The organism is Klebsiella michiganensis, assembly GCF_002925905.1.
Lineage (GTDB): Bacteria > Pseudomonadota > Gammaproteobacteria > Enterobacterales > Enterobacteriaceae > Klebsiella > Klebsiella michiganensis.
The window spans coordinates 1-56,972 of sequence record NZ_PRDB01000025.1; the positions used below are offsets into that span (position 1 = coordinate 1).

General features: G+C 57.2%; 54 protein-coding genes and 1 riboswitch (1 of these 55 running past the window's edge). Of the genes, 28 read left to right on the forward strand and 26 right to left on the reverse strand.

All coding sequences use genetic code 11. The annotated features are described in order from the left end of the window. Positions 1-456 (forward strand): beta-ketoacyl-[acyl-carrier-protein] synthase family protein (locus CDA56_RS28290; RefSeq protein WP_481808262.1); only part of this gene is annotated, 456 nt, incomplete at its 5' end. Position 457: 1 nt separating this feature from the next. After that, the gene (gene acpT / locus CDA56_RS28295) at positions 458-1,039 is read left to right on the forward strand and encodes a 4'-phosphopantetheinyl transferase AcpT (RefSeq protein WP_049084053.1); all 582 of its coding nucleotides are present in this window, start codon (positions 458-460) and stop codon (positions 1,037-1,039) included. A 213-nt stretch (positions 1,040-1,252) separates the two neighbouring features. Here acpT and arnF read toward each other — a convergent pair whose 3' ends face one another. The 8 genes from arnF to CDA56_RS28335 form a co-directional block, all read right to left on the reverse strand. Continuing rightward, entirely contained in the window at positions 1,253-1,636 is a 384-nt protein-coding gene (gene arnF, locus CDA56_RS28300; RefSeq protein WP_014227120.1) for a 4-amino-4-deoxy-L-arabinose-phosphoundecaprenol flippase subunit ArnF, read from the reverse strand. Next, complete coding sequence (gene arnE / locus CDA56_RS28305; RefSeq protein ID WP_014227121.1) at positions 1,636-1,974, reverse strand: 4-amino-4-deoxy-L-arabinose-phosphoundecaprenol flippase subunit ArnE; 339 nt, start codon at positions 1,972-1,974, stop codon at positions 1,636-1,638. The genes arnF and arnE overlap by 1 nt, the downstream gene beginning before the upstream one ends. Further along, complete coding sequence (gene arnT / locus CDA56_RS28310; RefSeq protein ID WP_046877707.1) at positions 1,971-3,626, reverse strand: lipid IV(A) 4-amino-4-deoxy-L-arabinosyltransferase; 1,656 nt, start codon at positions 3,624-3,626, stop codon at positions 1,971-1,973. The genes arnE and arnT overlap by 4 nt, the downstream gene beginning before the upstream one ends. After that, a complete protein-coding gene (arnD, locus tag CDA56_RS28315) occupies positions 3,626-4,528 on the reverse strand; it encodes a 4-deoxy-4-formamido-L-arabinose-phosphoundecaprenol deformylase (protein ID WP_057173353.1) in 903 nt (300 codons plus the stop codon). The genes arnT and arnD overlap by 1 nt, the downstream gene beginning before the upstream one ends. Next, the gene (gene arnA, locus CDA56_RS28320) at positions 4,525-6,510 is read right to left on the reverse strand and encodes a bifunctional UDP-4-amino-4-deoxy-L-arabinose formyltransferase/UDP-glucuronic acid oxidase ArnA (RefSeq protein ID WP_102803194.1); all 1,986 of its coding nucleotides are present in this window, start codon (positions 6,508-6,510) and stop codon (positions 4,525-4,527) included. The genes arnD and arnA overlap by 4 nt, the downstream gene beginning before the upstream one ends. Further along, a complete protein-coding gene (arnC, locus tag CDA56_RS28325; protein WP_004126208.1) occupies positions 6,507-7,490 on the reverse strand; it encodes an undecaprenyl-phosphate 4-deoxy-4-formamido-L-arabinose transferase in 984 nt (327 codons plus the stop codon). Before arnC ends, arnA begins: the two co-directional genes overlap by 4 nt. 1 nt (position 7,491) lies before the next feature. After that, positions 7,492-8,631: a UDP-4-amino-4-deoxy-L-arabinose aminotransferase gene (gene arnB / locus CDA56_RS28330; protein ID WP_103814816.1), complete on the reverse strand. Its 1,140-nt coding sequence runs from the start codon at positions 8,629-8,631 to the stop codon at positions 7,492-7,494. A 399-nt stretch (positions 8,632-9,030) separates the two neighbouring features. Then, positions 9,031-9,537: a phenolic acid decarboxylase gene (locus CDA56_RS28335; protein WP_025106840.1), complete on the reverse strand. Its 507-nt coding sequence runs from the start codon at positions 9,535-9,537 to the stop codon at positions 9,031-9,033. A gap of 97 nt (positions 9,538-9,634) precedes the next feature. Here CDA56_RS28335 and CDA56_RS28340 point away from each other — a divergent pair, with 97 nt between their 5' ends. The 7 genes from CDA56_RS28340 to nikR all read left to right on the forward strand — a co-directional run bounded on the left by CDA56_RS28340 (position 9,635) and on the right by nikR (position 16,497). Beyond that, on the forward strand, positions 9,635-10,495 hold the full coding sequence (locus CDA56_RS28340; RefSeq protein WP_102803196.1) for a LysR family transcriptional regulator: 861 nt from the start codon (positions 9,635-9,637) through the stop codon (positions 10,493-10,495). Positions 10,496-11,201: 706 nt separating this feature from the next. After that, entirely contained in the window at positions 11,202-12,770 is a 1,569-nt protein-coding gene (gene nikA / locus CDA56_RS28350) for a nickel ABC transporter substrate-binding protein (RefSeq protein ID WP_047722844.1), read from the forward strand. Beyond that, positions 12,770-13,714 carry a nickel ABC transporter permease subunit NikB gene (gene nikB, locus CDA56_RS28355; protein WP_032751595.1) on the forward strand — a complete coding sequence of 315 codons (945 nt, stop codon included), beginning with the start codon at positions 12,770-12,772 and terminating at the stop codon, positions 13,712-13,714. Before nikA ends, nikB begins: the two co-directional genes overlap by 1 nt. Next, entirely contained in the window at positions 13,711-14,544 is an 834-nt protein-coding gene (nikC, locus tag CDA56_RS28360; protein WP_004855132.1) for a nickel ABC transporter permease subunit NikC, read from the forward strand. The genes nikB and nikC overlap by 4 nt, the downstream gene beginning before the upstream one ends. Continuing rightward, positions 14,544-15,305, forward strand: coding sequence for a nickel import ATP-binding protein NikD (nikD, locus tag CDA56_RS28365; RefSeq protein WP_103814814.1), 762 nt, complete (start codon positions 14,544-14,546; stop codon positions 15,303-15,305). The genes nikC and nikD overlap by 1 nt, the downstream gene beginning before the upstream one ends. Beyond that, entirely contained in the window at positions 15,305-16,075 is a 771-nt protein-coding gene (nikE, locus tag CDA56_RS28370; protein WP_103814812.1) for a nickel import ATP-binding protein NikE, read from the forward strand. The genes nikD and nikE overlap by 1 nt, the downstream gene beginning before the upstream one ends. A 5-nt stretch (positions 16,076-16,080) precedes the next feature. After that, positions 16,081-16,497, forward strand: coding sequence for a nickel-responsive transcriptional regulator NikR (gene nikR, locus CDA56_RS28375; RefSeq protein WP_025106836.1), 417 nt, complete (start codon positions 16,081-16,083; stop codon positions 16,495-16,497). Between the two features lie 50 nt (positions 16,498-16,547). Here the strand turns inward: nikR and CDA56_RS28380 are convergent, their stop codons facing one another. After that, positions 16,548-17,105 carry a YagU family protein gene (locus CDA56_RS28380; protein ID WP_025106835.1) on the reverse strand — a complete coding sequence of 186 codons (558 nt, stop codon included), beginning with the start codon at positions 17,103-17,105 and terminating at the stop codon, positions 16,548-16,550. A gap of 253 nt (positions 17,106-17,358) precedes the next feature. Beyond that, a riboswitch (M-box (ykoK) riboswitch) is annotated at positions 17,359-17,542 on the forward strand. A 56-nt stretch (positions 17,543-17,598) separates the two neighbouring features. On the opposite strand from CDA56_RS28380, the gene CDA56_RS28385 reads away from it, so the two are divergent. Next, positions 17,599-18,612 (forward strand): magnesium transporter, encoded by a 1,014-nt coding sequence (locus CDA56_RS28385; protein WP_004855147.1) that lies wholly within the window; start codon positions 17,599-17,601, stop codon positions 18,610-18,612. On the opposite strand, the gene CDA56_RS28390 is transcribed toward CDA56_RS28385, so the two are convergent. Beyond that, a complete protein-coding gene (locus CDA56_RS28390) occupies positions 18,578-18,910 on the reverse strand; it encodes a LysR family transcriptional regulator (RefSeq protein WP_025106834.1) in 333 nt (110 codons plus the stop codon). The genes CDA56_RS28385 and CDA56_RS28390 overlap by 35 nt on opposite strands. A gap of 333 nt (positions 18,911-19,243) precedes the next feature. On the opposite strand from CDA56_RS28390, the gene CDA56_RS28395 reads away from it, so the two are divergent. From CDA56_RS28395 to CDA56_RS28415, 5 genes are all read left to right on the forward strand, one after another. Further along, entirely contained in the window at positions 19,244-20,197 is a 954-nt protein-coding gene (locus tag CDA56_RS28395) for a hydroxyacid dehydrogenase (protein ID WP_025106833.1), read from the forward strand. 10 nt (positions 20,198-20,207) lie between these two features. Further along, entirely contained in the window at positions 20,208-20,906 is a 699-nt protein-coding gene (locus CDA56_RS28400) for an RraA family protein (protein ID WP_047722841.1), read from the forward strand. A gap of 66 nt (positions 20,907-20,972) precedes the next feature. Then, complete coding sequence (locus CDA56_RS28405; RefSeq protein ID WP_103814810.1) at positions 20,973-22,367, forward strand: DASS family sodium-coupled anion symporter; 1,395 nt, start codon at positions 20,973-20,975, stop codon at positions 22,365-22,367. A gap of 12 nt (positions 22,368-22,379) precedes the next feature. Next, positions 22,380-23,543 carry a metallo-dependent hydrolase gene (locus CDA56_RS28410; protein ID WP_102803201.1) on the forward strand — a complete coding sequence of 388 codons (1,164 nt, stop codon included), beginning with the start codon at positions 22,380-22,382 and terminating at the stop codon, positions 23,541-23,543. A gap of 142 nt (positions 23,544-23,685) precedes the next feature. Next, entirely contained in the window at positions 23,686-25,569 is a 1,884-nt protein-coding gene (locus CDA56_RS28415) for a sigma 54-interacting transcriptional regulator (protein WP_102803202.1), read from the forward strand. A 34-nt stretch (positions 25,570-25,603) separates the two neighbouring features. On the opposite strand, the gene CDA56_RS28420 is transcribed toward CDA56_RS28415, so the two are convergent. Continuing rightward, a complete protein-coding gene (locus CDA56_RS28420; protein WP_025106829.1) occupies positions 25,604-26,800 on the reverse strand; it encodes a BaiN/RdsA family NAD(P)/FAD-dependent oxidoreductase in 1,197 nt (398 codons plus the stop codon). Positions 26,801-27,029: 229 nt separating this feature from the next. On the opposite strand from CDA56_RS28420, the gene pitA reads away from it, so the two are divergent. Continuing rightward, positions 27,030-28,526, forward strand: coding sequence for an inorganic phosphate transporter PitA (gene pitA, locus CDA56_RS28425; RefSeq protein ID WP_014227140.1), 1,497 nt, complete (start codon positions 27,030-27,032; stop codon positions 28,524-28,526). Between the two features lie 66 nt (positions 28,527-28,592). Here the strand turns inward: pitA and uspB are convergent, their stop codons facing one another. Next, entirely contained in the window at positions 28,593-28,928 is a 336-nt protein-coding gene (uspB, locus tag CDA56_RS28430; protein ID WP_004855171.1) for a universal stress protein UspB, read from the reverse strand. Between the two features lie 379 nt (positions 28,929-29,307). On the opposite strand from uspB, the gene uspA reads away from it, so the two are divergent. Further along, positions 29,308-29,745: a universal stress protein UspA gene (gene uspA, locus CDA56_RS28435; RefSeq protein ID WP_004126268.1), complete on the forward strand. Its 438-nt coding sequence runs from the start codon at positions 29,308-29,310 to the stop codon at positions 29,743-29,745. A 12-nt stretch (positions 29,746-29,757) separates the two neighbouring features. Here the strand turns inward: uspA and CDA56_RS31020 are convergent, their stop codons facing one another. Then, the gene (locus CDA56_RS31020) at positions 29,758-29,931 is read right to left on the reverse strand and encodes a hypothetical protein (protein ID WP_155774232.1); all 174 of its coding nucleotides are present in this window, start codon (positions 29,929-29,931) and stop codon (positions 29,758-29,760) included. 72 nt (positions 29,932-30,003) lie between these two features. On the opposite strand from CDA56_RS31020, the gene dtpB reads away from it, so the two are divergent. Further along, positions 30,004-31,470 carry a dipeptide/tripeptide permease DtpB gene (gene dtpB / locus CDA56_RS28440; protein WP_064406126.1) on the forward strand — a complete coding sequence of 489 codons (1,467 nt, stop codon included), beginning with the start codon at positions 30,004-30,006 and terminating at the stop codon, positions 31,468-31,470. 373 nt (positions 31,471-31,843) lie between these two features. On the opposite strand, the gene rsmJ is transcribed toward dtpB, so the two are convergent. The 5 genes from rsmJ to gntX all read right to left on the reverse strand — a co-directional run bounded on the left by rsmJ (position 31,844) and on the right by gntX (position 37,825). After that, a complete protein-coding gene (gene rsmJ / locus CDA56_RS28445; protein ID WP_004855183.1) occupies positions 31,844-32,608 on the reverse strand; it encodes a 16S rRNA (guanine(1516)-N(2))-methyltransferase RsmJ in 765 nt (254 codons plus the stop codon). A gap of 7 nt (positions 32,609-32,615) precedes the next feature. Further along, the gene (prlC, locus tag CDA56_RS28450) at positions 32,616-34,658 is read right to left on the reverse strand and encodes an oligopeptidase A (RefSeq protein ID WP_014839726.1); all 2,043 of its coding nucleotides are present in this window, start codon (positions 34,656-34,658) and stop codon (positions 32,616-32,618) included. Positions 34,659-34,867: 209 nt separating this feature from the next. Then, positions 34,868-36,184, reverse strand: coding sequence for a gluconate transporter (gene gntT / locus CDA56_RS28455; protein WP_004134706.1), 1,317 nt, complete (start codon positions 36,182-36,184; stop codon positions 34,868-34,870). A 332-nt stretch (positions 36,185-36,516) separates the two neighbouring features. Next, the gene (gene nfuA / locus CDA56_RS28460) at positions 36,517-37,092 is read right to left on the reverse strand and encodes a Fe-S biogenesis protein NfuA (protein ID WP_004106660.1); all 576 of its coding nucleotides are present in this window, start codon (positions 37,090-37,092) and stop codon (positions 36,517-36,519) included. Positions 37,093-37,150: 58 nt separating this feature from the next. Beyond that, complete coding sequence (gntX, locus tag CDA56_RS28465; RefSeq protein WP_032694208.1) at positions 37,151-37,825, reverse strand: DNA utilization protein GntX; 675 nt, start codon at positions 37,823-37,825, stop codon at positions 37,151-37,153. Between the two features lie 38 nt (positions 37,826-37,863). Between gntX and bioH the strand changes: the two genes are divergently transcribed. Both bioH and CDA56_RS28475 read left to right on the forward strand, forming a co-directional pair. Further along, entirely contained in the window at positions 37,864-38,646 is a 783-nt protein-coding gene (gene bioH, locus CDA56_RS28470; protein ID WP_102803203.1) for a pimeloyl-ACP methyl ester esterase BioH, read from the forward strand. Between the two features lie 112 nt (positions 38,647-38,758). Further along, a complete protein-coding gene (locus tag CDA56_RS28475) occupies positions 38,759-39,028 on the forward strand; it encodes a YdgH/BhsA/McbA-like domain containing protein (protein ID WP_014227147.1) in 270 nt (89 codons plus the stop codon). Between the two features lie 231 nt (positions 39,029-39,259). Here CDA56_RS28475 and feoC read toward each other — a convergent pair whose 3' ends face one another. The 5 genes from feoC to greB all read right to left on the reverse strand — a co-directional run bounded on the left by feoC (position 39,260) and on the right by greB (position 45,402). Then, positions 39,260-39,496 (reverse strand): [Fe-S]-dependent transcriptional repressor FeoC, encoded by a 237-nt coding sequence (gene feoC, locus CDA56_RS28480; RefSeq protein ID WP_014227148.1) that lies wholly within the window; start codon positions 39,494-39,496, stop codon positions 39,260-39,262. A gap of 9 nt (positions 39,497-39,505) precedes the next feature. Beyond that, positions 39,506-41,824, reverse strand: coding sequence for a Fe(2+) transporter permease subunit FeoB (gene feoB / locus CDA56_RS28485; RefSeq protein WP_025106824.1), 2,319 nt, complete (start codon positions 41,822-41,824; stop codon positions 39,506-39,508). Between the two features lie 27 nt (positions 41,825-41,851). Beyond that, positions 41,852-42,079: a ferrous iron transporter A gene (gene feoA / locus CDA56_RS28490; RefSeq protein ID WP_004126281.1), complete on the reverse strand. Its 228-nt coding sequence runs from the start codon at positions 42,077-42,079 to the stop codon at positions 41,852-41,854. A 411-nt stretch (positions 42,080-42,490) separates the two neighbouring features. Further along, a complete protein-coding gene (locus tag CDA56_RS28495; RefSeq protein WP_102803204.1) occupies positions 42,491-44,821 on the reverse strand; it encodes a Tex family protein in 2,331 nt (776 codons plus the stop codon). A gap of 101 nt (positions 44,822-44,922) precedes the next feature. Further along, entirely contained in the window at positions 44,923-45,402 is a 480-nt protein-coding gene (greB, locus tag CDA56_RS28500; RefSeq protein ID WP_004106676.1) for a transcription elongation factor GreB, read from the reverse strand. A gap of 237 nt (positions 45,403-45,639) precedes the next feature. Here greB and ompR point away from each other — a divergent pair, with 237 nt between their 5' ends. Then, positions 45,640-46,359, forward strand: coding sequence for an osmolarity response regulator transcription factor OmpR (gene ompR, locus CDA56_RS28505; RefSeq protein ID WP_001157751.1), 720 nt, complete (start codon positions 45,640-45,642; stop codon positions 46,357-46,359). Further along, positions 46,356-47,717 (forward strand): two-component system sensor histidine kinase EnvZ, encoded by a 1,362-nt coding sequence (gene envZ, locus CDA56_RS28510; protein ID WP_004855221.1) that lies wholly within the window; start codon positions 46,356-46,358, stop codon positions 47,715-47,717. The genes ompR and envZ overlap by 4 nt, the downstream gene beginning before the upstream one ends. Before the next feature lie 111 nt (positions 47,718-47,828). On the opposite strand, the gene CDA56_RS28515 is transcribed toward envZ, so the two are convergent. Further along, positions 47,829-49,100 (reverse strand): acid phosphatase, encoded by a 1,272-nt coding sequence (locus CDA56_RS28515; RefSeq protein WP_048263484.1) that lies wholly within the window; start codon positions 49,098-49,100, stop codon positions 47,829-47,831. 309 nt (positions 49,101-49,409) lie between these two features. Here CDA56_RS28515 and CDA56_RS28520 point away from each other — a divergent pair, with 309 nt between their 5' ends. Next, positions 49,410-50,252: a 23S rRNA (adenine(2030)-N(6))-methyltransferase RlmJ gene (locus CDA56_RS28520; protein ID WP_009651758.1), complete on the forward strand. Its 843-nt coding sequence runs from the start codon at positions 49,410-49,412 to the stop codon at positions 50,250-50,252. Between the two features lie 71 nt (positions 50,253-50,323). Then, positions 50,324-51,676: a glutathione-disulfide reductase gene (gene gorA / locus CDA56_RS28525; RefSeq protein WP_032751613.1), complete on the forward strand. Its 1,353-nt coding sequence runs from the start codon at positions 50,324-50,326 to the stop codon at positions 51,674-51,676. 51 nt (positions 51,677-51,727) lie between these two features. Here gorA and CDA56_RS28530 read toward each other — a convergent pair whose 3' ends face one another. Beyond that, positions 51,728-52,351 (reverse strand): glutathione S-transferase family protein, encoded by a 624-nt coding sequence (locus tag CDA56_RS28530; RefSeq protein ID WP_025106820.1) that lies wholly within the window; start codon positions 52,349-52,351, stop codon positions 51,728-51,730. 121 nt (positions 52,352-52,472) lie between these two features. On the opposite strand from CDA56_RS28530, the gene CDA56_RS28535 reads away from it, so the two are divergent. The 4 genes from CDA56_RS28535 to CDA56_RS28550 all read left to right on the forward strand — a co-directional run bounded on the left by CDA56_RS28535 (position 52,473) and on the right by CDA56_RS28550 (position 56,639). Next, positions 52,473-53,621, forward strand: coding sequence for an iron-containing alcohol dehydrogenase (locus CDA56_RS28535; RefSeq protein ID WP_048263481.1), 1,149 nt, complete (start codon positions 52,473-52,475; stop codon positions 53,619-53,621). Positions 53,622-53,887: 266 nt separating this feature from the next. Then, entirely contained in the window at positions 53,888-55,540 is a 1,653-nt protein-coding gene (locus CDA56_RS28540) for an alpha,alpha-trehalase (protein ID WP_014227158.1), read from the forward strand. Between the two features lie 68 nt (positions 55,541-55,608). After that, positions 55,609-56,157, forward strand: coding sequence for a GNAT family N-acetyltransferase (locus CDA56_RS28545; protein WP_032694202.1), 549 nt, complete (start codon positions 55,609-55,611; stop codon positions 56,155-56,157). A 53-nt stretch (positions 56,158-56,210) separates the two neighbouring features. Next, positions 56,211-56,639: a lysozyme gene (locus tag CDA56_RS28550; RefSeq protein WP_048263478.1), complete on the forward strand. Its 429-nt coding sequence runs from the start codon at positions 56,211-56,213 to the stop codon at positions 56,637-56,639. Here the strand turns inward: CDA56_RS28550 and CDA56_RS28555 are convergent. Then, positions 56,636-56,972, reverse strand: partial view of a response regulator transcription factor gene (locus tag CDA56_RS28555; protein ID WP_032751620.1) — the 3' portion only. 272 nt of this gene lie beyond the right edge of the window; 337 of the gene's 609 nt are visible here — the last part of the coding sequence; the start codon falls outside the window, past its right edge; it ends in the stop codon at positions 56,636-56,638. The two genes, CDA56_RS28550 and CDA56_RS28555, sit on opposite strands and share 4 nt — an antisense overlap.

The following is a 56,972-nucleotide window of genomic DNA, read 5'->3' on the forward strand; positions in this document are numbered from 1 at the left end:
ATCGGCTTCGCCACCAACTGCGACGCGGCGCATATAACCCAACCGCAGCGAGAAACCATGCAGATATGCATGGAGCAGTCACTGAAAATAGCAGGCCTGAGTGCTCTGGATATTGGCTATATTTCCGCTCACGGAACGGCGACCGATCGCGGTGATATTGCAGAAAGCCTGGCAACAGAGGCGATTTATGGTAACAACGTCCCCTTCTCTTCCCTGAAAAGTTATTTTGGCCATACCCTGGGTGCCTGCGGTGCGCTGGAAGCCTGGATGAGCCTGCATATGATGCGCGAAGGCTGGTTTGCGCCAACGTTGAACCTGCATCATCCGGATGCCAACTGCGGCGCACTGGATTACATCATGGGTGAAGCCCGCAAAATTGACTGTGAGTTTCTGCAAAGCAACAACTTTGCCTTTGGCGGCATTAACACCTCTATTATCATCCAGCGCTGGCCCTGAAATGTACCGGCTTTTTCTGGGAAACGTGTCGGCCTTAAGCGCAGGCGATCTGCCGTCTGCATTGTTCTCCTGCGCGCCTCAGGGCGCCGGCCAAACTCGCTGGCTGGCCGGGCGTGCCCTGCTTTCCCACGCTGTTTCGCCACTGCCGGAAATTATCTATAGCGAACAGGGCAAACCTGCTTTCTCGGCCGGTACGCCACTGTGGTTCAATCTGAGCCACAGCAACGACGATATCGCGTTACTGCTGAGCGACGAAGGTGAAGTGGGTTGCGATATCGAAGTTGTACGCCAGCGCGATAACTGGCGCGCGTTGGTAAGCGCGGTTTTTAGCCCCGGCGAACAGGCTGAGATCGAGGCTACCCCCCCGGAACGGCAGATAGCTGCCTTCTGGCGGATCTGGACACGCAAAGAAGCCATCATCAAGCAGTACGGCGGAAGCGCCTGGCAAATGCGCAGTATCGACAGCACGCAGCCCTCCGCGCTGTCGGTGAGCCAGATTCAGATAGGATCGCTCAGCCTCGCGGTCTGCACGCCAACACCATTTCTTTTGACCACCGCGAACATCAGCCGGGTTCGCTCGTAAAATCAAGCCCTGCGGGCAACCGGCACCAGACTGCACGCTCCCGTAGCGCGGTCAACACTGCACCACCGGAAAGATTCAATGCCAATCATCAGCCCCGCCACACTTCCCGGAGGCGATGCTGCGCATCTGTCCGGGCTACCGGCCAGCAGCCGGCTCAACTCCGCAGCCCGAGCGGCGCAGCGCCACCGGGAAGAAACAGTGATATTAGCCAGGCTAATTGAGCCGCTTCACCGGCCAGAAGATCGTCAGCACCCCGGCGACAATCAGCAGCACGCCCAGCAGCGATTGCCAGTGGAAAGGTTCATGCCAGCCGGGGAGCCAGATGGCGGCGGCCCATACCAGGATGTAGCTCAGGCTCAGCAGCGCGTAGGCTTTCGCCAGCGGCAGTTGATGCAGAGCGAAGTACCAGCAGACCATCGACAGCAGGTAACCCATAAGCCCGAACGCCAGGCCAAACGTGCCCGCCCGCAGATGCAGCAGATGGTTGAGGAAGGTGAATATCTCCGTCAGCGGCGGGAGCTCGACCATCGCGCTGCGCAGCAGCAGCTGCGCGCCGCTCGCCAGGCCGACGCTGAATAACGCCCAGATTAAGCCCATCAGATACGGCTCCCGAGAATAACGATCCCAACGACGATGAGTCCCACGCCAAGCCAGTGGCGACGCGCGACCGGCTCGCGCCAGATCCCCCACGCCGCCAGCGTCACCCAGACGAAGTTCAGGCTCAGCATGGGATAGGCGATGCTGACCGGGATCGACTGCAGCACGCTAAGCCACAGCAGCATGCTGCAGCCGAGAGAGAGCAGCGCGAGCCCCAGCCAGCCAAGGATATGGTACCCGCGCCGCCCGGATTTGGACGGGCGGGTCGCCTGTTTCTGGCACAGCTGTCCGGCGCAGCTCAGCAGGCTGGCGAAAACCAGACAGATCCAGACGCTCATTGCGGCAGATACTGGATATACACCACGCGCCCAAGCTCGTAGGAGCTATCCGGTTTCGGTAGCGCTAAATCAGCCATACTTTCTCCTTTATCCATCAGCAGAACCAGCGAGACGGGGCCCTGTTGGCGGTGCGTCGCTAGCCAGTCAGCAAAATGGGCTTGATCGACAAACTGGTGCTGCGCGTCCGGCCAGGAGAGACCGTACTTCAGCTCGCCCTGCTTGTCGAACAGAATGATATCGCTGCGCTTGAGCTCCCACGACAGCCCGCCGGCGATACCGACGTTATTGGTCAACACGTAGCGGCTCGGGGTCAGCGATTCGCTGACGATATCCACCAGGAACTGCGGCTGCTTGCTGTCGATCACCCGATCCGGGATAGCGAAGCCCACCAGCAGCGCCAGCCCGAGCGGGCAGCAGGCGGCGAGGGTCCAGCGGCGGCCGTTGTCCTTCATCGCCAGCCAGCCCATCAGCGCCCAGCAGCCAAATATCAGCGCCGCCAGCAGGCACTTATAGAGCTCAATATGGCTCCATACCGGCTTGTGCATAAAGCCCCACGGCGAAACCACCAGCACGGCGACCAGGCCAATCAGGCCAAAGGCCAGGTTGATCGCGCCGTTAATTTTCAGCGCCTTCGCCCCCGCCTTCGCCGCGTCCAGCGCGTAGCGCGCCATCAGAATCGACAGGGGAGCAAAACAGGGCAGGATATAGGTTGGGAGTTTACCCTTAGCAATGCTGAAGAACAGGAACGGCATCGCCACCCATCCGAGCAAATAGAGCGCACCGCGCGACTCATCGCGTTCGGTCCAGCCGCGCTTGAGCGCACCCGGCAGCAGCGCCAGCCACGGCAGGCTGCCGGCAATCAGGAACGGAATGTAGTACCAGAACGGCGCTTTATGCTGGGCATCTTTTTCCGCGAAACGCTGGATATGCTCCACCCAGAAGAAGTAGCGCCAGAAGTCCGGCTCGCGTTTGGCGATGGCAAGACCCCACGGCAGCACCACCAGCGCGCAGACGCCCACCGCCAGCCAGCCGTAAGTCAACACTTCGCGCCAGCGCTTACGCGCAATCACCCACGGTAGTACCCCGACCACCGGCACCGCCAGCGCGAGGAAGCCTTTGGTCATCACCCCCATCCCGCAGGCCACGCCGAGTAAAACATAGCCGAGAATTTTGCCGCCGTGGCTTTGGGCCTGCGCCGCGCCCCAGAAGCTGCACATCGCCAGCGCCATCCACATGGTGATCATCGGGTCGAGCACCGCGTAGGTGCCGATACCGTAGACCAGCAGCGCGGTCAGGAAGATCGCCGGTGACAGGATCGCGACGCGTTTATCGCGGAAAAGACGCCATGCCAGCCAGGCGACCAGCAGAGCGGTGACGGTAATGGAAAACACCACCCCAAAGCGGACGGCAAAATTATTGTGGCCGAATAGCCACTGGCCGATGCTGTTGATCCAGTAGCCGGCAATGGGCTTTTCAAAGTAGCGCAGCCCGAGGAAATGCGGCACCACCCAGTCGCCGGTCGCCAGCATTTCGCGGCTGATCTCCGCGTAGCGGGTTTCATCAGGCTGCCAGAGCAGGCGGAAGTTAAGCGGCAGTAAATAGTAGAGGACAAAAAGGGCGACCAGAGAGGCGCCGTAGCGAATGCTTTTCATCAAACACCCGAATTGAGTAATTGTTCACGTCCAAGCCAGCCTTCCCGGCCGGCCAGTTCACCACGAACCACTTTACCTCGCGGCAGCACGCTAAAATCGGCGGGCAGCAGCTGGCTTAGCGGGCAAAACCGGATCTCTTCCTGTGCGGCCATGGTCAGCAGTTCATCAAACTGCTCCGCGAAGGCGATGCCTTCCACTTCGGCATGGATGGTATAGACCGGCATCCCCGCGTCGCGATGGATGCAGTCCAGCAGATAGCGGTTGAAGCCCGCACTATCCACCGCGTTGCCCACCACTTCATCCCAGGTCGGTAAGGTTACCGGGATCTGCACGGTTCCCGGCGCGCCGTTCCCCAGCTGCGGCAGAAAAGGCCCGGTCCCCCGGCAGTCGCTGTTATAAAGGAAATCGAAAGCCTCTTTGGCTTTGATCACCCGCTGATCGGCACGCCAGCCGGCAACGGCGGAACAGGTTACCGGGCGACCGATAATCCGCTCCAGCTCCAGCAGCCCGCGTTCAACCTCCAGCGTCAGCCTTTCCTGCGGCCAGACGCCGCTCCACGCCTGCCAGCTATAGTGATCCCAGGCGTGCAGGCCGACTTCATGCTCCTGCGCGGCGGCGCGGATAACGTCCTCATTCCCGGCGCCGATCCTGCGCCCTGGCCAGGCGGTACCGGCCAGCAGGATATCCCAGCCGTACAGCGACGCGGCCTTTGAGCGCAGCATCTTCCACAGAAACTTCGGTTTTATCAGGCGCCAGATATGGCGCCCCATGTTGTCCGGCCCGACGCTGAAAAAGAAGCTTGCCTGAATCCCGTGCTGGCTCAGCAGAGCCAGCAGCCGCGGGACCCCGTCCCGCGTGCCGCGAAAGGTATCGACATCTATGCGTAAGCCGACCTGTTTCATGATTTTCCGCTGTCCGTCAGCTCAACCGTGCGCAGGAAGAAGTCCAGGGTGTGTTCCACGGTCTCTTCCATTTCCACCGTTGGCACCCAGTTCAGGCAGCGCTTCGCGTTGCGAATGCTCGGCTTACGATGTTCGACGTCCTGGTAGCCTTTACCGTAGTAATCGCTGCTTTCCACTTCGCGGAACCCGGCAAACGGCGGGAAGCGGTCGCGCAGCGGATGGCGTTCAAAGCAGGCCAGCAGCATTTCCGCCAGCTCTTTGATACTCGCTTCGTTATCCGGGTTGCCGATGTTGATGATCTGCCCGTCGCAGCGGCCGTCTTTGTTCTCAATGATGCGGAACAGCGCTTCGATACCGTCGCTGATATCGGTAAAACAGCGTTTCTGCTTACCGCCCTCAATCAGCTTGATCGGCGAACCTTCAACCAGGTTCAGGATCAGCTGGGTGATGGCGCGAGAGCTACCGATGCGCGCGGCGTTGAGGTTATCGAGGCGCGGCCCCATCCAGTTAAACGGACGGAACAGGGTAAACTTCAGGCCGTTCTTATCGCCGTAGGCCCAGATCACGCGGTCCAGCAGCTGCTTGGAGACCGAGTAGATCCAGCGCTGTTTGTTAATCGGCCCGACCACCAGATTGGAGGTATCTTCATCGAAGTTATTGTCGGTGCACATGCCGTACACTTCCGAGGTCGACGGGAAGATGATGCGCTTATCGTATTTCACGCAGTCGCGGATAATCTTCAGGTTCTCTTCGAAATCCAGCTCAAACACGCGCAGCGGGTTGCGGGTATATTCGATTGGCGTGGCAATCGCCACCAGCGGCAGGACCACGTCGCACTTCTTAATGTGGTACTCGATCCACTCGGAGTGGATGCTGATATCGCCTTCAACGAAGTGGAAGCGCGGGTTGTCGAGGAAGCGGCTGATAGCGTCGGAGCCAATGTCCAGGCCGTAAATCTCGTAGTTGTCGTCCTGCAGCAGACGCTCGGTCAGGTGGTTGCCGATAAAGCCGTTCACCCCGAGGATCAGCACGCGGGTACGGCGCTTAATCGCCACCACCGGTTTGCTGCTCAGCACCGCGCCGGCAACCAGGCCAAGCGCCTGCGCCAGCTGCGTACCCTGCATATAAACGCCGCGCTCGGTCTGCCCGGTAACGATTTCTAACGCCCCTTCCTGGCAGGCGACCACCAGCGGCGCAACGGAGATCACCGTCCCCGCTTTGGCGGCGGCCAGATCGTGGCGCACGCGGGATTTCCAGACGATAAACTTGTTCGCGCCGGCGTAGCCGAACGCGCCCGGCCACGGATCGGAGACCGCACGGACGAGGTTGTGCAGCGTCTGGGCCGAGCGTTCCCAGTTGAGGCGACCGTCTTCCGGCGTACGGCGACCGACGTAAGTCGCCTGGCTTTCATCCTGGGCGCGCTCTTCGGTTTTGCCGTCGCGGATGGCGGGCAGCGCCTGAGCCAAAAGTTCCGACGCCGCGGAACAGAGCTTACGGTGCAGCGCCAGCGCCGCGTCATCCGCGCCGATCGCGACGCTTTTCTGCGCCACGATATTGCCGGCATCGGCGCGGTTAACCATACGGTGCAGCGTCACGCCGGTTTCGCTTTCGCCGTTCACCAGCACCCAGTTCAGCGGCGCGCGGCCGCGGTATTTTGGCAGCAGTGAACCATGCAGGTTAAAAGCCCCCTGCGGCGCAATATTCAAAATGTCATCGCACAGCAGGTTGCGGTAGTAGAACGAGAACAGCACGTCCGGTTTAATCTCACGGATACGTTCGATCCACAGCGGATGATTCACATCTTCCGGCGCCCATACCGGGATGCCTTGCTCAGCGGCAATACGCGCCACGGAGCCAAAAAAATGGTTTTCGCCAGGGTTATCCGGATGGGTAAAAATAGCGGCGATGTCATAACCGGCATCCAGCAGAGACTGAATACCTGCACAACCCATATCGTGATAAGCGAAGACTACGGCTTTCATGAACGATCTTCCTCTTGAGATGCCGTTTCCGGCTGGCGAACAACACGTTGAATAAAGTAGCGGGGGCGGGCGCGGACATCGTTATAGATGCGGCCGATATACTCCCCGAGCAGGCCCATCCCGACGAACTGGGCGCCGATAAACATAAACAGCACCGCGAACAGCATGAACACCCCTTCCGCCGCCCACTGGGGACCAAACACCAGACGCAGCACCACCAGCATCAGGCCGAAGGCGAAGCCCAGCAGAGCGATGACGCTGCCGAACAGGCTCAGCAGGCGCAGCGGCGTGGTGGTCAGGCAGGTCACCAGGTCGTACATCAGGTTAATCAGGCGCATAAAGCTGTATTTGGAATCGCCGAATTCGCGCTCGGCGTGCATCACCGGGATCTCAACCGCCCGGCGGGCAAAAGTGTTCGCCAGAATCGGGATAAACGTACTGCGCTCATGGCAGTTGAGCATCGCGTCGATGATATGGCGGCGATAGGCGCGCAGCATGCAGCCATAGTCGCCCATCGCTTTACCGGTGGTGCGCTGGATCAGGCGGTTGATCATCTTCGAGGCGCTTTTACGGAAGAAGGTGTCCTGGCGGTTCTGGCGCACGGTACCGACCACGTCGTAGCCCTCATCGGCCTTCTCAACCAGGCGCGGGATCTCTTCCGGCGGGTTTTGCAGGTCGGCATCAAGGGTAATGATCAGGTCACCGGTAACGTGGCTGAAGCCCGCCATAATCGCCGAGTGCTGGCCATAGTTGCGGTTCAACAGGACCGCCACCACGTGGCTGCCTTCGGCCTCGGCGGCTTCGGTGAGCATTCGCGCCGAGTCATCGCTGCTGCCGTCGTCGACCAGCAGAATTTCATATTGCCGTCCGAGCGTCGCGCAGGCGGTGTCGGTGCGGCGGATAAGCTCCGGCAGGCTCTCCTGTTCGTTATACACAGGAATAACGACCGAGACCTTTTTCACGGGAGGATAGCTAAACATATCAACGTCCTGACAGCTGGTGCAGTGCGGAAATGACCCGAGTGACATCGTCATCGGTCATATCCGGGAACAACGGAATGGAACAAATGCGCGCGCTGTTCCATTCCGTATGCGGCAATGAAACTTCAGGGAAACGCTCGCGGTAATACTTTTGCGTATGGGCCGCGCGGAAGTGCAGGCCGGTGCCAATGCCCATGACCTTCAGTCTTTCCATCAGCGCATCGCGGTTGATGCCGCAGGCGGCTTCGTCAACGCGGATAATAAACAGGTGCCAGGCGTGCTGATGCTCCCACGACGGCGCCACCAGCGGCCTGAAGGGCGTATCCGCCAGCTCGCGCAGATAGCGTTGCGCAATGGCGGCGCGGCGCTGATTGGCGTGGGCGAGCTTATCCAGCTGCACCAGCGCCAGCGCGGCGTTGATATCCGCGAGATTGTATTTAAAGCCCGGCGAAATCACCTCCGCCTGCGGGGCGCGGCCCAGGGTCTGGCGGTCATAAGCGTCAACGCCGAGGCCGTGGAACTTCAGGCTGCGAATGCGCGCGGCCAGTTCGTCATCGTCGGTCACCACCAGCCCGCCTTCGGCGCAGGTCATATTCTTGATCGCATGGAATGAGAAAATGGCGGTACCGCGCCAACCGACGTGGCGGCCTTTGTAGTACGTCCCCGCCGCGTGGGCGGCATCTTCAATCACCGGAATAGCGTGACGCTCGCCAATCGCGCGAATGGCGTCAATATCCGCCGGTGCGCCAGCATAGTGCACAGGGATAATGGCTTTGGTTCGCGGGGTGATTGCCGCTTCAACCGCTTCGGGGGTAATCATCAGGTTATCGGGATCGACATCGATCATCACCGGGGTCGCGCCGAGCAGGCAGATCATGTTCAGCGTGGAGACCCAGGTCTGGGAAGGGGTGATCACTTCATCGCCCGCACCGATACCCAGCCCCATCAGCGTGACGTGCATGCCGCCGGTCGCCGAACTGACGGCGATGGCGTGACGGTTGCCGGTTAACGTGCAGAACGCCTCTTCCAGCGCCTGATTTTTCGGTCCAGTGGTGATCCAGCCCGATTGCAAAACTTCACGCAGCGCAGCCAGCTCTGCGTCGCCCATCGACGGGCGCGAAAACGGCAAAAAATCGCTCATCATGTTCCTGTTCTGTGAATGACCCGCGAAAAACCGGGTCGATAAGAAATATCCTGCACCTGCTGACCTAAACAAAATGAAAATGAAAGCGAAATCAGCCCGATGGCGCATTTCATTATTTTGTATTCAGATGTTATTAAATTTAGTCAGATTTGCTTAGGATAATATTAAGAAATTAATATTAATTAGATATGCATGATGATTTTGTTAAAAATCATTGAGATAGAGTGGGATTTATCGCAGAAAAAGGCGCTATAGCGTTCCCGCCGGACGGAGAAATAGTGGGAACGCATTGGCGAAAAGTAAACGGATGCTCAACCAGATACCAATAAGCTATCTTTAAACATCGTTCAGCAAATATAAAAAATCCAGTCGAATCACGAAACTATTTCAAAATGATTACAGGTTGGCAGGAAAGTTGTCAGGTAATTCGTTAGCCGGGCAATTAATCACTTCGTCATTATCCGCACCGCAATCGCGCACAAAAGTGATGGTGGCAAACTCATCAATCACTTCTGTCGGATAAGCCGGACCGGCTTCACGATAAGAGACCATCAGCGGAATATGATCGTTCTGGAAGCAGACGGTTTTCTCCGGGTTATTCATTACCCAGCGCGGGAAAAAGATGGTGCCGTGAAACAGTTTATCGCCGAGGTTAACGATCAGGCTCACGTCGGTACCGGTCGGTTCGGTCCAGGAAATTTTGTAAATGCTTTCGCCGACGCGAACGATGTAAGCCTGCTGATCTTTCACCCAACGATTCGCGACGATACCGCTGTGAATACGATAATCCAGGGTGGTGCCGTTTTTAACGTAAATTTCGTAGTTCCAGCCATTATCGTAGGTATAAACCAGATGTTTGCCGATAAAACCGCTCAGGTCATGTTTATCGAATGTGCTCATAATCTGTTCTCCTCTGTTTGTTGAGAACAAGCATACTGCTTTAAAAAATCGATGAATAACGCTATGTTTGGATTAAACTCATTCACTTTTTAGATGGATTATGCACAAGACTACGCTGGAACAATGGGCGCTGCTGGAGAAAGTTGTCGAGCTGGGTAGCTTCGCGAAGGCGGCGGACGAGACCCACCGCAGCCAGTCGTCGGTGAGCTATAATCTCGCGCTGTTGCAGGAGCGGCTGGGCGTCACGCTGCTGGCGCCATCGGGCCGTCGCGCGGTGCTGACCCCGGCAGGCGAGCTGCTGCTCGGCCAGGTTAAGCCGCTGCTGCAGGCCTTCTCTTATGTCGAAACCCATGCCGCCACCCTGCGAGACGGCGCCCGGACCCGGCTGGATCTGGTGGTCGACAGCATTTTCCCACGCCAGCGGCTGTTCGCCATTCTGCGCCAGTTTCAACAGCGTTACCCGCAAACTCAGGTCAGGTTGACCGAAGTGCTGGAAAACGTTGAGGAAGAGCATCCGGCCCGCACCGAGGCGGACGTGATGGTGCTGACCCGCCGTCAGGATATTACCGGCCGCGGCGAATGGCTGATGAACATTGATTTTGTCGCCGTCGCCCATCGCGATCATCCACTCTCCGCGCTGGCGGGGCCGCTGGACGACAGCGCGCTGGCCCCCTGGCCGCTGGTGCGCATCGCCGACCGCAGCAACGACCCGCAATCTTCCCGCGATGCATGGACGTTTTCCACTATTGATGCCGCCATCGATGCGGTGCTGTATCAGGTCGGGTTTGGCTGGCTGCCGGAAGAGCGCATTGGCCCACAGCTTCAACAAGGGGTGCTGAAGGCGCTGCCGCTGGGACACGGCGCGCGGCGGGCAACGCCGCTGCACCTGATCGTTAAGCGTGATTTAACACCTATTGATGAGCAGGTCGCCACGCTGCTGGATCTGTTCAGAGCGCCCTGATGGGCTTGTTTACCCGGCTCGCGCTGCGCTTAGCCGGGCTACAGATTCACTGCGGTCTGCTCCCGGGGGCGGCGCTTAACGCGCCTTGCCCGGGCTACAAGGTCCCCGCCGTCTGCGAGCCGGTAGCCCGGACAGATGCGCAGCATCGCCTCCGGGAAATTCAGCCTCTCTGCGCGCTGCTCTCGGGGGCGGCGCTTATCTCGCCTTGCCCGGGCTACAAGGTCCCCGCCGTCTGCGAGCCGGTAGCCCGGACAGATGCGCAGCATCGCCTCCGGGAAATTCAGCCTCTCTGCGCGCTGCTCCCGGGGGCGGAGCTTATCGCGCATTGCCCGGGCTACAGGGTCCCCACCGTCTGCGAGCCGGTAGCCCGGACAGATGCGCAGCATCGCCTCCGGGAAATTCAGCCTCTCTGCGCGCTGCTCCCGGGGGCGGCGCTTATCTCGCCTTGCCCGGGCTACAAGGTCCCCGACGTCTGCGAGCCGGTAGCCCGGACAGATGCGCAGCATCGCCTCCGGGAAATGTGCCGAAGCTGATGCTTCCCGGCTTGCGCTGCGTTTAGCCGGGCTGCAGGCGGGTTCGTAAACTCATACAGCCAAAAGAGATATACCGTTTTCTTATACTTTCAGGCCCGATATTGATCCAGCTTACGCCGAAAGTATGATGAATCTTTAAAATCGTCATACTTTCCTGTCGCTGAGAAAAAGCCTTGTCTATTATCCGCACCACCCTGCTGGCGCTATTCGCCTGCGCCCCGTTGCTGGCCTGCGCCGCGTCCAATGAAATCACCACCGCCTGGCCGGTCAACGTGGGGCCGCTCAACCCGCACCTCTATACGCCCAACCAGATGTACGCCCAGAGCATGGTCTATGAGCCGCTGGTAAAGTATCAGGCGGATGGCTCGGTGAAACCCTGGCTGGCAAAAAGCTGGACCCACTCGGCGGACGGCAAAGTCTGGACCTTCACCCTGCGCGATGACGTGACATTTTCCAACGGCGAAGCGTTTGACGCCCATGCCGCCGCGGAGAACTTCCGCGTGGTGCTCGATAACCGCCAGCGCCACGCCTGGCTGGAGCTGGTCAATCAGATTGTCGATGTCAAAGCGCTCAGCCAAAACCAGCTGCAAATCACCCTGAAAAGCGCCTATTACCCGTTCTTACAGGAGCTGGCGCTGCCGCGCCCTTTCCGCTTTATCGCCCCGTCGCAGTTCAAAGACAATGAGACCCTGCACGGCATTAAAGCGCCGATTGGCACCGGTCCGTGGGTGCTGAAGGAATCAAAACTCAATCAGTACGACGTGCTGGTGCGTAACGATCGCTACTGGGGCGAAAAGCCGCAGATTGAAAAGATTACCGTCAAGGTGATCCCGGACCCGACGACCCGCGCGGTGGCCTTTGAAACCGGCGATATTGACCTGCTCTACGGCAACGAAGGGCTGCTGCCGCTCGACACCTTCGACCGCTTCAGCCACAACCCGGCCTACCGTACCCAGCTTTCCCGCCCGATAGAGACGGTGATGCTGGCGCTGAACTCCGCCAAAGCCCCCACCAACGAGCTAGCGGTGCGCGAAGCGCTGAACTTTGCGGTGAATAAAAAATCGCTGATTGATAACGCCCTGTACGGCACTCAGCAGGTGGCCGATACGCTGTTCGCCCCCACCGTGCCCTATGCCGATATTGGCCTGACGCCGCGCCGGTACGATCCGCAGCAGGCGAAGGCGCTGCTGGAAAACGCGGGCTGGGTCCTGCCTGCGGGTAAGGATATTCGCGAGAAAAACGGCCTGCCGCTGCGCGTTGAGCTGTCGTTTATCGGTACCGACGCGCTAAGCAAATCGATGGCGGAAATCATTCAGGCCGATATGCGCCAGGTTGGCGTGGACGTGGCGCTGGTCGGCGAGGAAGAGAGCAGTATTTATGCCCGCCAGCGCGATGGTCGCTTCGGCATGATTTTCAACCGTACCTGGGGCGCCCCCTACGATCCGCACGCTTTTATGAGTTCGATGCGCGTACCGTCGCACGCCGATTTTCAGGCGCAGCAGGGATTAGCCGACAAACCGATTATTGATAAAGAAATCGGCGAGGTGCTGAAAACCACCGATGAAACGCGGCGTCAGGCGCTGTACAAAGACCTGCTGACCCGACTGCACAACGATGCGGTCTATCTGCCCATCAGCTACGTCTCGATGATGGTGGTCGCCAGACCGGAGCTGGGGGCGATTCCCTACGCGCCCATCGCGTCTGAAATTCCGTTTGAACAAATTAAGCCGGTGAAACCCTGATGTTACGTTACGCGATGCGGCGGGTCGCGCTGCTGATACCGATGATCTTCGCCGCCTCGGTGATTATCTTTTTAATGCTGCGCCTGGGCACCGGTGACCCGGCGCTGGACTATTTGCGCCTGTCAAACCTGCCGCCGACGCCGGAGATGGTGGCCTCAACCCGCGCGATGCTGGGGCTGGAGCGGCCGCTTATCGTCCAGTACGGCAGCTGGCTGTGGCAGGCGCTGCATCTGGATTTTGGCGTTTCGTTCGCCACCCAGCGTCCGGTGCTGGATGACATGCTGAGCTTTCTGCCCGCCACGCTGCAGCTGGCCGGCGCCGCGCTGGTGCTGATCCTCCTCACCTCCGTGCCGCTGGGCATCTGGGCGGCGCGGCACCGCGACCGCCTGCCGGATTTTATTGTGCGGATCATCGCTTTTCTCGGCGTGTCGATGCCCAACTTCTGGCTGGCTTTCCTGCTGGTGATGTTCTTTTCGGTTTATCTGCAATGGCTGCCGGCGATGGGCTATGGCGGCTGGCAGCACATCATTCTGCCGGCGGTGTCGATCGCCTTTATGTCGCTGGCGATCAACGCCCGCCTGCTGCGCGCCAGCATGCTGGAAGTCGCCGGGCAGCGTCACGTAACCTGGGCCAGACTGCGCGGCCTGAACGACAGGCAAACCGAGCGCCGCCATATTCTGCGCAACGCCTCGCTGCCGATGATTACCGCCGTGGGGATGCATATCGGCGAGCTGATTGGCGGCACGATGATTATCGAGAATATCTTTGCCTGGCCCGGCGTGGGCCGCTACGCCGTCTCGGCGATTTTTAATCGTGATTATCCGGTGATTCAGTGTTTCACCCTGATGATGGTGATCGTTTTTGTGGTCTGTAACCTGATGGTTGATCTGCTGAACGCCGCGCTGGACCCGCGCATTCGCCGCCATGAAGGAGCGCGCTCGTGAACTTTTTCCTCTCTTCACGCGGGTCCGTCCGCATTTCTTTGCTTATCATCGCCCTGCTGGCGGTCGTTGCGCTCACCAGCCAGTGGTGGCTGCCGTACGATCCGCAGGCGATCGATCTGCCTTCGCGCCTTCTGCCGCCCGGCAGCCAGCACTGGCTCGGTACCGATCATCTGGGGCGCGATATCTTCTCGCGTCTGCTGGCGGCGACCCGCGTATCGCTCGGCTCGGTGATGGCCTGCCTGCTGCTGGTGCTGGCGCTGGGACTCCTCGTCGGGGGCTGCGCCGGGCTTATCGGCGGCCGCGTCGATCAGGCCACCATGCGCGTCGCGGATCTGTTTATGACCTTCCCGACCTCAATCCTCTCTTTCTTTATGGTGGGGGTACTGGGAACCGGGCTGACCAACGTAATTATCGCCATCGCCCTGTCTCACTGGGCGTGGTATGCGCGGATGGTGCGCAGCCTGACAATCTCCCTGCGCCAGCGCGAATTTGTGCTCGCCGCGCGACTTTCCGGCGCGGGACACGTGCGGGTATTCGTCGACCATCTGGCCGGCGCGGTCATTCCGTCGCTGCTGGTGCTGGCGACCCTGGATATCGGGCATATGATGCTGCACGTCGCCGGGATGTCGTTTCTCGGCCTCGGCGTCACCGCGCCAACCGCCGAGTGGGGGGTGATGATTAACGACGCCCGCCAGTATATCTGGACCCAGCCGCTGCAAATGTTCTGGCCGGGACTGGCGCTGTTTATCACCGTCATGGCCTTCAATATGGTGGGCGACGCGCTGCGCGATCGCCTGGATCCTCATCTGATCGCGGAGCACGCCCACTAATGCCGCAACAAATTACACTGCAAAACATCGTCTTACAGGCCGAGCGTCCGCTGGTGCACGGCGTATCATTGACGCTCAAACGCGGGCGCGTGCTGGCGCTGGTTGGCGGCAGCGGCAGCGGAAAATCGCTAACCTGCGCGGCGGCGCTGGGCATTTTGCCTCCCGGCGTACGGCAAACGGCGGGGATGATCCTCGCCGACGGCCAGCCGGTCTCCCCTGGCGAGCTGCGCGGCAGCAAAATCGCCACCATTATGCAGAACCCGCGCAGCGCCTTTAATCCGCTGCACACCATGGCGACCCACGCGCGGGAAACCTGCCGGGCATTAGGTAAACCCGCAGACGACGCCACGCTTACGGCGGTACTGGAAGCCGTTGGGCTGGAGGAGGCGCAGCGCGTCCTGAAGCTTTATCCGTTCGAGATGAGCGGCGGCATGCTGCAGCGGATGATGATTGCCATGGCGCTGCTGTGCGAGGCGCCGTTTATCATTGCCGATGAACCCACCACCGACCTGGACGCCGTGGCCCAGGCGCGCATTCTCGATCTGCTGGCAGGTGTTATGCAAAACCGTGGGCCCGGGATGCTGCTGGTCACTCACGATATGGGCGTCGTGGCGCGGCTGGCGGACGATGTGGCGGTGATGGATAGCGGCTGCATTGTGGAACAGGGGGATGTCGAAAGCCTGTTCAACGCTCCGCAGCACAGCATCACCCGCAGCCTGGTGGCGGCGCATCTCGCCCTCTACGGACTGGGGCTGGCCTGATGACATTACTGAGCGTATCCGCGATAACCCATCAATATACCGATTCAACGGTGCTAAAAGAGGTCTCTTTGGCGCTGAAAAGCGGTGAAACCGTTGCCCTGCTGGGACGCAGCGGCTGCGGGAAAAGCACCCTGGCACGCCTGCTCGTTGGCCTGGAATCCCCCACTCAGGGCAGCGTCTGCTGGCGGGGAGAACCGCTCTCTCGGCTCAATCACGCTAAGCAAAAGGCGTTCCGTCGGGATATTCAGATGGTGTTTCAGGACGCCATCAGCGCGGTGAATCCGCGTAAAACGGTACGCGAGATTTTGCGTGAACCCATGCGACATCTGCTGTCATTGACGAAAGCGGAACAGCTGGCCCGGGCAAGCGACATGCTCAGGGCGGTGGATCTCGATGATAGCGTGCTCGATAAGCGCCCCCCGCAGCTGAGCGGCGGACAGCTACAGCGCGTCTGCCTGGCGCGAGCGCTGTCGGTTGAGCCGCAGCTGCTGATCCTTGATGAGGCGGTGTCTAACCTCGACCTGGTGCTCCAGGCGGGCGTCATTGGTCTGCTCAAAAAGCTTCAGCGACAGTTTGGCACCGCCTGTCTGTTTATCACCCACGACTTACGTCTGGTGGAGCGTTTTTGCCAGCGGGTGATGGTGATGGATGAGGGGAAAATCGTTGAGACGCAGGTCGTGGGCGACAAATTAACGTTTTCTTCCCACGCCGGTCGCGTGTTACAAAATGCGGTACTTCCCGCCTTTCCCGTGCGCCGTAATAAGGTTTAAAACAGATGCAACGTATCACGATTACTCTTGATGACGATTTACTCGACACGCTGGATAGCCTGAGCCAGCGCCGCGGCTATCATAATCGCTCCGAAGCCATCCGCGATATTCTGCGCGGCGCGCTGGCCCAGGAAAGCGCTCAGGAGCACGGCACCCAGGGCTTCGCGGTACTCTCCTATGTTTATGAACATGAGAAGCGCGATTTAGCCAGCCGTTTAGTTTCCACCCAGCATCACCACCACGACCTCTCCGTCGCCACCCTCCACGTACATATCAACCATGACGACTGTCTGGAAATCGCCGTGCTGAAAGGCGATATGGGCGACGTTCAGCATTTTGCCGATGACGTTATCGCCCAGCGCGGCGTGCGCCACGGCCATTTGCAGTGTTTGCCAACGGAGAAGGAGTCACCCCACTCATAGCCGTGGGATGCGATAAATGACTCTTTAACGCGCGATCGGGACTAACGCCATTATGGCGACTCGTTGGCCCATGCGCCTCGTATCGGTTTTGCCAGCAGGGCAAGAACGGCAATCATGCTGATTTCAATCGAAAACGACCAGCAAATATGTCCGAGGGTTTCGCTCCACAGCTCGTAGCCATTCAGGTTCCACAGCCACCCGGTTTCCCCGTTTAAATAGGCGGGATGCCTGAAGCCCAGCGCGGGAATGAGGAAGCCGTGCATAACGAGAGTAATAATCAGACCATAGGCCGCGCCGTACCAAAGCCGGATTTTCGGCCAGTATGCGGAAATAAAGACATAGAGAAAGGCAAAAGCAAAGCTGAACAGCCAGTGGTAAAGCATGACGGCGCCGGGGATTGTCACCCCCTGATAAACGTAGTCCAGCGAGTGTGAATTAATGCCAAGCCAGCCGAGCCAGGCGTCGATATGCGCCGCCGGGGGCGATATCTCGCCCGCCACGCGGGGCGGCATATTAGCTTCCGTTCCCGACTTCACCAGAGAGCTGATGAACCCTCCAATGAGCGTCGTCCAGATAATAACCTGAAGATTAATCCTGTTTTTCAACATAACAGCGTTCCTCTTAAATATCGCTTATACGATGGGTCACCTCAGTTTTTTCAACCAACAATCTCGCGGGAAATAGCATTTATAACGCATCCACTGCTAAGTATAGTTTGAAAAAATTTTGTTCACCCTAAGAGGGCAAAATCCCTGTATCGCCCTGATCGCAATAAACTTTCGCCTTTTCTCAACAATTAATAAACCACATGAATTATATGCTTGGTTAATCATCTCTCTTCGCGAATAATCAGGCCTCATTTAACGATCTCGTTATGGCGAGGCTCCTGCATAAACATAAGTTACCGCCCTGTTGGTATCGAGAGAGACCACTCAGGGAAATACAGGCTTCCATCGAATCAAGGTGTTGCCAAGGTAACTTCTGACGGCGTTCATGCCGGGCAGATACGTTGTGCAGTGCTAAAACCAGGACGTAGGGATCTGCCTGTGCTCATCCTGTCTTGTTCGCCCCTATGAGTGATTTTTTATAGGGAATTACACCATGTCTTCCATTCAACTGTGCGCCGCACATCAGGCTACCGCAGCGTTCGACGGCGACGCGATCGCCCAGTATATGCGTACCGATTTCATTACCCTGCCGGAACATTTCAGCGTTCATGAAGCGCGTGAGCTGTTCGTTTCTCAGCTGGCCAGCGATGAGATCCCCGGCCAGGTTTTTGTCGTCGCCGGGAAAAAACTGCGCGGCAGTTTATCGATTAAAAAGCTGCTGCAGGAGAGCGATACCGCCCAGTCCATTCGTTATTTAATGGATAGCTGCCTGTTTCGCGTCAGGCCTGACGACCCGCGGCCGCAGGTGGTCGCCGAACTGGCCGAGCGCGGGCTCGACCTCGTGCCGGTGGTCGAAAAGGGTGAGCTGGTCGGCTGCCTGATGGAAAAAGAGATCGCGCATCTGCTGGAAGATGACGTGACCGAGGATGCTCAGCGTCAGGGCGCGACGCTGCCGCTGGAAAAGCCCTACCTGGAAACCAGCCCGTGGGCGCTGTGGAAAAAACGTTCGGTATGGCTGCTGCTGCTGTTTGTCGCCGAAGCCTATACCAGCAGCGTGTTGCAGCATTTTGAGGAAGCGCTGGAGTCGGCGATTGCGCTGGCCTTTTTCATTCCGCTGTTGATTGGTACCGGCGGCAATAGCGGAACGCAGATCACCTCCACCCTCGTGCGTTCCATGGCGCTCGGCGAGGTGCGGCTGCGCGATATGGGGCGCGTAATCCGTAAAGAGGTCTCAACCTCGCTGCTGATTGCCATTACGCTCGGCCTGGCGGGCTGCCTGCGCGCCTGGATGATGGGCATCGGCATGGAGATCACCCTGATTGTCAGCCTGACGCTGGTATGCATTACCCTGTGGAGCGCGGTGGTGTCTTCGGTGATCCCCCTGACGCTCAAACGCGTCGGCATCGACCCGGCTGTGGTTTCAGCGCCGTTTATCGCCACCCTTATCGACGGTACCGGACTGATTATCTACTTCAAAATTGCCCAGTATTTCCTGGGGCTGAACTGATTATTTTGCCCGGCGGGAAGGACTTGCCGGGCTGTTTTATTCCCGCCCGAATATCCGCAATCGCATTAAGCAATCTCAGTAACTCTGGAGCAAGCCGATAAAAAGCGTGTCCTTTTTCCGTTAAGATAACTTTTCTGATATTCCTGCCGCGCTTAATCAGGTTGAAACCCAGTTCATTTTCAAGCGCACATACGCTGGTTGTTATCAACGAAGGCGCAATACTCAGCCGCTGCGATACAAAATGAATACTCCCCTCCCGAACCATAAGCATGAATATCTCCACCTGTGATTTATTCATTGCCGAAACCTCTCCAGATTAACCTTTGGCTTACGTTTTAAGTTGTCCACCGGGCAATGTCAATCGCTACAAGAAAATGCTCTCCGCATATAAATAAAATAAAGTGTGAAGCTCGCCATTCGCACATTTAATTATGCATTTCAGCCATTTCATAATTAAATAACCGGCCTCACTCCGGCGTTCAGGTATGTGAAGAACATCACCACAACTCGTTGACCACAAAAACAAAATACACATACATATCAAAGCATTACAAAAAAACATTCATCTTGCATGAATGTATGGCACACGCCATGCAATTACCTCCACGTAATCAACACTGGAGATAGTTAAATGACGTACAAAATTTTACTCCCGCAGGAAATCATGGCAGAAGGGAGAGAATATCTGGAAAGCCGCGGTTATCAACTGATTAACGGCTCAGGGATGGAAGAAGAAGATATCATTCGCGACATCGTCGATTGCGACGGTATTATCGTCCGCCTTTCAAAAATGTCCGACCGCGTATTTGAAGCAGCTAAAAAGCTGAAAGTCGTTGCGCGTCACGGTGCCGGTTACGATACGGTCGATCTGGCGTCGGCTAAACGTCACGGCGTCGTCGTATTAAATGCGCCAATTGCTAACAGCATGTCCGTTGCCGAACTGGCCATATTTTATATGCTGCACTGCTCGCGTAATTTCAAGCTGGTACAGGAAAAGATGCTTGAAGATTATTACTGGGCAAAACTGCGCACGCCAAAAGTGGAGCTGGATGGAAAAACGCTGGGTTTAATTGGCGTCGGGAATATCGGTTCACGCGTGGCAATCAAAGCGCTGCATGGCTTTAATATGAAAGTTATCGCCTATGACCCGTATAAAACCCAGCAGCAGATCCCCGAAGGCGTAGAGCTTACCAACGATTTTGACCGTATTTTCAAAGAGAGCGACTTCGTTTCTCTGCACTGTCCGACGACGGCGGAAACCACCGATTTTGTCGGAGAGAAACAGTTTTCCATGATGAAGCCTACCGCCTATTTCATTAATACCGCACGCGGAAAGCTGGTTGATGAAAAAGCGCTGTATCACGCCTTGAGCACCCACGCTATCGCCGGGGCGGGCGTGGATGTTTTAAAGAAAGAGCCGTTTGATGCCAACGACCCGATTTTCTCGCTAAGCAATATCGTGATTGCCCCGCATATTGGCGCCGCCACCATTGAAGCGACCGACAGAGCCTCGCTCCATTCCGCGATTGGCATTGATGAAGTCTTATCCGGTAAGAAACCGTCCTGGCCGGTCCCGGGTTTTTAAGGAGAAAAAAATGACTATTGGTAACCGTATTTTTTTAAAGCGTCCGACCTGCAGCGTCGATCTTCTTAAAGAATTTGAACAGCTCCCGGCGGCGAATATTGCTGACACCATGAACCGTATTGCCGTTCTGGGTAACGGCATTAAACGTATCTCTTCGCCGAAAAAGCCGATTATGGCGGGGTTCGCCATCACCGTGAAAGTCCGCGCGGGCGATAACCTGATGCTGCACGCCGCGCTGGATATGGCGGGTGAGAACGATGTGATTGTGGTCTCCAACGAAGGCGACCGTTCGCGGGCATTAATGGGCGAAATCATGGTGGCCTATGCCCACTGCATGAAAAAAATCGCCGGTATCGTGCTGGACGGGCCTATCCGCGATATCGATGCGCTGTCGGTTCTCGATTTTCCGCTGTTCGCTACCGGCTCTAACCCGGCAGGCCCGTTTAAACAAGGTCCAGGGGAGGTGAACACGCCGATCGCCGTTGGCGGCGTCGCGGTTTGTCCGGGCGACCTGATCGTCGGCGATGCGGATGGAGTGATTGTTATTCCCCTCGGCGACGCAGAAGCCGTACTGAATAAAGCCAAAGAGTATGCAAAATTCGATGCCAGCAAAGTAGAGGCCGCCAAAAACGGCACCGCGAATCGCCTTTGGGTCAAAAAATCACTGGATGAGACCGGCGTTGAGTTTATCGACGACATGTATCGTTAATTTGATTAAATAATATCAGGCCGCGGTGCCCTGACGGGCCGTGGCTTTAAAGCAAAGGTAATAAAAATGCTTTATTTAAAACTCTTGCCCATTATCTTTTTCCCCGTTTTATTTTGGATAATACCGCACCCGGAAGGCGTCTCCGCACCGACCTGGCATATGGTTGGCATCTACCTGGCGATGCTGTGCGGGCTGGTTTTGCGCCCGTTTACCGATGCGGTCATTATGCTGATTATTCTCGGGTTTGCCTCTCTGGTTCTCGACCCCGCTCCCCTGTTTGCCGGTTTTGGCAGCCCTATGGTCTGGTTTATTATCAGCGCCTTTATTATTTGCAAAGCGTTTGTTATTACCGGACTGGGTAAACGTATCGCCTATCTTCTGCTAAAACGTTATGGAAAAAATACCCTCACCCTGGGTTATCTGATGATGGTGACGGATGCCGTACTGGCCCCGGCAACGGGTTCAAATATGTCCCGTTCGGGAGGCATTACCTATCCCATCTTCAGGAACATCGCCGAAGCGCTGGGCTCGAAGCCCGACGACGGTAGCCGCAAAATCGGCGCCTATCTGACCATCCTGATGTACGTCGTCTCAATGGGAACCTCCAGCCTGTTTCTGACGGGGATGGCGACCAACTCAATTACCGTCTCGCTGGCCAACGAGATCATGAAGGTGAATCTCGAATGGATGACCTGGTTTAAAGCCGCCGTGGTGCCAGCCGGACTGGTGCTGCTGCTCGCGCCGTGGATACTGTATAAAATCTACGCGCCGGAACTGAAAGTTATCGATAACGTCAATGAAATTGCCGAGAAGGGCCTGCGTGAGCTGGGTCCGGTAAAACGTGAAGAGAAGCTGCTGATCGTGTTCTTTGTCCTGGGCGTGCTCGGCTGGATGACGGGTTCCATCACCGGCATCGCCTTTATTCCCGTCGGCCTGGCGTTCCTCGCCTGTCTGCTGCTTTTCGGCGTGCTGAGCTGGAATGACGTGGTGAGCGAAAAATCGGCCTGGCAGACCTTCGTCTGGTATGGCGCGTTTTATGGCTGTGCGGTTGCCCTATCAAAAGGCGGGTTCTACGTCTTTCTGGTGGACGTTATCAAAAACTATCTCGACCTGTCGCATCTCAATGAAATCAGCGCGATTGCCGTGCTGGTCTTTATCAGCCTTGCCGTCCGCTATTTCTTTGTCTCGAACAGCGCGTTCGTCGTCTCTTTCTATCCGGTACTCTTTACCCTGGGAATGACGACCCAGGCGCACCCGATGTACGTGGCGCTTTCTCTGGCTTTCTCCGCAGGCTATGGCGCACTGCTGACGCACTACGGCAACGGCGCGGGCGTATTTACGTTCTCCAGCGGCTACGTCCCGCAAAAAACGTTCTGGATGTTGGGCACCATCATGGTGGTGGTCAACGTATTAATCTTCTTCCTGATCGGTATTCCTTACTGGAAGTTTATCGGCATTTAACAGGAGCATAAAATGAAACTGGATATTCTGATTAAAAACGGTCTGGTCGCCGATCTCGAAGGTCATGATTATATTAATCGTAATATTGGCGTTATCGGCAATCGCATCGTGGACTTAAATACCGTTGACGATTTGCAGGCCGAAACGGTGATTGATGCCGCGGGTTGTATCGTGCTGCCTGGCTTAATCGACTTCCATGGTCATGTTTTTCACGGCGGGACCGCCATCAGCGTCAACCCTGACATCGTATGCTTGCCCAACGGGGTCACCAGCATGGTCGATGCCGGCAGCAGCGGCTGGGTGAATTATCAGCTTTTTCGCAATAGCGTAATTCATCCTGCCATGGTGAAAATCAAAAGCTATTTGAACGTGGTCAACGTCGGGCTTTCCACCCTCGGGGGCGGGCCGACCGGGTATCTGGAAAATACCAATCCGGCGAATTACAACGAGGAGAAAATCGCCCAAACGCTGAATAGCAACAGAGACAATATTCTGGGATTGAAACTACGCTACAGCCAGGATATCGCCAAAGGGAAACAGTACGCCAGCGACCCTCTTCTCTCTACCGTCTCCCTGGCGCGTAAACTGGATACCACGATTTGCGTTCACGTCACGGACTCTCTTCTCTGCGCCGATGAACTGATCCGCTATTTTAATGCCGATGATATTTACGCCCACTGCTTCCACGGTACCGGTCACTCGATTCTCGATGAACAGGGCGAGGTCTATGCGGCAATAAAAGAGGCGCAGACCAGAGGGGTTATCTTCGACTGTTCAAACGGCGTGGCCCACTTTGATTTTCACGTTGCCAGAACCGCCATGGCGCAGGGATTTTATCCCGATATCATCAGCACCGATCTCACCCTGAGAAATAGCTTACGGACGGATAAGGTCTACAGTCTGCTCCACGTCATGTCGAAATATCTCAATATGGGAATGTCCTTCTTCGATATCGTTCGCGCGGTAACCGCCACGCCGGCCCGCTTAATGAAAATGCAGGGACAAATTGGTACCCTGGCGCCCGGCGCTTTTGCTGATATTTCCATTGTTAAGCTGCGAAAAGAGAACGTCATTTTTGAAGATACCCACGGGGTCAAACTCGAAGGTGACCGTTATATCGATAACTGCGCTACCTTATGCAACGGTCAAATTGTCTACCGCCGCCTGCGTTTCTAATCACTAATGACATAGCCTTACGCATTTGCTATGCGTAAGGCTTTTATTCTTAATATCGTATTATATGACCACCCTCATTGATTCTCCCTGTGCTCGCCATATAATAAACATTGCAAACCCAGAACACCTGAGCGAACAATATATGAAGAATAATGAAATTGTCATTTTTTCAGTTTCCAAAACAATAACCCAACGCATCATGAATGTTCTTATTGAGAGGAAGCTCGATGTTCCGGTATATGAATTTCGTTATTCTGACGTTCTCGATAAAGCGAATGAGATGATCCAGTCCGGCGCTAAGATAATTATTAGCCGAGGCGGCACCGCCGCCCTCCTGCGTAACAATATTAGTATCCCGGTCATTGAGATCGCCCATGATTTTCACGGCGTTTATCGCATTTTACAACAGGCCAAAATCAAATCACAAAAAATCGCCGCGGTTGGTTTCCCCCAATTTTGTAATGCCTTACGTCATTATCAGAACATGACTAACGAAGAGTTTAAAATTTGCCAGGTATACAACCACAATGATATTGAAAACGTTATAAAAAATCTTTCAGAGAACGATTACCATACGGTCATCGGCGGCCTTACGGTTGCTGAAATGGCTAAAAAATATAACCTCAATGCTATTATGGGAGACACCGATAATATTTCGATTGAGCAGGCCATCAATGAAGCTTATAGCTTATTAAAATATCTCAACCGAGAAAATACCAAGCTCATCATGAGCCACGCCGCGCTGAATCAAGCACGTGAGGGCATCATGTGTATTGATCAGTTGGGTGAGATCATAAATATTAATGCTATCGGCCTGAGCTTATTCCAGTGTCATGTCGGAGATAAAATATTCAAAAAAGAGGCATTTAAAGATATTTACCCCAGTATTATTAACGAATTAGATATTAAAGAACAGGCCGTTGATATTAACGGCCAAACTATTTTTATTTCCATACGTCATTTTTCCAACCGCCAAACATCTTATAGCATTATTACAGGATTAAACCAGGAGAGTTCACTTTGGCAAAATAGTATCAGCAAAAAAAGTAAACTCCGCGGTTTTTCCACAACCTGGTCTTTCGACGACATTATTGGCCAGTCTCCGGCGATACGCGATGTAATAAAAAAAGCTAAACTGTGCGCCCGCCACGAACTTCCCATTCATATTTTGGGCGATACCGGCACAGGTAAAGAGCTTTTCGCTCAGAGTATTCATAACCATAGCGCCAGAAGCCACGGCCCTTTTATCGCGATTAACTGCGCGGCCATTCCCGAGAGCATTCTGGAAAGTGAACTCTTTGGCTATGCCGACGGCGCATTTACCAGCGCGCGCAAGGGCGGAAAACCGGGGGTGTTTGAAATGGCGATGAACGGCACGGTGTTTATCGATGAAATCAGCGAAGCGCCGTTATCGGTACAGGTTAAGCTGCTGCGCGTGTTACAAGAGAAGCAATTCTCTCGTCTCGGCGGCGATACGCTGATCACCGCCGATTTTCGCCTGATCACCGCCAGCAATAAAGATCTGCGCCAGCTCGTCGCCAGCGGTGAGTTCAGGCAGGATCTGTACTATAGAATCAATATTCTTGAGTTGAGTCTACCGGCCTTACGCCAACGACCGGGCGATATCATGTTGTTGATTCAGCACCTGCTTTATCAGCAAGGTAAGCAAATCACATTTACCCCCGACGCGGTGGATTTTTTGCATCGCTATAGCTGGCCTGGCAACATTCGTGAACTTCAGGCGGTTATCTACCGGCTCATCGTCCTGCTGGACATCGATCGAGTGAGCAAAGACGTTTTGCTGCAGATCGGTCAAATTTCACCGGATGACGCCAACGAGAGCTCTCACTTCCCGGCCGCGGGCGTGGCATCAGATGAAACCGATTTATTAAAGAAACAAGAGAAACGGCTGATTAGCCATATCATAGAAAAAACCGACGGGGACAGAACCAAAGCGTCGGTGATGCTCGGCATCAGCCCCACGACCCTGTGGCGCAAATTAAAGCAGCACAATATCAGCGGATAAGGCGGAGCCGGGTCCGCTGATACAGAGCAGGCGGTTATTTCTGTTCCGCTAAAGCCTGCGCGCATGCCCAGGCTGACGCCCACGCCCACTGGAAGTTATAGCCTCCCAGCCAGCCGGTGACGTCCATCACTTCGCCGATAAAGTACAGACCGGGCACCTTGCGGGCCTCCATGGTGCGCGAAGAGAGTTCGTTGGTGTCGACACCGCCGAGGGTCACTTCCGCCGTGCGATAGCCTTCGGTGCCATTCGGCTGGACGCGCCACGCGGTCAGCGTCTCAACCAGCGCCTGCTGCTCGCGAACGTTTAGCTGTTTCAGGGTGACGTCCGGCAGCTGCCCCAGCTGCTGCAGGCACTCAACCAGCCGCTTTGGCAGCTGTATTGCCAGGGTGTTCTTCAGGCTCTGATTGGGATGCGCCGCGCGCTGCTCGTTAAGGAAGTCATCAAGATGGCAATCCGGCAGCAGATTGATGCTGACGAACTCTCCCGGCTGCCAGTAGCTGGAAATTTGCAGTACCGCCGGCCCGGACAGCCCGCGGTGGGTAAAGAGCAGATTTTCCCGGAAGACGGTCCCGTTTTCCGCCGTGATGGTGGACGGCACCGACACCCCGGAAAGCACCTGCAGCTGTTCGAGCAGCGGCTTATGCAAGGTAAACGGCACCAGGCCCGCGCGGGTCGGCAGCACCTTCAGGCCAAACTGCTCGGCGAGCTTATAGCCAAACGGCGAGGCGCCCAGGCCGGGCATGGATAATCCGCCGGAGGCAACCACCAGCTTTTTCGCCGCCACCGTCTCGCCGTTAAGCTGTAGCGTATAGCCCTCATCATCCCGCTCTACGCTGATAATTTCGCTACGCAGGCGAATGTGTACGCCGCCTTTTTCGCACTCGGCCAGCAGCAGGTTAACGATTTGCTCGGCGGAATCATCGCAGAAAAGCTGGCCCAGGGTTTTCTCATGCCAGGCGATACCGTGTTTGCTAACCAGATCGATAAAGTCCCACTGGGTGTAGCGCGCCAGCGCAGATTTGCAAAAATGCGGGTTTTGGCTGAGATATGCCGCGGGTTCGATATACATGTTAGTAAAGTTGCAGCGGCCACCGCCAGACATCAGGATCTTCCGCCCGGGCTTTTTGCCGTTATCGAGCAGCAGCACCCGACAGCCTGCCTGCCCCGCCTGCGCTGCACAAAACATTCCCGCCGCTCCGGCGCCGATTACGATGGCATCAAACCTTTCCACACAACATTCCTCATATCCCGATTGTCGGGAATTGTAAATTTTTCATTCTGGTCGCACCAGACTGAAAAAAACAGATTTGCGTACCTCATTGAAAGATATAGGAATACTCCCAACAAGGTAAAACTTAAACAGGAAGAAAATCAAAAAAAGTCTATATTTCACTTTGCCCGCGCCGCGAAAGTCACTGATAATGCGCCGCGTTCATGTCCTCAAAATGGCGTAACGTCCTATGGTACATTTATTTGCCGGTCTGGATTTACATACCGGATTACTGTTATTGCTTGCTCTGGCTTTCGTGCTTTTTTACGAAGCGATCAATGGTTTTCATGATACCGCAAACGCGGTTGCAACGGTGATTTACACTCGCGCAATGCGGTCGCAGCTTGCTGTGGCGATGGCGGCTCTTTTTAACTTCTTCGGCGTTCTGTTGGGCGGTCTCAGCGTAGCCTATGCCATCGTGCATATGTTGCCGACCGACCTGCTGCTTAACATGGGTTCAGCACATGGCCTCGCCATGGTCTTTTCCATGCTGCTGGCGGCAATTATCTGGAACCTCGGCACCTGGTATTTCGGCCTTCCGGCCTCCAGCTCGCACACCCTGATCGGCGCGATCATCGGTATTGGTTTAACCAATGCCCTGATGACCGGTACGTCGGTGGTGGACGCGCTGAACATCCCGAAAGTCATGGGTATTTTTGGCTCGCTGATCGTCTCGCCAATCGTTGGCCTGGTCGTGGCGGGCGGCCTGATTTTCATTCTGCGTCGCTACTGGAGCGGAACCAAAAAACGCGCCCGTATCCACCTGACTCCAGCCGAGCGTGAAAAGAAAGACGGCAAGAAAAAGCCGCCGTTCTGGACGCGTATTGCGCTGATTTTGTCCGCCATTGGGGTCGCGTTCTCCCACGGCGCGAACGATGGTCAGAAAGGCATTGGCCTGGTGATGCTGGTGCTGATCGGCGTGGCTCCGGCTGGCTTCGTGGTCAATATGAACGCTTCCGGCTACGAAATCACCCGTACCCGCGATGCGGTCAACAACGTGGAAACCTTCTTCCAGCAGCGTCCTGAGCTGTTGAAAAAAGCGACCGGCGCCGAGCAGCTCATCCCGTCTCCGGACGCAGGGGCTGCCGCAAACGGCGAGTTCCACTGCCACCCGGCAAACACCATCAACGCGCTTGACCGCGTGAAGACGATGCTGACCGGTACCGAAAGCTACGACACGCTCTCCGTGGAACAGCGTAGCCATCTGCGCCGTATTATGCTCTGCATCTCCGACACCACTGACAAAGTGGCTAAGCTGCCGGAAGTGAATGCTGACGATAAGCGTCTGCTGAAGAAGCTGAAAACCGATATGCTGAGCACCATCGAGTACGCGCCAATCTGGATTATTATGGCGGTTGCGCTGGCGCTGGGTATCGGCACCATGATCGGCTGGCGTCGCGTGGCGACCACCATCGGCGAGAAAATCGGTAAGAAAGGGATGACCTACGCACAAGGTATGTCAGCTCAGATGACCGCCGCCGTATCGATTGGTCTGGCGAGCTATACCGGTATGCCGGTTTCCACCACCCACGTGCTCTCCTCCTCGGTAGCGGGGACGATGCTCGTTGATGGCGGCGGTCTGCAGAAGAAAACCGTCACCAGCATCCTGATGGCCTGGGTACTGACCCTGCCCGCGGCGATTCTGCTGTCCGGCGCGCTGTACTGGCTCTCGCTGCAGATTATCTAAGCGAATATCAGAAACAAGAAAGATAAACGGGTCAGGAAACTGGCCCGTTTTTTTTGTATCGTGAAGCTAGTGCCAGATAGCCAGAGCAATCATGCTGACCACCACCAGGCCGCATAGCGCGCTGGTGAGAATAAACTGCCGACGAACCCGCTCGCAGCGGCGGATAAATTCATCGTCGTGGTGATCGCGGTAGCGCTGGGCGTAGATGTACCACACCAGGCGCACCTGTTTGCCGGGCTGCCCGTGCGACGTAAAAAAACCGCCGCCGTCGACATATTGATAGAGCAAAGGGTCACAACCACGTAGCACAACAAGCAATGCACGCAGCGACGAGAAGTAGCGTGCCATATTCACTACACATACGATACACAGGGCCCAAAACAGCGCAACAGTGCTGATCATACCTCCTCCCCGGCGACCCGTCCTCGGAGGCTCCCTCCGGGACTACCGCTCCCCAATATCAAACCGACTGTACTGTGAAAGAGTGCGATTCCGATCACGTTTATTTATCCGACCGGCTCATTAAATAGTGTAGGAGATCAGTTAATTTTTTTACCACAACGTTAATCATTATCAATGCATAAGTCGGATATATTTGTTTAACTATTCGCTGAACAAGGTGGATTGACGGATCGCGAGGGGCGCTATAAGGTAGAAATATCTTCTACAATTAGGTCCTTAAGGACTCCCCCCGCGAATGTAGCACGCAGGACGCGGGCGAAGCGGCAGCGCTGGCTGTCAGGTCCAACGGTCATCGACAACTTATGGAAGGAGTAACACCATGGCTTACAAACATATTCTCATTGCAGTAGACCTGTCCCCGGAAAGCAAAGTACTGGTAGAAAAAGCCGTTTCTATGGCCCGCCCCTACAATGCAAAAGTTTCCCTGATCCACGTGGATGTGAATTACTCCGATCTCTACACCGGCCTTATTGACGTCAATCTGGGCGACATGCAGAAACGCATCTCCGAAGAGACTCACCACGCGTTAAGCGAGCTGTCCACCAACGCTGGCTATCCGATCACTGAGACCCTGAGCGGCAGCGGCGATCTCGGCCAGGTGCTGGTTGATGCGATTAAAAAGTATGATATGGACCTCGTGGTTTGCGGTCACCATCAGGACTTCTGGAGCAAACTGATGTCCTCGGCTCGTCAGCTCATCAACACCGTTCACGTGGATATGCTGATTGTCCCGCTGCGCGACGAAGAAGACGAATAACAGGACGTTATTTCATTTCGCTGATGACCAACGCCCGCCAACGCGGGCGTTTTTATTTCCCCCACCCGCCGCAAAAAGCATATAAATCCAAATAATCGCCACAATGCCAGGTTGATCAACCATTTCAAAAGCAATATAGCCATATAATAATTCGCCAAAATAGATAAACATCATATCATTACGCAAAATTAACCTTTTTCAGCGCGTTTTGGCATACGCGTTCATACTTTTCCGGACAGGACTTAAAGGCGAAGAAAGATGAATTCAACCGCACCGACAGGCTTGCTGCAGCAACCTCGCCCATTCTTCATGATCTTCTTTGTGGAACTATGGGAACGATTTGGCTATTACGGCGTTCAGGGGATCCTGGCCGTTTTCTTTGTTAAACAGCTCGGTTTTTCTCAGGAGCAGGCGTTTATTACCTTTGGCGCGTTTGCCGCGCTGGTATATGGTCTTATCTCCATCGGCGGCTATGTTGGCGATCACCTGCTGGGTACGAAACGTACGCTGGTTCTGGGCGCGATTGTGCTTGCCGCAGGCTACTTTATGACCGGCCTGTCGCTGCTCAAACCCAATCTGATTTTCATCGCGCTGGGGACCATTGCGGTGGGTAACGGCCTGTTTAAAGCTAACCCGGCGAGCCTGCTGTCCAAATGCTATCCGCCAAAAGATGCCCGCCTGGATGGCGCCTTCACGCTGTTTTATATGTCGATCAATATCGGTTCGCTGCTGTCGCTGTCGCTGGCGCCGGTGATTGCCGACAAGTTCGGCTATGCGGTAACCTACAACCTGTGCGGCGCCGGTCTGATCGTCGCCCTGCTGGTTTACTTCGCCTGTCGGGGTATGGTGAAAGATATCGGCTCTGAGCCGGACCACAAACCGCTGAGCCTGCGCAATTTACTGTACGTGCTGGCCGGTACGGTGGTCATGATTTTTCTCTGCGCCTGGCTAATGCATAATGTCAAAATCGCCAATCTGGTGCTGATTATCCTCTCAGTGGTGGTGACGATTTTCTTCTTCCGCGAGGCCTTCAAGCTGGATAAAACCGGGCGCAACAAAATGTTCGTCGCCTTTATCCTGATGCTGGAAGCGGTGCTGTTTTATATTCTGTACGCGCAGATGCCCACCTCGCTCAACTTCTTTGCTATCAATAACGTTCACCATGAAATACTTGGTTTCGCGATTAACCCGGTGAGCTTTCAGGCGCTAAACCCGTTCTGGGTGGTGGTGGCCAGCCCGATCCTCGCCGCTATCTACACGCGTTTGGGCAATAAGGGCAAAGACCTGACTATGCCGATGAAGTTTACCCTTGGCATGTTCCTGTGCGCGCTGGGCTTTCTCACAGCCGCCGCGGCGGGAATGTGGTTTGCCGACGCCCAGGGGCTGACCTCGCCGTGGTTTATCGTGCTGGTCTATCTGTTCCAGAGTCTGGGGGAACTGCTGATTAGCGCCCTGGGGCTGGCGATGGTTGCCGCACTGGTGCCGCAGCATCTGATGGGCTTTATTCTTGGGATGTGGTTTTTAACCCAGGCGGCCGCGTTCCTGCTGGGCGGCTACGTGGCGACCTTCACCGCCGTACCGAATAATATTACCGACCCGCTACAGACGCTGCCGATTTATACCGATGTCTTCAGCAAAATTGGCCTGGTGACCCTGGGCGTCACGGTGGTCATGGCGTTCATGGTGCCGTGGCTGAACAGGATGATTAATACAAAAAGCGCGTAAAAACGGAGTGGTCGACGAGGTTTCCCGGATTGCGGCTAACGCCTTATCCGGGCTACAGCCCCCCCAGATCGCAAGAACCCGTAGCCCGGGCTAGGCGCATCGCGCCGCCCCCGGGAACAGAGCGCAGAGTGGCAGAATTTCCCGGAGGCGATGCTGCGCATCTGTTCGGGCTACCAGACCCGCAGACGGCGGTGAACCCGTAGCCCGGGCAAGGCGCATCGCGCCGCCCCCGGGAGCAGAGTGCAGAGTGGCCGAATTTCCCGGAGGCGATGCTGCGCATCTGTCCGGGCTACCGGCCTACAGACGGCGGTGAACCTGTAGCCCGGGCAGGCGCAACGCGCCGCCCCCGGGAAAGGGCTCTGACGCAGGTTGCTTACCCCTGCGGCTCAACCGCCGTTCCGGCATAGATATCAAAACGGTGGCCTTTGGTCACCACCGCGTTAGGCGTCGCGACATCCGCCAGCGGCGGCGCGTAGTCCGGGCGCTTAACCACCACCCGTTTGGTCGCCAGCTGACGCGCCGGCGCCAGCAGACCGTCGGCGTCTAAATCCGGCCCCACCAGCGACTGAAATACCCGCATCTCTTTCTTCACCAGCGCGCTTTTCTGCTTATGCGGAAACATCGGGTCGAGATAGACCACCTGCGGACGCGGAGTGATATCGGTCAGCGCCGTCAGGCTGGAAGCGTGAATCAGCCGCAGACGCTCCTGCAACCAGGGGCCGATTTCAGCGTCGGCGTAGCCGCGCGCCAGGCCATCGTCGAGCAGCGCGGCAACCACCGGGTTACGCTCCAGCATCCGCACGCGACAGCCCACGGAGGCAAGAACAAAGGCATCCCTTCCCAGACCGGCGGTCGCATCGACCACATCCGGCAGATAGTCGCCTTTGATTCCCACCGCTTTCGCCACCGCCTCGCCGCGGCCGCCGCCGAACCTGCGCCGATGGGCCATGGTCCCGCCGACAAAATCAACAAAGATGCCGCCAAGCTTCGGTTCATCGCGCTTGCGCAGCTCAAGATGCGCCGGGGTCATCACCAGCGCCATCGGGTTGTCCTCATCCTGCTCCAGCCCCCAGCGGTCAGCCAGAACAGATAAGGCGCCGTCTCCGGCGCCCGTTTCATCAATTAAACAAATTTTCACAACAGGATTAACTCTTAATGCCGTAATGCTCAAGCATCGCGTCCAGCTGCGGCTCGCGACCGCGGAAGCGTTTGAACAGGACCATTGGCTCTTCCGAACCGCCGCGGCTAAGGATGTTGTCGAGGAACGACTGGCCGGTTTCGCGATTGAAGATACCCTCCTCTTCGAAGCGCGAGAAGGCATCCGCCGCCAGGACGTCGGCCCACAGATAGCTGTAATAACCCGCTGCGTATCCGCCGGCGAAAATATGGCTGAAGGCGTGCGGGAAACGGCCCCACGACGGCCCGGGGATCAGCGCCACCTGCTGCTTAATTTCCGCCAGCGTTTCGAGGATTTTCGCGCCCTGCTGCGGGCTGAACTCCGCATGCAGGCGGAAGTCGAACAGGCCGAACTCCAGCTGGCGCAGAATAAACATTGCCGCCTGGTAGTTCTTCGCCGCCAGCATTTTCTCCAGCAATTCCTGCGGCAGCGGCTCGCCGGTTTCATAGTGGCCGGAGATAAAGGCCAGCGCTTCCGGCTCCCAGCACCAGTTTTCCATAAACTGGCTCGGCAGCTCGACCGCATCCCACGGTACCCCGCTGATGCCGGACACGCCGGCGGTGTCGATACGGGTCAGCATATGGTGCAGACCGTGGCCAAACTCGTGGAACAGGGTGATCACTTCATCGTGGGTGAACAGCGCCGGCTTACCGTTGACGGGACGGTTAAAGTTACAGGTCAGATAAGCGACCGGCTTTTGCAGCGAGCCGTCAAGCTTGCGCATCTGGCCAACGCAGTCATCCATCCACGCCCCGCCGCGTTTATGTTCGCGAGCGTAGAGATCGAGATAGAAGCTACCGCGTAGTTCATTTTTTTCATCGTACAGCTCGAAGAAGCGCACCTCCGGATGCCAGACGTCCACATCGGTACGCTCTTTCGCGGTAATACCGTAAATACGCTTAACCACCTCGAACAGGCCGTTAACCGCTTTGTTTTCCGGGAAGTAGGGGCGCAGCTGTTCGTCGCTGATGCTGTAAAGATGCTGCTTCTGTTTTTCGCTGTAGTAAGCGATATCCCACGGCTGCAGTTCATCCACGCCGAATTCGGCTTTGGCGAAGGCGCGCAGCTGGGCCAGCTCTTTCTCACCCTGCGGACGGGCGCGTTTAGCCAGGTCGGTCAGGAAGTCGAGCACTTGCTGCGGATTTTCGGCCATTTTGGTCGCCAGCGACTTGTCGGCAAAGCTGTCAAAGCCCAGCAGCTGCGCCAGCTCGTGGCGCAGGGCGAGGATTTCCGCCATTACCGGGCTGTTGTCCCATTTTCCGGCGTTCGGCCCCTGGTCGGAGGCGCGGGTGGAATAGGCGCGATACAGCTCTTCACGCAGCGCCTGATTGTCGCAGTAGGTCATTACCGGCAGATAGCTCGGGATATCCAGGGTCAGCAGAAACCCTTCCTGCTCTTTGGCTTCAGCCTGGGCTTTCGCTGCGGCAAGCGCGCTTTCCGGCATGCCGGAGAGCTCAGATTCATCGGTGACCAGCTTGGTCCAGCCCATGGTCGCGTCGAGCACGTTGTTGCTGTACTGATTGCCCAGCTCGGAGAGGCGGGCGGCGATTTCGCCGTAGCGTTTCTGCTGCTCTTTCGCCAGGCCAATACCGGAGAGTTCAAAATCGCGCAGCGCGTTATCTACCGCTTTTTTCTGCGCGGTATTCAGGGTGGCGTAATGGTCGCCGTCGCGCAGGTCGCGGTACGCTTTGTACAGGCCTTCATGCTGCCCAACCCAGGTGCTGTACTCCGAAAGCAGCGGCAGGGTCTGCTCGTAGGCTTCGCGCAGTTCCGGACTGTTTTTGACCGAGTTCAGGTGGCTCACCGGGGAAAAAATACGCCCCAGCACGTCGTCTACTTCCGCCAGCGGCTGGCAAAGATTTTCCCAGGTATACGGCGCCCCTTGCGCCACCGCGCGCTCTACCGCCGCCCGGCAATCATCCAGCGCTTTAGTGACCGCGGGGACCACGTGCTCGGGTTTGATGGCAGAGAATGGCGGTAATGAAAAAGGCGTCAGTAATGGATTGGTCATATGCGCAGTCCTGTTGAATTGGGTGAATGAAGCGCGCGTCCGGCGCTATAGCATGAGATCTAGAATGGGGGATAGTTTGCTGAATTTCAATGTCAGGCGCCGCGCGCAGGCGGGTATTACTGCGATAAGTCTGGCCGTTGTGGCCAGAGCGCATAAAAAAGCCGGGTTCGCCTCGCGGCGACCCGGCTCGTTTTAGGCTGACAAGCAGCTTATACCACCATCCCCAGCAGCAGACAGCCTACCAGGCCGCACACTGAGATAATGGTTTCCAGCACCGACCACGACTTAATGGTCTCGCCGATGGTCAGGTTGAAGTATTCCTTAAACAGCCAGAAGCCCGGGTCGTTAACGTGGGAGAAGATAACGCTGCCGGAGCCAACGGCGATCACCATCAGTTCCGGGCTCACGCCGGTGGTGGCGATCAGCGGCGCGGCGATACCGCCCGCGGTGATCGCCGCAACGGTGGCGGAACCCAGCGCGATACGCAGTACCGCAGCAATCGACCATGCCATAAACAGCGGGGACATATTGGATTCATGCATGATAGAAGCAATGTATTTATCCATGCCGCTATCGACCAGCACCTGCTTGAAGGCGCCGCCGCCGCCGATGATCAGCAGCATCATGGCGATAATTTTGATCGAGGAGGTCAGCGTATCGTTAATCTGCTCCATGGAACGACCGCGGTTAAGACCGAAGGTGAACATGGCGATCAGGACCGCGATCAGCGTGGCCATGACCGGGTCGCCGAAGAATTCCGCGATCGGCAGGAAGGCATGACCTTTCGGCAGAACCATTTCGGCCACGGCGCGCATAGCCATCAGAATAACCGGTACCAGAGAGGTCCAGACGCTGACGCCGAAGCCCGGCATCTCTTCCTCAGTGAACGTTTTCGGGTTATGCAGGCCTTCCGGAATCGGCTTATCGATACCTTTCAGGAAGCGTGCGTAAACCGGCCCCGCAAGGATAACCGTCGGGATCGCCAGAATCGTACCGAACAGCAGGGTTTTACCCATGTCGGCATGGAAAATAGTGGCAATGGCAGTCGGGCCCGGGTGCGGAGGCAGGAAACCGTGCGTGACGGAGAGCGCGGCCGCCATCGGGACGCCGATATAGAGCAGCGGGATACCGGCGGATGCGGCGATGGTAAAGACCAGCGGCAGCATCAGTACGAAGCCCACTTCATAGAACAGGGCGAAGCCGACGGTAAAGCCGGTGAGCACAACCGCCCATTGAATATGTTGTTTACCAAATTTGGCAATCAGCGTGGTGGCGATACGCTGCGCGCCGCCGCAGTCCGCCAGCATTTTACCGAGCATCGCGCCGAAGCCCATGATCAGCGCGAGGCTGCCGAGGGTTCCCCCAACGCCGTTTTTGATGGAGACGATAACTTTATCCAGAGGCATACCCTGCATGAGCCCGACGGCAAGTGCCACCAGAACCAGAGCGATAAACCCGTTCAGCTTGAAACGGATCATCAGCAACAATAACAGGGCAACCCCGATAGCAACGATGACTAATGGCATGATTTACCTGGCCTTAATTTGTTATGGGTAACGTCATAGTTTCAACATTGACTTCATCCGTTCCGACCGGAACAAAAAATGTCTGACGCCGTAGAAGCTGGCTTTATCCTTACCCAGAGAAAGGATAGCTGGCTATTTTTTTATCTGTGGCGCCTGAAGTGAATGATACGGGTAACATATGAAGTTTGAGAATCACCTGGGCGGTGAAAATTTCAAATATGAGACTTAAGTCATACTCTTTCCCGGGTTTCTGCCGGGTCGCTTAGCGGGAAATGTTGCGCGGTAACATGAGGGGAGTCGCCCGGCCGCGAAAAGGCAGCCGGGCGGGGAAATCAGTAGTAGGAGTGCTCGCCGCGCTGGTGTTCAGTCAGATCGCGTACGCCTTTCAGTTCCGGGAACTCGTTCAGCATCTGCTTCTCGATCCCCTCTTTCAGCGTCACGTCAACCATCGAACAGCCGTTGCAGCCGCCGCCGAATTGCAGAATCGCCAGGCCATCGTCGGTGATTTCCATCAACGTGACGCGCCCGCCGTGGCCGGCCAGCTGCGGGTTAATCTGCGACTGCAGCAGGTACTCAACGCGCTCCATGAGCGGGGCATCGTCGGACACTTTGCGCATCTTGGCGTTTGGCGCTTTCAGCGTCAGCTGGGAGCCCAGCTGGTCGGTAACAAAATCGATTTCAGCGTCTTCCAGGTACGGCGCGCTAAGCTCATCGACGTAGGCGGTGAGTTGCTCAAACTTCAGCGCGGTATCGGAATCTTCCACCGCATCCGGTGGGCAGTAGGACACGCCGCACTCGGCGTTAGGGGTGCCGGGATTGATCACAAATACGCGAATTTGTGTCCCTTCTTCCTGATTTGCCAGCAGTTTGGCAAAGTGCGCTTGTGCAGCATCGGAAATACGGATCATAGCGTTGGCCTAATAGTTGACTATTTTACTGGGTTATTATACGCCCATCAGCAGGGGTCTACAAGGTACGGCATATACACCATACCTGAACCGTCGCGGCGCCGTTTCGCAAAAGCAGGCGGGATATCTCGGCGACGGTGCTTCCGGTTGTGACGACATCATCCACAATGGCGATATGGTGGCCCTGGAGCGACAATTCAAGCTGGAAGGCGTTTTTCAGGTTCCGTTTGCGCAATCTGGCGCTGAGCTGATGCTGGGTGGCGGTGCGGCGCCGGCGGGTTAGCGCATCGCTGCGCCAGGCGCAGTCCAGCCAGCGGGAGAGCGGTCGGCACAGCAGATCGCTCTGATTAAATCCCCTCTTCCACTGACGACGCTGCCAGAGCGGCACGCTAATTATCCGGTCCGGGCGGGGAAGATCCCGACGCTGGCGAATGCGCAACAGCAGCAGACGCGCCAGCGCCGGGGCCAGCTCGGGGCGCTTATTGAATTTCAGCTGGTGAATCAGGCCGCTCAGCGGCGGTCGATAGTCATTCACCGTCACCAGCCGCTGCCACGGCGGCGGTTTTTGCAGGCAGCGCCCGCAGGGCAGCGTGCTTGATTGGGCCGGCAGGCCGCACTGCGGGCACAGCGGTTCAGACGCCAGCAGCGCCGACGCGCATCGCGAGCAGATCCCCCAGCTGGCGATGGCCAGCGGCATTTGGCATAGCCAGCATAAGCTGTGTGCTGTTAGCATATTTCCCCCTCGTATTGGTGGAAAGAGAACAGTAACTGATGAAAACGATCGCGTGGCAGACCACGGGCGAAGGAAATTGTCATCTTGTGCTGCTGCACGGATGGGGGCTGAATGCCAAAGTGTGGGATTGCATCACGCCGCAGCTGGCTTCGCATTTTACGCTGCACCTCGTCGACCTGCCTGGCTATGGCCGCAGCGGCGGCTTTGGCGCGATGTTGCTGGAAGAGATGGCGCAGCGGGTGCTGGAAAACGCGCCGGAGCGCGCTATCTGGCTGGGCTGGAGCCTCGGCGGGCTGGTGGCCAGCCAGGTCGCGTTATCCCATCCCGATCGCGTGCAGGCGCTGGTCACCGTGGCCTCTTCCCCCTGCTTTAGCGCTCACGACAGCTGGCCCGGGATTAAGCCCGACGTGCTGAGCGGGTTTCAGCAGCAGCTGAGCGAAGATTTTCAACGCACCGTCGAACGCTTTCTGGCGCTGCAAACCCTGGGTACCGAAAGCGCGCGTCAGGATGCGAGAGCGCTGAAGAGCACGGTGCTGTCGCTACCGATGCCGTCGCCGGACGTTTTAAACGGCGGGCTGGAGATCCTCAAAACCGCCGATTTACGCCAGCCGTTGACCGCCCTCGCCATGCCGTTTTTGCGCCTGTACGGTCGGTTGGATGGTCTGGTACCGCGTAAAATCATTCCGCTTCTCGATGCGCTGTGGCCCAAAAGCACGTCGATTGTCTTCGATAAAGCCGCCCATGCGCCGTTCATTTCACATCCGCAGGCGTTTTGCGCTCCGCTGATTGAGCTAAAGCATGAGATCGATAAATTTTTTTAGCGGGACGTGGTAAAAACGCAGGGTGCAGCAATACTTAGGTTGTTGCGGGGGTTGACTATTTCACCTCGGACCCGTGACCTAAAAAAAAACAACCTAATGGAGAGTAGAGGCTATGAAACTTGTTACAGGAATTGTTGCATCTCTGGTGATTGGCTCCCTGTCCTTCGGCGCGTTCGCCGCCAAGGAAATTCAAAAAGACGAAGTGGCTAAGTTGAACCTGACCAAAATCGGTTCGATTACCACCTCCAGAACAACCTCTCCGATGGATGCAAAGCGCGATCTGTCGAAAAAAGCGGATGAGCTGGGCGGCACCTATTTTGTGGTGATTGCAGGCGAGAAGAACGAGAAAACGGTTCACGCTAACGCGGACGTCTACAAGTAAGCCAGAAAGCGGGTCTCAGGACCCGCTTGCGGTATATGCCGCAGTAGGTTCCCGGAGGCGGCGCGTTGCGCCTGTCCGGGCTACCCATCCCAAAACCGTACAAATCTGTGGTCGAATCTCCCGGGTCGCGGCGTAAACGCCTTACCCGGGCTACCAAGCCCAAAACCGCACAAACTCGTAGCCCGGATAAGGCGTTAGCCGCAAACCGGGAAACCTGCCTTCACAGCCCAATCAGCGCAGCGACCACCACTCCCGCAGGCAGGCTTTGCCTTCCGGGCAGCTTTTACAGCTGCCGGAGAGGCAGCCATCGGCATCTTCGGTCACTTTCACCGCTTTCCCCATCGCTTGCAGGCGGCCCAGCATGGCGTCAATCAGCGGCTGCGGCGTATTCAGGCGGACGCTGAGCTGCTTTGCCTCCATCCTCCCCTGCAGGGCCAGCATATCGCGGACTTCAATTAATGACGCCATCATCGCTCCTTAGTGGCAATCGCCCGCCGGACTCTGGCAGCAGGTGGACGGCGTTTTGCGCGTCGCCAGCAGCGAGACGTCCACCCGGCTGCGCGCTCTGCGCAGCAGGCCAAAGACCACGATATTGAACAGCACCACCGCCAGAATGCACACCAGGCTATAGCGCGGATGCTGGCTAAAGCTGACGGTCTGGTAGTACAGCGTAGAGAGCGAGTAAGCGATATTCAGCCCCCACAGGACGGAGAACATCATCCAGCCGCGGCTCGACTCGCGGGCAATCGCCCCCATTACCGAGATGCAGGGAATATAGAGCAGGACAAAAATCAGGTAGCTGTACGCCGCAGCGGCGCTGCCGAATTTGCTGCCCATGACGCCCATCGCGCCGGTTGCCATTTCGCCGTCGCCTTTACTGGCTTCGATAGGGTTGGCCAGCACGCTCAGGCTGAACGTATCTTTCAGGCTCTGCCAGGTCTCATCTACCGCGGCCAGCAGCTCGTCGCCGAGGCTAAACGTCTGCGGATTAAACGCTTCGTTCTGGATATCTTCGGCGGTGTAGAGGGTGTTCAGCGTCCCCACCACCACTTCCTTGGCCATCGCGCCGGTGAACAGCCCGACGGTCGCCTGCCAGTTATCCTCATGTACGCCAATCGGTTTAAATACCGGGGTAATCACCCGGCTGACCGACGCCAGCGCCGAGTCGTTGATGTTATCGACGATCTTACCGCTCAGCGAGAAGCTGTTCAGCGCGCTGAGGAAGATACTGACGATAACGATCACTTTACCCGCGCGCAGGACGAAGCCTTTCAGGCGCTGCCAGGTCTGGATAATCAGACTCTTCACGTGCGGAACGTGATACACCGGCAGCTCCATCACGAACGGCGACGCTTCGCCGCGCATAATGGTATGCTTCAGCATCAGTCCGGTCGCAATCGCCATCACGATCCCCAGTACGTACAGCGAGAAGACCGCCAGCGCGCCGTTCTGGCCGAAAAAGGCGGCGGCGAAGACGGCGAAAATCGCCAGCCGCGCGCCGCAGGACATAAACGGCGCCATCATAATGGTCATCAAACGTTCGCGCGGCGCATCAAGCGTACGCGCGCCCATCACCGACGGAACGTTGCAACCAAAACCGACGATTAACGGCACGAAGGATTTCCCCGGTAGCCCCAGCGCCTGCATCAGGCGGTCCATCACAAACGCCGCCCGCGCCATATAGCCAGAGTCTTCAAGGAAAGAGAGGAACAGGTACATCATGCCGATCTGCGGTACCAGCGGCAGTACGGTATTAATACCGCCGCCAATCCCCTGGGCGAGGAACACCGTCAGCCAGTCCGGGAAATGCAGGGTATAGCCAACCCACTGAATACCGTGGATAAAGATAGCCACGGAACCGGCATCAAAAATGGGCTGCAGCGCGCCGCCGATATTAATCGCCAGCAAGAACATCAGGTACATAACGAACAGGAAGACCGGCAGGCCGAGGAAGCGGTTGAGGATCACTTTATCCATCGCCGCGGTAAAGCGGCTGGGCTCGGCGGTAAGGGTGTTACTGACCGCATCGCAAATGGCGGCAATGCTTTGGTAACGGGCATCGGCGATATGCAGCGCGGGGTCATCCATCTCTTCGCTCAGGTGCGCCAGGGACACGTCCAGCTTGTGGGCAGCGTCACCGGCGTAGGCGCGGCTGTAAATATCGCCTTCAAGCATCTGTAAACCCAGCCAGAGACGCTGGCGCTGCGGAATATCCGCGGCCATGGCCTGCGCCAGCTTGTCCGCCTCCCGCAGCAGCGGCTGCGGATAGTGCACCAGTTCAATAGCCTGGTTCTGCTGATGGCGATCGATCGCCATTTTTAAGGCCTCGATACCGCGCCCGCGGGTGGAAACCAGCGGGATCACCGGGCACCCGAGACGCGCGGCCAGCGCGTCGACATCAATGCGGATCTTCTGTTTTTCCGCGATATCGAGCATATTCAGCGCGACCACGCAGGGGATGCCAAGCTCCAGCAGCTGCAGCGTCAGATAGAGGTTACGTTCCAGATTGGACGCATCGACCACGTTAATCAGCATGTCGGCGTCGCCGCTGAGAATATAGTGGCAGGCAATCTGCTCATCCAGCGAGGTTTGCGAGGAGATGGTGGTCAGGGAATACGTGCCCGGAAGGTCTACCAGCGTGACCTGATGATCGGTGGTGTTGAAACCACCCTCTTTGCGTTCAACGGTCACTCCCGCCCAGTTACCGACGCGCTGGCGCGCGCCGGTGAGCTGATTGAACAGCGTGGTTTTACCGGAATTAGGATTACCAATTAAGCCAAGGGTTAATTTTTTCATATTCATACTCTTAGTGCCGGTCAGGCATTATTGTGCAACCGCTTCCAGCTCAATTAACGCAAGATCCTTTTTACGTAATACCAGGCTAACGCGTCGGGTTTCAATATGAATAGGGTCGCCGAGCGGCGCCACGCGAACCACATTGAAAGAAGAACCCGGCAGCATCCCGAGGGACAGCAGCTTCTGCCGATACGCCGGACTAATATCGCGGGAGAAACCGGTGATTTTCCACGCACTATCAGGTGTAAATTGCATAGGACCTACTTGTTTATCGCCAACTGAAAAGAGAGTTTTCCGTATGCGCCGGAGACGCGGCGCCAGGGACCGTAGCTAACGAAGAAGAAAAAATACTCAATGCAAATAATGATAATGAGAATAGTTTTTATCATCAATACATATAATGCGGCCGTTTCGCTTTTTAAAGAGAAAATTGAGCTTTTGTTGATATTGAGCAAACTCTTTTTTCTCGCCGTCGCGGAGGTGATGATTATTCTTAATGACTAAATGTTTAATTAAAGTTTCGATAGTTAACGAAATGAAAATAATAATATCGCCGTCCGTAATTCGCGCTTATTACGACGTTATAAGAAAATACTGATGCTTGTTTGCACAATATGGCGAATGCCGAAAGAAATGCGGCCCCTTAGCAAAAGGGGCCGGAAAGAATTAGCGTTTTTTACCCATTGCCGCCGCCAGCGCATCCATCATCGCGCTGTTGCCCGCAGGCTGCGCCTCGCGACTGCGAGGTTTAGCGGCCTTCGCCGCCGGGCGGTTGCCCTGAGGACGATCGTTACCGCCGCCGCGGCGCGCGTTGCTGTCGCCAGGCTGTTCGTCCAGACGCATCGTCAGCGCGATGCGCTTACGCGGCAGGTCGACTTCCATCACTTTCACCTTCACGATATCGCCCGCTTTGACCACCGTGTGCGGGTCTTCAACGAACTTATTCGACAGGGAAGAGATATGCACCAGGCCGTCCTGATGAACGCCGATATCAACGAACGCGCCGAAGTTGGTGACGTTGGTCACCGCGCCTTCGAGGATCATCCCCGGCAGCAGGTCGTTCATCGTCTCTACGCCATCGGCGAACTGGGCGGTTTTAAACTCAGGGCGCGGGTCGCGGCCCGGCTTCTCCAGCTCTTTGATGATGTCGGTCACCGTCGGCACGCCGAATTTCTCATCGGTGAAATCAGCGGCTTTCAGATGACGCAGTTCACTGCTGTTGCCCATTAAATCTTTCAGCGCCTGCTGAGTCGCCGCCAGAATGCGCTCCACCACCGGATACGCTTCCGGGTGCACGGTTGAGGCGTCCAGCGGGTTGTCGCCGTGGTTGATACGCAGGAAGCCCGCGCACTGTTCAAAGGCCTTCGGCCCCAGACGGCTGACCTTCAGCAGCTGCTGGCGATTCTGGAACTGGCCGTTCTCATCGCGCCAGGAGACGATATTCTGCGCCATCATGCGGGTCAGACCGGCGACGCGGGTAAGCAGCGGGACGGAAGCGGTATTCAGATCGACGCCGACGGCGTTTACGCAGTCTTCCACCACCGCGTCCAGCTTACGCGCCAGCTGGGTCTGGCTGACATCGTGCTGATACTGGCCGACGCCAATGGATTTCGGATCGATTTTCACCAGTTCGGCCAGCGGGTCCTGGAGACGACGGGCGATAGAGACCGCGCCGCGCAGGGAAACGTCGAGATCCGGGAACTCCAGCGCCGCCAGCTCGGAGGCGGAGTACACGGACGCGCCCGCTTCGCTGACGATGACCTTCTGCGCGGTCACTTTCGGGAACTGCTTCTGCACGTCGAGGAAGAAGCGCTCGGTTTCACGCGAGGCGGTACCGTTGCCGATCGCCACCAGCTCAACGTTGTACTTTTCACACAGCGCGGCAACCGCCACCGCCGCTTTTGCGGCCTGGCCGGTATGCGGGTAAATGGTATCGGTAGCCACCAGCTTGCCGGTACCGTCAACGACGGCGACTTTGACGCCGGTGCGCAGGCCCGGATCGAGGCCCATGGTGGCGCGCAGCCCGGCCGGCGCGGCCATCAGCAGGTCGTGCAGGTTGCGGGCAAAGACGTTAATGGCTTCGTCTTCCGCGCGTTCGCGCACGGTCCCCATCAGCTCGGTTTCGAGGTGCATCAGCACCTTGATACGCCACGTCCAGCTCACCACGCCCTTACGCCAGCCGTCCGCTGGGGCGTTGTTCAGGCGCAGGCCGAGATGGTCGATAATGATTTGCTCGCCGTGGCTCTCTTTCGGCGGCTCGTCGAACTGCGGGTCGGCGTTTAAAGAGAGCTGCAGCACGCCTTCGTTGCGGCCGCGGAACATCGCCAGCGCGCGGTGCGACGGGACGGTGGAGATCGGTTCATGGTGATCGAAGTAGTCGCGGAATTTCGCCCCTTCCTCTTCTTTACCGCTGACGACGGTCGCCACCAGGTGGGCGTTTTTCCACAGATAGTCGCGCACTTTCGCCAGCAGGCCCGCGTCTTCAGCAAAGCGCTCCATCAGGATATAGCGCGCGCCGTCGAGAGCGGCTTTTGTGTCCGCTACGCCGTTGTCGGCGTCGATATATTTAGCGGCTTCGGTTTCCGGGTCGTGAGAGGGTTCGTTCCACAGCAGATCGGCCAGCGGTTCCAGCCCGGCCTCAATGGCGATCTGCCCGCGCGTGCGGCGCTTCGGCTTGTACGGCAGATAGAGATCTTCGAGCTCGGTTTTACTCAACGTCCCGTTAATGGCTTTTTCCAGCGTCTCGGTCAGCTTGCCCTGCTCGCCGATGGACTTCAGGATCGCCTGACGACGGTCTTCAAGTTCACGCAGATAGCCCAGGCGGGTTTCCAGATTACGCAGCTGCGTGTCATCCAGACCGCCGGTGACTTCTTTACGATAGCGTGCGATAAACGGCACGGTATTCCCTTCATCAAGCAGGCGAACGGCAGCTTCTACCTGTTCAGCCCTGGCCTGAAGTTCACCCGCAATAATGCGGCAGAGCGAATCATTCATCATCGGTTTAATTCATCTTTAGGATCAAAAATCAGGGGGATAGTTATACGGACTGGCACGCTAAAATGCCAGCCGCGACCAAAGCCTCTCGGAATGTTCCGGACCTATTTGGCTTTGACGTATTCAATTTCGTTCACGTACCAGGCCGCCTCGCCCGCGGGGGTGTTCACGATAGCTAAATCACCGACCTCTTTTTTCAGCAGCGCGCGCGCCATTGGCGAATCAATGGAGATGTAGTCGTTGCGGCCAAAGATTTCATCGTAGCCGACAATCCGGAAGCGCTTCGTCTCGCCCGCATCGTTTTCAATCTCCACCCACGCGCCGAAAAAGACCTTACCCTCCTGCTGCGGCGAATAATCGACGATTTTCAGCTGCTCAAGGCACTTGGTCAGGTAGCGCACCCGGCGGTCGATTTCACGCAGGCGCTTTTTATTGTATTGGTAATCGGCGTTTTCACTGCGGTCGCCGAGGCTCGCCGCCCAGGTCACCTTTTTGGTGACTTCCGGACGTTCTTCGCGCCACAGGGTATCCATCTCTTTCTTCAGTTTTTCATACCCTTCACGGGTGATCAGCGGCGTTTTCATCGAAGGTTCCGGCTCCTGATTACAGATCTTTGTGCAATGCTGCGCACAATTCGTCGCACGTCATCATACCAACAGGATAAATAATGTGTCTTATGCTTAAATGTATACTTAAGCTGCTGTTAAATATGCTTTGTAACAATTTAGCCTGGAATATATACCAGATTTCGCTGGTGGGCGACCCGGGCTTTTTTGAGAATACGTACTGACAATTGCAGTGAACCTTTGGGAGTATAAACAATGCAAGAGAATTATAAGATTCTGGTTGTCGATGACGACATGCGCCTGCGTGCGCTACTCGAGCGTTATCTGACCGAGCAGGGCTTCCAGGTTCGTAGCGTGGCGAACGCTGAACAGATGGATCGCCTGCTGACCCGTGAATCCTTCCACCTGATGGTGCTGGATCTGATGCTGCCGGGCGAAGATGGCCTGTCCATTTGCCGCCGCCTGCGCAGCCAGAGCAACCCGATGCCGATCATTATGGTCACGGCGAAAGGGGAAGAAGTTGACCGTATCGTGGGCCTGGAAATCGGCGCCGACGACTACATCCCAAAACCGTTCAACCCGCGCGAGCTGCTGGCCCGTATCCGCGCCGTACTGCGCCGTCAGGCTAACGAACTGCCGGGCGCGCCTTCGCAGGAAGAAGCGGTTATCGCCTTTGGTAAGTTCAAGCTGAACCTCGGCACCCGCGAGATGTTCCGCGAAGATGAGCCTATGCCGCTGACCAGCGGTGAATTCGCGGTACTGAAAGCGCTGGTGAGCCATCCGCGCGAACCATTATCCCGCGATAAGCTGATGAACCTCGCTCGCGGCCGTGAATATTCGGCCATGGAGCGCTCCATCGACGTACAAATCTCCCGCCTGCGCCGCATGGTGGAAGAAGATCCGGCGCATCCGCGCTATATCCAGACCGTTTGGGGCCTGGGCTACGTTTTCGTCCCGGACGGCTCTAAGGCATGAAACGCGTGCGCTTTTCGCCGCGAAGCTCGTTTGCCCGCACCCTGTTACTGATCGTCACCCTGCTGTTCGCCAGCCTGGTGACGACCTATTTAGTGGTGCTGAATTTCGCGATCCTGCCTAGTCTCCAGCAGTTTAATAAGGTTCTGGCCTACGAAGTGCGTATGCTGATGACCGATAAACTCCAGCTGGAAGACGGCACTCAGCTGGTGGTGCCGCCGGCGTTTCGCCGCGAGATTTACCGCGAGCTGGGCATTTCGCTCTATTCCAACGAAGCGGCGGAAGACGCAGGCCTGCGTTGGGCGCAGCATTATGAATTCTTAAGTCAGCAGATGGCGCACCAGCTCGGCGGGCCAACCGAAGTGCGGGTCGAGGTAAACAAAAGCTCCCCCGTGGTGTGGCTGAAAACCTGGCTTTCTCCCAATATCTGGGTGCGCGTACCGCTGACCGAAATCCACCAGGGCGACTTCTCGCCGCTGTTCCGCTACACCCTGGCCATCATGCTGCTGGCGATTGGCGGCGCCTGGCTCTTTATTCGTATTCAGAACCGACCGCTGGTCGACCTGGAGCACGCGGCGCTTCAGGTCGGGCGAGGGATTATTCCCCCGCCGCTGCGCGAATACGGCGCATCGGAAGTGCGATCGGTGACCCGCGCCTTTAACCACATGGCGGCTGGCGTGAAGCAGCTGGCGGATGACCGCACGCTGCTGATGGCCGGGGTGAGCCATGATTTACGCACCCCCCTTACGCGTATCCGCCTGGCGACGGAGATGATGGGCGAAGAGGACGGCTACCTCGCCGAGTCGATTAATAAAGATATTGAAGAGTGTAACGCCATTATCGAGCAGTTTATCGACTACCTGCGCACCGGCCAGGAGATGCCGATGGAGCTGACGGACCTTAACGCGGTGCTGGGGGAAGTGATTGCGGCGGAGAGCGGCTACGAGCGAGAAATCGCCACCGACCTGCAGCCGGGCGAGATCCCGCTGCGCGTGCATCCGCTCTCCATCAAGCGCGCGCTGGCGAATATGGTGGTCAACGCCGCCCGCTACGGCAACGGCTGGATTAAAGTCAGCAGCGGCAGCGAGGGGAACCGGGCCTGGTTCCAGGTGGAAGATGACGGTCCGGGAATTAAACCGGAGCAGCGTGAGCATTTGTTCCAGCCGTTCGTGCGCGGCGATAGCGCCCGTACGATTAGCGGGACCGGCCTCGGCCTGGCTATCGTTCAGCGCATTATCGATAACCATAACGGTAAGCTGGAACTTGGCTCCAGCGAACGCGGCGGATTATTAATTCGCGCCTGGCTGCCGGTGCCGATGCAGCGCGCCCTGCCCGCGATAAAGCCCGCCAAAGAGAGCTAGTTCTGCCGGTACGCCCGCATTAAAACGCCCGGCGGCGCCACGCTGTACGCCGCCGCATTGCTCTTGTATCCCGGAGAGGTGCGCCAGCACCGCCTCCGGACTGCGCCAGGTTTAATGCGCTTTATTCGCCATCGCATACGCCGCTGGCAAATTCAGCCGCTGCCAGAACTGCTGCGCGTCGTTATCACCGGAAAGCGGATACCCTGCGGGCAACGCCGTTTTGACCATCAGCGCCCGACGCTGCGCGGCGGACAGATTCGGCAGCGCAGCCTCCAGCAGCACTTCAGCCCCTTGCGGCACCTTCAGGCTCTGTTTTTCGCCCTTCTGCTGCGGCAGATCGTAGGTCATGGTAAAGCGATAAAACGCGACCATCGCCGGGTCGCGATACGGATCGTCTTTCGCAGGCACTTTCGCGCACTCCGCCAGCGTCGTGCCGCACTCTTTCTCTAGCGCGGTACGCAGCTGGTCGCGGGCCTCATTAAACATCCCGCGATACTTCGCGTCATTCAGGTAGTGGGCGACATTGCGCTGCGCCACCATCCGCGAACCCATCACGTCCAGCGGATAGTGCACGCCCAGCACGATGCGCGAATAGCCATAGCGGGCGCCGCGCGTCACCAGCGCGTCGAAGCGCTCCGGGATCATCTCCGCCATCAGCAGAGCGTCGGTATAGCCGGTGTTGGTGTGCCCGCTCGGAAACGAGCCGCCGTCGGCGGTATAGGGCTTATTATCCTTAACGACCACATCGTCCGGCACCAGATGAATGGTATTGCCCTGAATCAGGAACGGGCGCGGGTTATTGAAGTGCTTTTTCGCCGCCCCGGTACTCACTTCCGAAGCTTTGATCAGCGCCGCCGCCTTACCGAGCTCGCCTTTGTCGTAGGCGGCGAGGAACGCTTTGCCGAGGCGCGGCCCCAGCGCATCGCTGAGGAAATAGAGATAGCTGATGCCTTCGGCATCCGCCAGCGCCTGGTGGCGAGCGCTCTGTGCGGCATCGCGGTTAATGGCGGTGACGGTCGCCAGGTTTTGCTGTATGACCGCCTTCGGCAGCGCGCTGAACGCTGAGAGCAGCTCGATTCCCGCCTGCTGGTTGGCTTTTGTCTGGAAGTCATAACCGCTGGCCTTCAGCCACGCGGTATCCGCCTGAGTTTTATTCTGTCTGGCGTGTTCAAGCTGGTCGCGAGTCAGGGTTGCCGCATCGCCCTTCAGCGCGTTGCGCAGCTGCGACAGGCTTTGGCTCTCCAGAGCATCAAACCCCGGACTGGCGGCGGCTGGCGTCACGCCGTTGGCGATTGCCGCCGCCTGATTCAAAGGAACCTCTTTCGCCAATGCCGGCAGCGCCAGCATGAGCGCCGATGCGAGAAGCGTGATGTGCAGTTTCATTATTTTCCTTTTATACCCTAAATAATTCGAGTTGCTTAAAGGCGGCAAGGGAGTGAGTCCCCGGGAGCATAGATAACTATGTGACCGGGGTGAGCGAACGTAGCCAACACATAAGCAGCTTGAAGTATGACGGGTAAATTCAAACCATTACCTTGCCTTTACGTGACGCTAGCCCTTCTGTTTGACGCTTTTATGACACGGTTATGTTTTGCAACGCTTTAAGCGGAATGGAAACAGCGCGGCGGTAATCCAGGCCGATCTGCGGTAAACTATCGGTCATCTTGTCTCAATCCCGGAATCACCGTATCCATGCTCAGTTATCGTCATAGCTTTCACGCAGGCAACCACGCCGACGTTCTTAAACACACCGTTCAGAGCCTGATCATTGAATCGCTCAAAGAGAAAGAAAAACCGTTTCTCTATCTGGACACCCACGCCGGCGCAGGCCGCTATCAGCTGAGCAGCGAACACGCCGAGCGTACCGGTGAATATCTCGAAGGCATCGCCCGCATCTGGCAGCAGGATGACCTGCCCGCCGAGCTGGAGCCGTATATCTCCGTCGTTCAGCACTTCAACCGTAGCGGCCAGCTGCGCTACTACCCCGGCTCGCCGTTGATTGCCCGCCAGCTGCTGCGCGAGCAGGACAGCCTGCAGATGACCGAACTGCATCCCAGCGATTTTCCGCTGCTGCGCGCCGAGTTTCAGAAAGACGACCGCGCCCGGGTTGAAAAAACCGATGGCTATCAGCAGCTGAAGTCGAAGCTGCCGCCGGTTTCTCGTCGTGGACTGGTGCTGATCGACCCGCCTTACGAAATCAAAAGCGACTACCAGGCGGTCGTGACCGGTATTCATGAAGGCTACAAACGCTTTGCTACCGGCACCTACGCGCTGTGGTATCCGGTGGTGTTACGGGCGCAGATTAAGCGCATGATCAAAGAGTTAGAGGCCACCGGCATTCGCAAAATTCTGCAAATCGAGCTGGCGGTGCGTCCGGACAGCGACCAGCGCGGGATGACCGCCTCCGGGATGATCGTCATCAACCCGCCGTGGAAGCTGGAGCAGCAGATGAACAACGTTCTGCCGTGGCTGCATAAAAAGCTGGTGCCGACCGGCATCGGCCATACCACCGTCAGCTGGATCGTGCCTGAGTAATCGCAGTCATCGGTGGAAACTATTGATTTCAGGTATACAATCTCGCCAATCAGACATTAAGGATAAGACTCATGAGCAAGCATTATGACTATATCGCCATTGGCGGCGGCAGCGGCGGTATCGCCTCCATTAACCGTGCCGCTATGTACGGCCAGAAGTGCGCGCTGATTGAAGCCAAAGACCTGGGCGGTACCTGCGTGAACGTCGGCTGCGTGCCGAAAAAAGTCATGTGGCATGCGGCGCAGATCCGTGAAGCCATCCATCTGTATGGTCCGGATTACGGTTTTGATACCACTATCAATCACTTCGACTGGGACAAACTGGTCGCCAGCCGTAGCGCCTATATCGATCGTATCCACACCTCCTACGATAACGTGCTGGGCAAAAATAAGGTCGATGTGATTAAAGGCTTCGCCCGTTTTGTCGATGCGAAAACCATCGAAGTTAACGGCGAGACGATAACCGCCGATCATATTCTGATCGCCACCGGCGGCCGCCCGAGCCATCCGAATATCCCCGGCGTCGAATACGGCATTGATTCCGATGGTTTCTTCGAACTGCCGGCGCTGCCGAAACGCGTTGCGGTTGTCGGCGCGGGCTATATCGCCGTTGAGCTGGCGGGCGTGATTAACGGCCTGGGCGCGGAGACGCACCTGTTCGTGCGTAAACATGCGCCGCTGCGTAGCTTCGATCCGCTGATCGTGGAAACGCTGGTTGAGGTGATGAACGCCGAAGGCCCGCAGCTGCATACCCATGCCATTCCGAAAGCGGTAGTGAAGAACGCCGACGGCAGCCTGACCCTGGAACTGGAAGATGGCCGCAGCCAGACCGTGGACTGCCTGATTTGGGCGATCGGTCGCGAACCGGCAACCGATAACTTCAACCTCGCCGCGACCGGAGTGGAAACCAACGATAAAGGCTATATCGTCGTCGATAAATTCCAGAACACCAACGTTCCGGGTATTTACGCCGTCGGCGATAATACCGGCGCCGTCGAGCTGACCCCGGTCGCCGTTGCCGCAGGCCGTCGTCTCTCCGAGCGCCTGTTTAACAACAAGCCGGACGAACATCTGGACTACAGCAATATCCCGACCGTGGTGTTCAGCCATCCGCCTATCGGCACCGTCGGCTTAACCGAGCCGCAGGCGCGCGAGCAGTACGGCGATGAAGCGGTGAAAGTGTATAAATCCTCTTTCACCGCCATGTATACCGCCGTGACCTCACACCGCCAGCCGTGCCGCATGAAGCTGGTCTGCGTCGGCCCGGAAGAGAAGATTGTCGGTATTCACGGTATCGGCTTCGGGATGGACGAGATGCTGCAGGGCTTCGCGGTGGCGCTGAAGATGGGCGCAACCAAGAAAGACTTCGACAATACCGTGGCGATCCACCCAACCGCCGCGGAAGAGTTTGTGACGATGCGGTAAGACGCACACCATGCCTGAAAAAGAAGCTCTCCGGAGCTTCTTTTTTTTCCTCTACGCCACGCCGTTATTCCCGTGACGCTTAAACGCCGGCCGCTGATTCAGCGCCATATACCAGCGCTCCACTTCCGCCATTTCAGGATGGGCGAACGGCGTCATTTTCCAGCGATGCACCGACAGGCCAAGGACAATATCCGCCAGCGTAAACTCTCTACCGGCGACCCATGCCCCGGTTTGCTGCAGCTGCGTATTGACGATCTGCACGCAGCGGGTCCAGGCGGCAATGCTCTCTTTGATAGCCGTCGGATCCTGAAAACGCGGGTCCTTGCGTACCAGTCCCATAAAGGCATAGCGCCAGGCAGTATTAAATTCCGTTGCCTGCCAGTCCATCCAGTGCTCAACCTCGGCGGCAGCCCGCGGCGCCGTGGGGAGCAGGTCTTCCCGCCCGGCTTTGCGCGCCAGATAGCGGCAGATGCTGTTCGACTCCCATAACACAAAGTCGTCATCCCGCAGCACGGGCACCAGGCTGTTCGGATTAAGGGCGCGAAACTCCGGGGTCTCAATCGACTGAAACCCGCTGCCGTAATCCTCCTGCTGATATTCAAGCCCCGCTTCTTCGCAGGTCCACAGCACTTTGCGCACGTTAATTGATGAGCGTTTGCCCAGTATTTTTAGCATTGTCAGCAATTCCTCAATCAAAAGAGATGTTTGTTTCACAATACTGCATCGGCGGCGCATGTACAGCCGGATAATGTGTATAGTGGATTGCACGATTTTTCTCCAGGACAGGTTACCCGACATGTTGACCTCTTTTAACGTTTTAACACCGGGCAATATCCGCTTTGGACGCGGCCTTGCTCGCAGCGCCGCCCCCTGGCTCGCCGCCCGCTCCGCACAGATACTGCTGATTCACGGCGCCAGCCTGCAGCGCGCGGCGTTCTTATTAAGCGAACTCCACGCTCACCAGCTGAACGTCACCACGCTGTCTGTCGCCCATGAACCCGACCTGCAGGATATTGAACGGGGCGTTCGTCTGGCGCGGGAAAAAGGCGTCGGCGCGGTGGTCAGCCTCGGCGGCGGCGCGGTGATAGATGCCGGCAAAGCGATTGCGGCGCTGGTTCCCGCGCAGGGGCCCGCGATCGAGTATCTGGAAGTGGTGGGTACCGGGCGCCTGTTAGAAGCCAATCCGCTGCCGTTCGTCGCCATCCCCACCACGGCCGGTACCGGGGCGGAAGTCACAAAGAACGCGGTGATCAACGTCCCCGAGCAGCAGCGCAAGGTCAGCCTGCGCGACGACCGCATGCTGCCGGACCTGGCGATTGTCGACCCATCGCTCACCGACAACACCCCGCGCGCGGTGACCCTCGCTTCCGGCCTGGATGCCCTCACCCAGGTGATTGAGCCCTGGCTGTGCGCCCGGGCGAATCCTTTTACCGACGCTCTCTGCCGGGAGGCGATCCCGCGCGGCATCAAAGCGCTCAGAACGCTGATGGCCAAAGAGTGTCCGGATAGCCGCGATGAGATGGCATGGGTCAGCCTGTGCGGTGGGCTGGCGTTAGCCAACGCCGGTCTCGGCGTCATTCACGGTCTTGCGGGCCCATTAGGCGGTCTGAGCAACGCCCCCCACGGTGCGCTTTGCGGCAGCCTGCTTCCCTTCGGCCTGGCGCTCAATGAAACGCAAATTAGCGACGAACGCCTCCGCCAGCGTTTTGCCGACGTACGCCAGTGGCTGGCCGCCGGACTGGACGCCGATCCGAACAGCGCCTGGGAGAGCCTGCGCGAGTGGAGCCAGCGATCCGGTCTGGGCAATCTGCGCGAGCTCGGCGTCCCCCGCGAAGCGCTGGAACCCGCGGCCCTCGCCGCCAGCAGCTCATCCTCCATGAAGGCTAACCCGGTTATGCTGACCAGCGAGCAGCTGCTGGAAATGCTGGAGGCCGCGTGGGAGTAATGGCTTAATCGCTAAAGCGCCTGGAAATTTAGATTTTGTTGCAAAACGAAATCTCCGAATTTTTCGGCGCAATACGAAGCGGTTAAAACGGTTTTAATGCGCCAGGTCAACGAGTTAAAGCAGAAACCCCGGGCAGACGGTTTAGAACAAAGCGTGATCTACCGCACACTTCTCTTTTCGTTTCCCGCTGCGAATGTCTAAGCTTAATAGACAGGTCGGGCGCGCCCGGCATCCTCTACTGACGCAATCCGGAGGTCCGTACCACTATGTTCAGCCAGAAATTACGCAACGTTGATGACGATGAGCTCAGGATCGAAATCGATCCGTGCTACGAAGCCGATCCGTATGAGTTAAAGCTGGATGAAATGTTCGACGCCGAACCCGAACCGGAGATCATCGAAGGGCTGCCCGCCTCGGATGCCCTGACCCCTGCCGATCGCTATCTGGAACTGTTCGCTCACGTCCAGAAGTCGCGAATTTTCGCCGATAGCAAAACCTTCCCCGACTGCGCGCCGAAGCAGGACCCGCTGGATATTTTGATTCACTACCGTCGCGTCCGGCGCACCCCCGGATTCGATCTCCGCCAGTTTGTTGAAGACCACTTCTGGCTGCCGGAAAACCGCGCCGAGGATTACGTCTCCGATCCCACTCGATCGTTAAAGGAGCATATTGATAATCTGTGGCCCGTCCTGACCCGCGAGCCGCAGGATCATATTCCCTGGTCGTCGCTGCTGGCGCTGCCGCAGTCTTATATTGTGCCTGGCGGGCGGTTTAGCGAAACCTACTACTGGGATTCCTACTTCACCATGCTGGGGCTGGCGGAAAGCGGCCGCGAAGACCTGCTGAAATGCATGGCCGACAACTTCGCGTGGATGATTGAAATCTACGGCCATATTCCTAACGGCAACCGCACCTACTATCTCAGCCGCTCGCAGCCGCCGGTGTTTGCCCTGATGGTCGAACTGTTTGAAGAGGATGGGGTTCGCGGCGCCAAACGATACCTTGACCATCTGCGGATGGAGTACAGCTTCTGGATGGACGGCGCGGAATCGCTGATCCCCAATCAGGCCTACCGTCACGTGGTGCGGATGCCGGACGGCTCGCTGCTGAACCGCTACTGGGACGATCGCGATACGCCGCGCGATGAGTCATGGCGGGAAGATGTCGAAACGGCGAAGCACTCCGGGCGCCCGCCGAACGAGGTCTATCGCGACCTGCGCGCCGGGGCGGAGTCCGGCTGGGATTACTCCAGCCGCTGGCTGCGGGATATCACCCGGCTGGCGAGCATCCGTACCACCCAGTTTATTCCCATTGATTTGAACGCCTTCCTGTTCAAGCTGGAGAACACCATCGCCAACCTCTCCGGCCTGAAGGGCGACCGGGAAACAGAGGCCGCTTTTCGCCAGAAGGCCAGCGAGCGCAGGGCGGCGGTAACCCGCTATCTGTGGGATGACGAAAGCGGCTGTTTCCGCGATTACGACTGGCGCCGCGAGCAGCTGGCGCTGTTTTCCGCCGCCAGCCTCGTCGCGCTGTACGTCGGCATGGCGACCCATGAACAGGCCGACAGGCTCGCCGACGCGGTACGCGCCCGCCTGCTCACCCCCGGCGGTATTATGGCGACGGAATATCAAAGCGGTGAGCAGTGGGATAAGCCCAACGGCTGGGCGCCGCTGCAGTGGATGGCGGTACAGGGTTTTAAAATGTACGGCCAGGATCCGCTGGGCGATGAGATAGCCCAAAGCTGGCTGCAAACGGTGAATCATTTCTATAAACAGCACTATAAGCTGATTGAAAAGTACCATATCGCCAGCGCCACGCCCCATGAAGGCGGAGGCGGTGAATATCCGCTCCAGGATGGCTTTGGCTGGACGAATGGCGTGGTGCGCCGGCTTATCGGCCTGTACGGCGAACCGTTGTAAAAGCGGACTATTCCCGCGGTCGATGTCCTGCTATGTTCATGGCATCGACTTTCGCCGGAAGCCCAGCTATGCCTGAACTGGTTACCCCACGTCTGCGCTGCTCGCCGCTGCAGCTTGACGACTGGCCCTTTTTTCTCAGCTTACAGCAAGACCCCCAGGTGATGCTTTACGTCGCGGATCCCCGCCCGGTAGCGGACATTCGCGACGCTTTTGATGCCCGGCTTCCCGCGTGGTCGCCGGGCGCGGCCCACTGGCTGTGCCTGGTAGTGCGCGACCGCTACACCCACGCTCCCCTGGGCCTCACCGGCTATCAGCACCACGCTGCCGATAGCGCTGAAGCGGGCTTTCTGTTCGCTCCCCGGGCGCAGGGCAAAGGTTACGGCTATGAGTCTCTGCGCGCACTGTGCGATTACGCTTTCTCCGCCGGCGGCATCCGGCGACTGACGGCAACCGTCACCGCGGGCAATCTGGCGTCAAAAAATCTGCTGCAAAAGGTCGGTTTTCACCAGGAGGGCGAGCTGCGCGACTGCTACTGGCTCAACGGTCGCTGGCACAACGATTGGCTGTTTGGCCTGCTGCGCCGCGATTACCACCAGCCTGGGCCATCTGGCGAATAGGGCGCGACGCGCTTTTCCTCTACACTGCAGGCCGACAACAGAGGAAGCGATAAATGTCCCCAACCATACCGCCGCTAAGCCTGCACGGGCTGGAGTTTATTAAGCGAATGCAGGGGTTAGCGCTCGCCCCCTATCGGGACGAAAGCGGCCTGCGCGTGATTGGCTACGGCCACGTTCTCAATGATTACGAATCGTTCCCTCACTTCACGCGCGAGATCGCGGAGACTCTGCTTATCGTCGATCTTCTGCAGTGCCAGCGCGAACTTAAGCGCAGGCTCCGGGTCACGCTTAATCAAGCGCAATATGATGCGCTGGTCTCTTTAGCCTTTAGCTGCGGGGCGGCGTCTCCGGCGCTTGATACCGTCCTCACCCATCTTAACCATCAGCGGTTCGCTGACGCGCTGAGCGCATGGGAAAATATTTGCAGCGGCCGCGAACAGCGGCGCGAAGAGTGCGCAAGATTCAAAACCAGAGCCGATTAAGTTTCGCTGACGCGATGAAAGACCATCGCCGCCTGGGTACGATTCTTCACGTCCAGCCGACGGTACAGCGACTCAAGATGGGCCTTTACCGTGCCGGTGCTGATATTTAACGTCCGGCTAATCTGTTTATTAGAGTCACCGGCGGCCAGCAGCTGCAAAATCTCCCGCTGGCGCTGGCTCAAATGAACTCGTTTATTATCGCTCACCTCCGCCATTATTAATCCATCGTCCGGCAAGCAGGGCAGCCCCCGCCGGAGACGGTTGATGGTCTGAGCGAAAGTGGGCAAACTTTCCTCGCGCTGCACGATGGCCCGCACATTATAAGACAGCGCG

Bases quoted from the DNA above. Each gene is read 5' to 3' on its own strand.
- nikB (WP_032751595.1), top strand. From the start codon at position 12,770: ATGTTACGTTACGCGATGCGGCGGGTCGCGCTGCTGATACCGATGATC.
- uspB (WP_004855171.1), bottom strand. From the start codon at position 28,928: ATGATCAGCACTGTTGCGCTGTTTTGGGCCCTGTGTATCGTATGTGTA.
- pitA (WP_014227140.1), top strand. From the start codon at position 27,030: ATGGTACATTTATTTGCCGGTCTGGATTTACATACCGGATTACTGTTA.
- bioH (WP_102803203.1), top strand. From the start codon at position 37,864: ATGAAAACGATCGCGTGGCAGACCACGGGCGAAGGAAATTGTCATCTT.
- CDA56_RS28385 (WP_004855147.1), top strand. From the start codon at position 17,599: ATGTCTTCCATTCAACTGTGCGCCGCACATCAGGCTACCGCAGCGTTC.
- CDA56_RS28410 (WP_102803201.1), top strand. From the start codon at position 22,380: ATGAAACTGGATATTCTGATTAAAAACGGTCTGGTCGCCGATCTCGAA.
- nikE (WP_103814812.1), top strand. From the start codon at position 15,305: ATGACATTACTGAGCGTATCCGCGATAACCCATCAATATACCGATTCA.
- arnC (WP_004126208.1), bottom strand. From the start codon at position 7,490: ATGTTTAGCTATCCTCCCGTGAAAAAGGTCTCGGTCGTTATTCCTGTG.
- acpT (WP_049084053.1), top strand. From the start codon at position 458: ATGTACCGGCTTTTTCTGGGAAACGTGTCGGCCTTAAGCGCAGGCGAT.
- envZ (WP_004855221.1), top strand. From the start codon at position 46,356: ATGAAACGCGTGCGCTTTTCGCCGCGAAGCTCGTTTGCCCGCACCCTG.
- arnT (WP_046877707.1), bottom strand. From the start codon at position 3,626: ATGAAAAGCATTCGCTACGGCGCCTCTCTGGTCGCCCTTTTTGTCCTC.
- CDA56_RS28495 (WP_102803204.1), bottom strand. From the start codon at position 44,821: ATGATGAATGATTCGCTCTGCCGCATTATTGCGGGTGAACTTCAGGCC.
- arnE (WP_014227121.1), bottom strand. From the start codon at position 1,974: ATGAGCGTCTGGATCTGTCTGGTTTTCGCCAGCCTGCTGAGCTGCGCC.
- CDA56_RS28530 (WP_025106820.1), bottom strand. From the start codon at position 52,351: ATGCTAAAAATACTGGGCAAACGCTCATCAATTAACGTGCGCAAAGTG.
- CDA56_RS28475 (WP_014227147.1), top strand. From the start codon at position 38,759: ATGAAACTTGTTACAGGAATTGTTGCATCTCTGGTGATTGGCTCCCTG.
- CDA56_RS28380 (WP_025106835.1), bottom strand. From the start codon at position 17,105: ATGTTGAAAAACAGGATTAATCTTCAGGTTATTATCTGGACGACGCTC.
- uspA (WP_004126268.1), top strand. From the start codon at position 29,308: ATGGCTTACAAACATATTCTCATTGCAGTAGACCTGTCCCCGGAAAGC.
- CDA56_RS28395 (WP_025106833.1), top strand. From the start codon at position 19,244: ATGACGTACAAAATTTTACTCCCGCAGGAAATCATGGCAGAAGGGAGA.
- arnB (WP_103814816.1), bottom strand. From the start codon at position 8,631: ATGAGCGATTTTTTGCCGTTTTCGCGCCCGTCGATGGGCGACGCAGAG.
- CDA56_RS28415 (WP_102803202.1), top strand. From the start codon at position 23,686: ATGAAGAATAATGAAATTGTCATTTTTTCAGTTTCCAAAACAATAACC.
- CDA56_RS28520 (WP_009651758.1), top strand. From the start codon at position 49,410: ATGCTCAGTTATCGTCATAGCTTTCACGCAGGCAACCACGCCGACGTT.
- dtpB (WP_064406126.1), top strand. From the start codon at position 30,004: ATGAATTCAACCGCACCGACAGGCTTGCTGCAGCAACCTCGCCCATTC.
- nfuA (WP_004106660.1), bottom strand. From the start codon at position 37,092: ATGATCCGTATTTCCGATGCTGCACAAGCGCACTTTGCCAAACTGCTG.
- CDA56_RS28400 (WP_047722841.1), top strand. From the start codon at position 20,208: ATGACTATTGGTAACCGTATTTTTTTAAAGCGTCCGACCTGCAGCGTC.
- CDA56_RS28340 (WP_102803196.1), top strand. From the start codon at position 9,635: ATGCACAAGACTACGCTGGAACAATGGGCGCTGCTGGAGAAAGTTGTC.
- gntT (WP_004134706.1), bottom strand. From the start codon at position 36,184: ATGCCATTAGTCATCGTTGCTATCGGGGTTGCCCTGTTATTGTTGCTG.
- CDA56_RS28405 (WP_103814810.1), top strand. From the start codon at position 20,973: ATGCTTTATTTAAAACTCTTGCCCATTATCTTTTTCCCCGTTTTATTT.
- CDA56_RS28540 (WP_014227158.1), top strand. From the start codon at position 53,888: ATGTTCAGCCAGAAATTACGCAACGTTGATGACGATGAGCTCAGGATC.
- ompR (WP_001157751.1), top strand. From the start codon at position 45,640: ATGCAAGAGAATTATAAGATTCTGGTTGTCGATGACGACATGCGCCTG.
- arnF (WP_014227120.1), bottom strand. From the start codon at position 1,636: ATGGGCTTAATCTGGGCGTTATTCAGCGTCGGCCTGGCGAGCGGCGCG.
- CDA56_RS28515 (WP_048263484.1), bottom strand. From the start codon at position 49,100: ATGAAACTGCACATCACGCTTCTCGCATCGGCGCTCATGCTGGCGCTG.
- feoB (WP_025106824.1), bottom strand. From the start codon at position 41,824: ATGAAAAAATTAACCCTTGGCTTAATTGGTAATCCTAATTCCGGTAAA.
- gntX (WP_032694208.1), bottom strand. From the start codon at position 37,825: ATGCTAACAGCACACAGCTTATGCTGGCTATGCCAAATGCCGCTGGCC.
- greB (WP_004106676.1), bottom strand. From the start codon at position 45,402: ATGAAAACGCCGCTGATCACCCGTGAAGGGTATGAAAAACTGAAGAAA.
- arnA (WP_102803194.1), bottom strand. From the start codon at position 6,510: ATGAAAGCCGTAGTCTTCGCTTATCACGATATGGGTTGTGCAGGTATT.
- CDA56_RS28550 (WP_048263478.1), top strand. From the start codon at position 56,211: ATGTCCCCAACCATACCGCCGCTAAGCCTGCACGGGCTGGAGTTTATT.
- feoA (WP_004126281.1), bottom strand. From the start codon at position 42,079: ATGCAATTTACACCTGATAGTGCGTGGAAAATCACCGGTTTCTCCCGC.
- nikR (WP_025106836.1), top strand. From the start codon at position 16,081: ATGCAACGTATCACGATTACTCTTGATGACGATTTACTCGACACGCTG.
- CDA56_RS28390 (WP_025106834.1), bottom strand. From the start codon at position 18,910: ATGAATAAATCACAGGTGGAGATATTCATGCTTATGGTTCGGGAGGGG.
- CDA56_RS28535 (WP_048263481.1), top strand. From the start codon at position 52,473: ATGTTGACCTCTTTTAACGTTTTAACACCGGGCAATATCCGCTTTGGA.
- CDA56_RS28545 (WP_032694202.1), top strand. From the start codon at position 55,609: ATGCCTGAACTGGTTACCCCACGTCTGCGCTGCTCGCCGCTGCAGCTT.
- gorA (WP_032751613.1), top strand. From the start codon at position 50,324: ATGAGCAAGCATTATGACTATATCGCCATTGGCGGCGGCAGCGGCGGT.
- arnD (WP_057173353.1), bottom strand. From the start codon at position 4,528: ATGAAACAGGTCGGCTTACGCATAGATGTCGATACCTTTCGCGGCACG.
- nikD (WP_103814814.1), top strand. From the start codon at position 14,544: ATGCCGCAACAAATTACACTGCAAAACATCGTCTTACAGGCCGAGCGT.
- feoC (WP_014227148.1), bottom strand. From the start codon at position 39,496: ATGGCGTCATTAATTGAAGTCCGCGATATGCTGGCCCTGCAGGGGAGG.
- prlC (WP_014839726.1), bottom strand. From the start codon at position 34,658: ATGACCAATCCATTACTGACGCCTTTTTCATTACCGCCATTCTCTGCC.